Consider the following 57,671-nt stretch of genomic DNA (forward strand, 5'->3'; position numbering starts at 1 on the left):
TCTACCAGTCTATGATTGAGAAACCTCATTCGAAACTTCTATAAAATGCTGCAAAGCCGGATTACGGTTGTCCTTTCTGTGGGCGGTGACCCATTCTGCCCGAAGCGAAAGGTCATCGATTTCTCTGTAGACCACATCAAGGTTAAACAGCCGCTTGGCCGCCGTCGGCACGACCGCAATCCCCATTCCGGCAGATACGAGGCCGATCACCATTTGATATTCGGTCGCTTCCTGGGCGATGTTGGGAATGAAACCGGCCTGCTCGCACGAAAAGATGAAGTCAGTGTACAGAGAGGGCCATGCTGATTTGTCGATTGCAATCAGCGACTCGTCTTCAAGATCACGCAGATAAATCCGGGATTTTTTAGTGAGCGGGTGGTATTTAGGAAGCGCGAGTACGCAATGGCTTTTCTTCACTGTGTATGACTTCAGTTCATCGTTTCCTAACGGAGGGTGTAATACGCCGATGTCAATGTGTCCGTTTAATAAGGCTTCGATTTGATTTGGGGTCGACAGCTCCCGCAATTCAATGTTGACTGAAGGGAATTGTTTGCGGTATTCCCTGATGATCGGCGGCATAATTTCGTATGTCGCCGAGCCGACAAAGCCGATCACGAGCCTGCCGAGTTCACCCCGGGCGGTCCGCTGGGCCATGTCAACCGCCTGATCGATCTGGGACAGGCCTTCTTTTATCTGCTTTAAAAAAACGTCTCCTGCCGCCGTCAGCTTGACGGCTCTTTTTGACCTCTTCAGCAAGGTGACGCCAATCTCACTTTCTAGCTGTTTAATCTGCTGGCTGAGCGGAGGCTGAGTCATTTTCAGCCGAAGAGCTGCTTTTCCGAAATGCAGCTCTTCGGCTACAACCATAAAATAACGAAGGTGGCGCAGCTCCATTGTCACTCATTCCTTTCTGAATGCGATTTCAGTCGTTTTACATATTAATTGTAAGACAAAGAAGTATTGGAAAACAATTTCCACAAGATGTATATTTAATAATACAATAATTTTATTAAAAATTCATTGTAAACGAATGAAAATGGAGGAGTGAGGGCTTTGAAAAAAGTAGCCGCTGAAAATGAAACTCTTACGGTAAGAGGAGCAGAGCTTGTGGTGGATAGTCTCATTCAGCAGGGTGTCACTCATGTTTTCGGTATTCCGGGAGCAAAAATCGATGCGGTATTTGACGTGTTGAAAGACAAAGGGCCTGAATTGATCGTATGCCGTCACGAGCAAAATGCAGCATTTATGGCGGCGGCAGTCGGACGATTGACTGGAAAGCCCGGTGTTTGCCTGGTGACCTCAGGTCCGGGAGCTTCTAATTTAGCTACCGGTCTTGTAACAGCCAATACAGAAGGAGATCCGGTTGTTGCTCTTGCTGGTGCTGTAAAGAGAGCGGATCGTCTTAAAAAGACCCATCAATCAATGGACAATGCGGCATTATTTCAGCCGATTACGAAATACAGCGCAGAAGTTGAAGATCCTAACAATATTCCTGAAGCCGTCACAAATGCGTTCAGAGCGGCAGCGTCTGGACAGGCCGGCGCAGCCTTTCTCAGCTTTCCGCAAGACGTAACAGCAGGTCCGGCTACCGCTAAACCGGTAGGAACCTTGCCTGCGCCGAAATTAGGTGCAGCTCCGGATGAACTCATCAGTGCGGCCATCGCCAAAATTCACAATGCAAACCTTCCGGTCGTGCTTGTCGGAATGAAAGGCGGAAGACCTGAAGCAATAGAAGCTGTCCGCCGTCTGCTGAGAAAAGTGAAGCTTCCGTTTGTCGAAACGTATCAGGCAGCGGGAACGCTGGCTCATGATTTGGAAGACCAATACTTCGGACGAATCGGATTATTCCACAATCAGCCCGGAGATATTTTATTGGAAAAAGCGGATGTCGTCTTGACGATCGGCTATGATCCGATTGAATACGATCCGGTATTGTGGAATAAAAAAGGCGAACGAAGCATTATTCACCTAGATGAAATTCAAGCGGAAATCGATCACGATTATCAGCCGGACATCGAATTGATCGGGGATATCGCAGCGACTTTGGACCATATTGAACACGATTCGCTTCCTGTCTCAATCGACAAATCGCTCGTACCTGTGCTTCATCAGTTAAGCAAAGCATTGAAGGAACAAAGCGAGCCTCCTAAAGAGAAGCAATCAGACCGCGTACATCCGCTGCAAATCGTTCACGATTTGCGCAATTTGGTGAGCGATGATATCACGGTGACGTGCGATATTGGCTCACATGCCATTTGGATGTCCAGATATTTCCGCTGCTACCGTCCGCTTGGCCTGCTGATTTCAAACGGCATGCAGACGCTCGGCGTCGCTTTGCCTTGGGCGATTGCAGCATCTCTTGTAAACCCGGGACAAAAAATCGTATCCGTTTCAGGCGACGGCGGCTTCCTGTTCTCGGCGATGGAATTGGAAACAGCGGTCAGATTAAAAGCTCCGATCGTTCACCTTGTATGGAATGACAGCGCATATGACATGGTGGCGTTCCAGCAGGAAATGAAATACAACCGGACTTCCGGAGTCGACTTTGGCAATATAGATATTGTAAAATACGCTGAAAGCTTTGGAGCAAAAGGCCTAAGGGTTAATTCGCCGGAAGAATTGAAAGAAGTGCTTCAGCAGGGTCTTGATGCAGAGGGTCCTGTCGTCATTGATATTCCTGTCGATTACAGCGACAATGTTCATTTGGCAGACCAACGTTTTCCTAAAGCGTTTGAGGAACAATTAAAAAAAGAAACCTCTAATCAATCTTGATCACAGCACGTCCAGTCATCATATTAAAATCAAGGGAGTGAAAAGAGGAAAATGAAAAGTATAAGCAAGCAGAAAGTCATTCAATCCGTCGATAAAAATCTTGACCAAGTCTATCAGGTCTCAACGATGGTTTCCCTATTGGACGGTATTTACGACGGGGACTTTTACATGTCGGAAATCAAGGAGCACGGCGACTTCGGAATCGGCACGTTTAATCAGCTCGACGGGGAACTGATCGGGTTTGACGGCGAGTTTTACCGTCTCCGTTCAGATGGAAAAGCCTATCCCGTTCAAGAAACTGACTGTTCTCCTTTTTGTTCGCTGACGTTCTTCCGTCCGGACATTTATCATGAGATCAATCAGCGAATGACGCTCGAAGCGTTTGAAAAAGAGATGAAGAAGATCGTGCCGAGCGAAAACCTGTTTTACGCGATCCGTATGGACGGCGTCTTTAAAAAAGTGAAAACGAGAACGGTGGAATTGCAGGAAAAACCGTACGTGCCGATGGTCGAAGCGGTGAAATCCCAGCCGATCTTCGATTTTGACGACGTCAAAGGCACGATCGTCGGCTTTTGGACGCCTCAGTTTGCCCACGGCATCGCCGTATCAGGCTTCCACCTTCATTTTATTGATGAAGACCGCAATGGCGGCGGACATGTATTTGATTATGAAATCGAAAAATGTACGGTTCAGATTTCGCAAAAACTGAACATGAACCTCAGATTGCCGAATACGAAGGATTTCTTTAAAGCTGATTTAGCAAGCCACGACCTTGTGGCAGGCATTGAAGCGACGGAAGGAAATCCGGAGCAATAATGAAGCAAAGCCCTCTTTCCAAAAAAGAGGGCTTTTTTTTCAGCCATTATCGCTTCTTTCCTAAAATCAACACCCCTTTCAGGCAGAATGACAGAGGACGGCCGTTTTCGGCCAGGACAATTTGGAATTCATCGCGGCATGCCTGTGATGATCCGGTCAAATGGGCGGCAATGGCCGGCCTTTTTTCCTCAGGTACCGCTCCCCGGTGAATCCAGTTGTCGTATTCAATGGGGATGTTCCACCTTCCCTGTTCCGTATAATCCAGGCCGTTTTCTTCAAACCATTTGTTCCATTCGGCAAGCGAATATTCGCGGACGTGCGACGGGTCTCTCATCTGATTGAGCAGGTTGATAAACTGGTCGAGGGCCTTGTCTTCAGGTGCGTGATGGTCCACGAGGATAAAGCTGCCCCCCGGCTTTAATACGCGGGCGATTTCCGACATTGCCCGGCTGATGTCGGGGAAATGATGAGCCGCAAACCGGCATGTGACGATATCAAAAGAAGCGTCCGGGAAATCGAGCTTTTCTGCATCTCCTTGAAGAAACGTCACATTGCAGGCGTTTTTTTCTTTCGCATAAAGGGCAGCGGTCTTGACCATTTCTTCGGTTACGTCGATGCCTGTGCACTGCTTGACGAAGGGCGAAAATGCAATCGCTGTATGTCCCGCTCCCGCTCCGACGTCAAGCAGGGCTTCATCTCCTGCAAGCGGCACGCTTTTTACCATTGCTTCAAGATCATGCCCTGCTGAAAAAAGCGGTTCATCACGGTATTGCTCAGCGTTTTTCGAAAATTGCTTTTGTGCACTCGTTTTCATCAACATCATCCTCCCTCAAATGGTTATAGATTTATCGTAACGACATCGACATCTATCAGTCCAAGATATAAAATGTATGAATACGATAGTCTGAAACTATGGAGGTGCGGCCATGGATATGAGGCTTTTTGAATACACGGCGGAAATATATAGAAAAGGCAGCTTTACGAAGGCGGCTGACAGCCTTCACATCGCCCAGCCGTCGCTGAGCCAGCAGATCAAAAAACTGGAGGGCGAGCTCGGTTTTCCTCTGTTTCATCGAAAAAGGGGAGCCGTGTCACCCACTCCGCAAGGAATGAGGTTTATTCAAAGAGCACAGGACATATTGCGGGCAAGGGACGATCTGCTGCGCGAAATGCAGGATCAGCGCCAGGGGATGGAGACGGGGCTGTCGATCGGCGTACCCGCGGTAACGGGAGGGCACCTTTTGCCGCCGCTGTTGAAAACGTTTTTCGAAAAGCATACGGGCGTACCCGTTCAGCTGATAGAAGAATCACCTGCAGCATTAGAGCAAATGACGGAAAAAGGCGAAATCGATTTGGCGATTTTGCCGCTGCCCATCGACAATGAACGGCTCGTTACCGTTCCGATATTGACGGAGCCGCTTTTTCTCGCCGTTCCGTTTGAAAAGCAGAGCTGGATGACTGAACAGATGCAGTCGTTCATTTACTCTGTTCGGAAAGAGACCGGAAAAAGAGCCGTTCCCTTGCAAGCTGCCGAGGATGTTCCGTTTATTTTATTAAAAGAGGGATACGGGTTCCGCAGAACGGTGCTTGATTTGTGCGCAAAAGCAGGGTTTAAACCAAAGGTCACATTCAAAACGAGCAGCATTGAAACCGCACAGTCCCTCGTTGAAAACGGAATGGGCGTCACGATTGTCCCGCAAATGGTGATGAGGAAATCGTCTCCGCGTCTCGTCTATGTCCCTTTGCAATCTGCACCGACCCGAACGATTGTGTTTGCTTATTCGGAAAGCTGTTATGTCAGTCTCGCCGCACAAGCTTTTATGGAGACGGCGCAAAGCAGCTTCAAAAAAGACCTCTTGTGATCAAGAGGTCTGGCCGTTTCGCTCCGCAGGCCGCCTGGCGGTTACCTGAGAATCATTTTGATTTTTCCAGCTTTAGCGGAGCAGGTATGGTTTTATCGACTTTTTTGCCGTTCAGAATATCTTGCGCCGCCTGAACGGCAAGCTTTCCGATCAATTCAGGCTGCTGGGCGATCGTTGCCGCCATTTCTCCCGCTTTGACCGCTTTAATCGCATCTTCATTTCCGTCAAATCCAACGACGAGAATGTCTTTCCCCGAGCTTCTGATCGCTTCGATCGCGCCGAGCGCCATTTCGTCATTGTGGGCGAATACGGCTTGAATATCAGGATTTCCCTGCAGGAGGTTCTCCATGACGTTTAATCCCTTTGTGCGGTCAAAGTCGGCCGTTTGCTTTGCGATGACATCGAGCTTTTCGTCGGCTGTTTTGTGAAAGCCTGAACCCCGTTCCCGCGTCGCAGACGCGCCCGGAACGCCCTCGAGCTCTGCGACTTTTGCGCTTTTGCCGAGCTGTTCGACGATGTAACCGGCTGCCATTTGTCCACCCTTGACATTATCTGAAGCCACAAGGGTTTCAACTTTTCCTTTTTCGGCAGATCTGTCAAGGGTAACGACCGGAATGCCGAGCGAATTTGCCGATTGGACGGCGGTGGAAATCGCCGATGAATCGGCCGGATTGATCAGCAGCGCGTCAACGCCTTGCTGAAGAAGGTCCTCGACATCGTTTGTCTGTTTTGCCGAATCGTCCTGGGCGTCAACGACGATCACTTTGATGCCGCGTTTTTTCGCTTCATTCACGACGCCGTTTTTTAACGATACGAAAAACGGGTTTTTCAGAGTTGAGACAGATAAACCGATTTTGATTTCTTTTCCGTTTTCTTTTTTGGGCTTCGCCCACTCAGGCGGCTCCAATGAACAGGCTGACAGGAAAAGCAGCGCCAGCGCCGTAACTGCCGTTAGCAATTTTTTCATGAATTGTGTCCCCCTTATGCGGATTTCTTGCGGTCAAGCAAAACTGCGATCAAGATGACGATCCCTTTGACGACCATTTGGAAAAACGAAGAAACGCCGAGCAGGTTCAAGCCGTTGTTTAATGTCCCGATGATCAGCACGCCGATCAACGTGCCGGCGATTCTTCCCCTTCCTCCGGCAAGGCTTGTTCCGCCCAATACGACCGCGGCGATGGCGTCCAGCTCATAAGAGGTACCTGCCGTCGGCTGCGCCGAATTGAGGCGCGACGTCAAAATGGCGCCCGCTAATGCCGATAAAAGGCCTGCGAGAGAATAGATCATGATCTTGATGCGGGACACCTTGATGCCTGAAATGAGCGCCGCCTTTTCGTTGCCGCCGATCGCATACGTGCGGCGGCCGAACGGCGTTTTATGAAGGATGGCCCAAAGCAGGATAAAGGTTGCTGCCATCGTGACGGCGGGGACGGGGATGCCTAAAAAGTATCCGCGTCCGAACAGCTGAAAGCCGTAGTGATTCCCGAGCCCCGTAATCGGATTTCCGTCCGTATACACCATCGTGAGGCCGCGGAAAATCATCATTGTCGCCAGCGTTGCGATAAATGGAGCTATTTTCCCCTTCGTGATCAAAAGTCCGTTTACCATGCCGAGCAATGCCCCGATCAGACAGCCGATGACGACCGCGAGTATCGGGTCGATCCCGCCCGTGATCATCCCTGCGATTAAAGCGCTTGAAAGGGCGAGAATTGCTCCGACGGACAGGTCGATCCCCCCGGTCAGAATGACAAAGGTCATACCGAATGCAATCAAAGCATTAATGGCGACCTGTCTCAACAGGTTTAAAATATTTAATGGTTCTAAAAAGCCCGGGTTTAACAACGATACGATAACAACGAGAATGATGAGGCCGAGAAACGGACCGAGCTTTTGCGAAATGGAGTCGAGATACACGTTTTTTCCCAATTCTTTTGCGGGTTGAGTTTTCATGTTACAGCCCTCCTGTAGCGAGTGTCATAATCCGTTCTTGTGTGGCGTCTTGCCGTGATAGTTCTCCGCTTAAGCTTCCTTCGCGGATGACAAGCACACGGTCGCTCATTCCGAGAATCTCGGGAAGCTCGGAGGAGACCATTAAGATCGCGACGCCGCGGTCTGTCAGCTCATTCATCAGCTGATAAATTTCCCTTTTTGCCCCGACATCGACGCCCCGTGTCGGCTCATCCAGGATCAGCACTTTCGGCCCGATGCCGATCCATTTGGCGATTACCGCTTTTTGCTGGTTTCCGCCTGAAAGGCTGCCGACCGGTGTTTCCGGAGAATCCGTTTTGATCATAAGCCGCTTGATCAAAAGGTCGACGAATTGCTGTTCGCTTTTGTGATCGATCCACCCTTTAGGGGAAAAGCTTGCGAGATTCGGCAGGGCGATGTTTTCCCGAATCGATGCGTCAAGCACGAGCCCTTCGTCCTTCCGGTTTTCAGTAATCAGGCCGATGCCTTTTTGCACCGCGTCGCTCGGCGTTTTGATCACCGCTTTTTTGCCGCCGATCAAAATGGAGCCCGCATCGAGCGGATCAAGGCCGAAGATCGCTCTCATGATTTCCGTGCGGCCTGCGCCCATCAGCCCGGAGACACCGACGATTTCACCGGTGCGGACGTGAAAGCTGATATTTTCAAATAATCCTTTTTTCGTTGCGCCCCTGACCTCAAGAACGGTTCGGCCGGGTTTTGGGTTCCGCTCAGGATAGCGCTCTGTGAGCTCCCGGCCGACCATCTTTTTGACGACTTCATGAAAATCGGTATCGGAAATGTTTTTCGTATCGACCGTTTTTCCGTCGCGCATCACCGTAATCCTGTCGCAAATCGCAAAAATTTCTTCCATGCGGTGGGAAATATAGACGATGGATACGCCGTTTTTCTTTAACGATTCGATGACGGCAAACAATTTGTTGATTTCCCGGTCAGTCAGGGCTGCGGTCGGTTCGTCCATGATGATCACCTTTGCATCGGTCATCAGCGCTTTGGCGATTTCTATCATTTGCTGCTGGCCCACAGAACAGAGCCCGGCTTCTTTTTCTAGAGAAATGGAGACTCCAAGTTTTTCAAACTGCTCATTTGCTAGCGCTTTCATTTTCTTGCTGTTTAAAAATCCGAGTTTTGAAGACAGCTCCCGGCCGATAAACAGATTTTCCAATACGGTCATGTCAGGCCAAATATTCAGCTCTTGATGGATAAAGGCAATGCCTTGTTGTTCAGCTTCTTTCGGACCGGAAAAATAGGTTTCTCTGCCGTTAATTTTGATCGTTCCGCTGTCAAGCTTGTGAAGGCCTGTTAATAGATTCATCAAAGTTGATTTTCCGGCGCCGTTTTCTCCCATCAAGGCATGGACTTCGCCTTCGTGAAGCTCGAAGGAAACGCCTGTTAACACCCGGTTTTGACCAAATGCTTTATAGATGTCCTTCATTACACCTGCTGCACCTTCCTTCTATTTAAAAAATCACCCCGGCATGCAATATGCAGTTTGCATAAGGGGTTGCTTCCCCGGTACGGATCACGGCTTTTGCCTGCTTCGTCGCTTCTTTAAATGCTTCGTGTGACATATATTCAATCGTCTGTTTTGCAAAGTGTTCGTGTAAAAATGCGTCCTGCTCCGGATTGCCTGTTTTAATTTCTTCAGCCGCGGTTACCTTTTCGACGGCCATTCCTCCGGCAATCAGCTTTGTGACGTCTTGAAAGCCGGGAGTTCCCAGGGTTAGAGCCAAATCGATTTTCAGAACCCCGGGCGGAACGGGCAAACCGGCGTCGGCGATGACGATAATGTCGGTATGCCCGAGGTCGGCGAGCACTTTGGCGATATGGCTGTTTAATATGCCGTATTTTTTCATGACAGCGCCCGCTCCACTTCGGCCCGTTTTGGCATTCCGCCTTGTGCGCCGAATTGTAATACGGACAGGGATGCTGCACGGTTGGCAAAACGCAGGGCTGCTTCGATATCCTTGCCTTCTGAAAGAGCGACGGCAAATCCGGCATTGAAGGTGTCTCCGGCGCCTGTGGTATCAACTGGTTCAACCGGAAATGAAGGGATGAGCCGTTCCTCGGTCCCATTGTGGTAGCGGACGCCGTTTTTGCCTTCTGTGATGAACAGTTTACCCGGGAACCGTTTTAGCGCTTCTTCACGGGAAAGGCCTTGAAACAAAATCGATGCTTCGTGTTCATTCGGCGTCATGTACGCCGCATTTTCGATCGTTTCCGGGCTGAGCGGCCGCGCCGGCGCCGGATTGAGCAGCAGGGGAGTGCTGAACGATTTGCACAGCCCGCTGACATAATCGACGGTGTCCTCCGGAATTTCCTGCTGGATCAGTACGATATCCGCCTGCTGAACGGCCGGGAGCGCCCGTTTGACATAGTCGGGCGTCACATGGTCGTTCGCTCCTTTGACGACGATGATGCTGTTGTCTCCATCTGCGAGTACGATATGGGCTGTGCCGCTTTCTGTACCTGTAACCGGTTCCACATAGTCTGTCAAAACACCGTTCGCTTTTAAATTGTCCAGGATCGCTTTCCCGTAATGGTCATCGCCTACGCAGCCCACCATGTACACTTCTGCGCCCAATCTTGCCGCAGCGACCGCCTGGTTTGCGCCCTTTCCGCCGGGAACGGTCTGAAATGAATCGCCAAGCACCGTTTCCCCGGCTTTCGGACGTTTTTTGGACGTCACGACCAAATCCATTGAAGAGCTGCCGATTACGCATATTTTACTCATTGTCATCCGCCTTTCTCGTCGTTTGTCTTCCAATGAAAGTCACCGGCATTTGCACAGCCGATTGTTCAATATATTCGTTTTTCATGACTGAAAGCAGCAATTTTGCCGCTTCTTTTCCCATTTCATAAGCGGGCTGTCTGATCGTGGACAGGGGAGGAAACAGCAATTCGCTTTGCGGAATATCGTCAAAGCCGATAATTTGCAGGTCCTCCGGAACTTTGATCTTACGTTTTAACGCTTCGTGCAAAACGGCCGTTGCCACAATGTCATTGCTTGCGATAATACCGTCTGTTCCGGGATAGAAGGAGAACAGCTCGGCAGCCCGCTGCTGCGCTTCCGGAAAAGAAAACGTCTCGGTCGCCATGACATGAAAGTCGACGTCGGCTTTACTTAATATATCGAGGGCTCCGTTAAACCGGTCTTTTGCCGTCTGCAAATGACCCGGCCCTTTCATAAGTGTGATTCGCTTCGAGTGTCGTTTTATGATTTCTGAAGCGGCGATCCGGCCGCCTTCTCTGCCGTCCGCAAAAACAGACGGCGCATGCGCACCCGTTCTGTCCAGAAAGACGATCGGCATTGATGAATCTTTGTAATTTGGCGCATCTGGATAATTTGTCGCTGAAATCACGCCGACGACGTGATTTTGTTTAAATGTCTGCAAATAGTCGAGCTCTTTTTCAAGATCTTCATCGCTGTTTCCGAAGATGAGACGAAAGCCATGCTGATGAATCTCATCTTCGACGCCTCTGGCCAGCTGCGGAAAAAACGGGTTTGTAATGTCGGGCAGCAGCAGCCCGATCAGCCGCGATTCCCTTTTATAGAGGGATCTGGCTACTTCATTCGGGTGATAATTCAGCTCTTCTACCGCTTTTAGAACCCGGGTTTTCGTCTCTTCATGGACGTATCCGGACTCATTTAGAACGCGGGAAACCGTAGCGACGGATACTTTAGCGGCGAGTGCGACATCCTTAATCGTGGCCAACGAAGATTTCACCCCCTCTATGTGTAACCGTTTACATAAAGGGTATCACGAGCTTGAAACATTGACAATGAAAAAAACTCCCAGACTGTATTTCTGCAAAACAATGATATATGGAAGAAAAATATAGGGACGGAATCATAAATATGTCGAATTCATAAACAATAGAATAGTAAGAAAAATTAAAAATGTTAAAGTTTGATGAAATATAGATCAAAAAATTTAAGAGCAGTTTAAATCCTAGGATTATAACCTAAAAAACGATAAAACGAGGTGAATCGATCGGCTCACAAATTGTTTGGTTTTGTTAATCAATCCCGTTCATTGAAGAAAGGAAATGAGCGTTTTTCAGATATAGTCTTTTTGTCGTGGGACGGATTTTTCTTTTTCAGTCAGAAATGGTGACTTTTTTAACTGGATGCAGATGAAAAGTTAAACGAAAACACCGGTGTTTTCCCGATGATAAGCGGATTTCGGACGTTTAATGATTGATTGCCAATCCATCTTTCAGCCTTTCACAGAAAATAGGGATAAACGTACAAAACGAAATGTGAGTACTTTTGAAAACGCATACATTAAAATGTGTTGAAAAATAAGTGAGAGATAAGAACTGTTGATTTCCAAAATTATCAATATGAGGGTAGGTATTAGTAACGTAAGTGAGATGATCTTTGTCACAAAAAATAAAGTCGTTTTCTGTTACATAATGCCGATTGTGATTTCATATTGAACCTATATACTGATGAATGAATTTACAATCAGATTCCAAGAAGGAGATGTAGACAAACAATGTGGGTAATGCTATTAGCCTGTGTGGTCGTTGTTGGGATCGGCATTTATGAAAAGAGGCGCCATCAGCAAAACATCGATGCGCTGCCGGTCCGGGTAAACATCAACGGGATACGCGGAAAGTCCACGGTGACAAGGTTAACAACAGGGATATTAATCGAAGCAGGTTACAAAACAGTTGGAAAAACAACCGGGACTGATGCAAGGATGATTTATTGGGACACACCGGAAGAAAAGCCGATTAAAAGAAAGCCTCAAGGGCCGAATATCGGTGAACAAAAGGAAGTCATGAAAGAGACGGTGGAAAGGGGAGCCAATGCGATCGTCAGCGAGTGTATGGCCGTTAACCCTGATTACCAAATCATCTTTCAGGAAGAATTGCTTCAGGCTAATATCGGGGTAATTGTAAACGTTCTTGAAGATCACATGGATGTCATGGGGCCGACTTTGGATGAAATCGCAGAAGCTTTTACGGCAACGATTCCTTATAACGGCCATTTGGTGATTACGGATAGCCCGTATACGGATTTCTTTAAAGAAGTTGCCAAAAAACGAAATACGAAAGTCATCATCGCAGATAACTCGAAAATAACGGATGATTATCTCCGCCAGTTTGAGTATATGGTGTTTCCGGATAATGCGTCGCTTGCTCTCGGGGTCGCGCAAGCGTTGGGAATTGACGAAGAAACGGCCTTTAAAGGCATGCTGAATGCGCCGCCTGATCCGGGAGCGATGAGGATTCTGCCGCTTATGAACGCCAAAAACCCCGGCCATTTCGTTAACGGTTTTGCGGCAAATGATGCCGCTTCCACATTAAACATATGGAAGCGCGTGAAAGAAATAGGCTATCCGACGGATCAGCCGATCATCATTATGAACTGCCGCGCCGACCGGGTAGACAGGACACAGCAGTTTGCAGATGATGTCCTTCCTTATATTGAGGCAAGTGAACTTGTGCTGATTGGAGAAACGACAGAGCCGATCGTCAAAGCGTATGAAGCAGGCAAAATTCCTGCGGACAAGCTGTTTGATTTGGAGTACAAAACGACGGAAGAAATTATGCACATGCTGAAAAATAAATTAGAGGGCCGCGTCATTTACGGAGTCGGCAATATTCACGGAGCAGCGGAGCCTCTCATCGAAAAAATTCAAGATTACAAGATTAAACAGCTCGTTAGCTAGGAGGAAGGGAACAAAATGTTTGGATCAGATTTATATATCGCCCTCATATTAGGAGTTTTACTCAGTCTAATATTTGCAGAAAAAACGGGAATTGTACCGGCGGGACTTGTCGTACCAGGTTATTTGGGGCTTGTGTTCAATCAGCCGATTTTCATGCTGCTCGTCCTTTTTGTCAGTCTCTTGACATATGTAATCGTAAAATTCGGACTTTCAAAAATCATGATTTTGTACGGACGCAGAAAATTTGCGGCAATGCTGATTACGGGTATTCTCCTGAAAATCGGATTTGATTTCATCTACCCGGCCATGCCGTTTGAGATTGCGGAATTCAGGGGAATCGGTATCATCGTTCCGGGATTAATCGCCAATACCATCCAAAGACAAGGGCTGACCATTACGCTCGGAAGCACGCTTTTGTTAAGCGGAGCAACATTCGTCATTATGTATGCTTACTATCTAATCTAAAGTTAGGTGTGTCAAAACGATGAAAAAACAACTGAACTTTCAGGAAAAGCTGCTGAAATTGACAAAGCAGGAGAAAAAGAAAACGAATAAACATGTTCTTATCGCATTGCCTGTTATATTTTGTCTCATGTTTGTCTTCACCTGGATTGGAAGCGCCAAAACTCCTCAACAAGTCGCGAAGCAAACGGACGCTAAACTGACGGCAACCTTTGTCGGTGATATCATGATGGGAAGAAATGTAGAAAAAGTGACAAAGCTGCATGGTTCAGAAAGTGTTTTCAAACACGTGAAGCCATACTTTGATGTGTCAGATTATATAACAGGAAACTTTGAAAACCCGGCAACCAATAAAAAAGACTACAAACCCGCAGACAAGAACATTCACCTTCAAACCAATCTGGAGTCTGTGGAAACCTTGAAAAAAATGAATTTCAATGTGCTGAATTTCGCCAACAACCATGCGATGGATTACGGGCAAAACGGTTTGGATGATACGCTTAATAAGTTCACAGAGGAGAATTTGGGCCTCGTGGGCGCAGGCAAAAACCTCGATGATGCGAAGCAGCATGTATCTTATCAGAATGTGAACGGTGAAACCATTGCTACGCTCGGATTTACAGACACCTACACGAAAAATTTTACAGCGAAAAAGGACAGAGGCGGAGTATTGCCGTTAAGCCCGAAAATTTTCATTCCGATGATTGCGGAAGCGTCCAAAAAAGCCGATCTCGTCATCGTGCATGTTCACTGGGGTCAGGAGTATGACAACGAACCGAACGACAGGCAGAAAGATTTGGCAAAAGCGATCGCCGATGCGGGGGCTGACATAATCATCGGCGCTCACCCGCACGTTCTTGAACCGATTGAAGTATATAAAGGCACAGTCATTTTTTACAGCCTTGGAAACTTCGTCTTTGACCAGGGATGGTCAAGAACTCGCGACAGCGCGCTTGTTCAATACCATTTAATGAACGACGGCAAAGGCCGTTTCGAGGTCACGCCTCTCAATATTCGCGAAGCAACGCCGTCGCCGTTGGGCAAGAGCGATTTCATGAAGCGGGAAGCGATTTTCCGCCAATTGACAAAAGGGACAAACCTGGAGTGGAAAGAGGAAAACGGAAAATTAACGTTTGAAGTCGATCATACCGACAAACTGAAAAATAACGAAAACGGAGTGACGAACAAATGAAATTTGTTAAAGCGCTATGGCCGTTTGTAGGACTCGTTCTGATCATTTCCTTCATGTCCGCTTTTAAATACACTGATGAACTGTCAAGCGACGAAAAAGCAAAGATTTCAACGGAAATGCAGAAAGTGCGTCAGCAGGATAACACAACAGGCGCTGAGCAATAAGCAATCCCTAAGACTGTTCGAGAGCATCTCGGCAGTCTTTTTTTTCGGGATCAGCGACAAATTTCATAAGCAATCAGGGAAAAAAGTTTTATAAAAATTCAGGAGGATTTTGGTGTTGGTAACAGCCGGCGTTTATTGTATTCTTTTAAGGGGTAAAAGCCCAATCAAAGAAGAAACTGCGAATGATACCCGGCTTTGTTGAAAACGGCCAATCGGGATGAAACAAACACCTCATGTCTCTCACCTACTGCTGCATCATTACCCCTCAGATGTATTGAAATGCAAGATCATTCGTTGCCTGCCATTTCTTCTCACGCTTCAAACGATATATTGAATCAGCCCAACCCTTAAATATCCCAGTAAAACCGACGATGATAGAGAAAAAAGAGGAGGAAAAGATCAATTGGAGAAAATAACTTCGTACAAACGGATGCTTTTATTTATCGTGATGGCAGCGTTTTTAATGCTTCCATTTTGGCCTGGCGGCAAAATCGCCAAGGCAGAGGAGAAAGGCGAATATATTGCAAAAACGGCAAAAAAATTCGAAGGAACAAAATACGCTTATGGCGGCGCCTCGCCTAAGAAAGGTTTTGATCCGTCAGGCTTTGTGCAGTACGTGTTTCAAGAAGCGCTTGACGTCTCGCTTCCGAGAACGGTAAAGGAGCAGGCGGAGCTTGGGACAAAGGTGGACCGGGAGGATCTTGAGGAAGGCGACCTTGTCTTTTTCAAAAACGCTGCCCTTGAATCAGACGGACCGACGCATGTCGCCATTTATTTAGGACAAGGTCAAATCATTCACAGCACGAAATCGGACGGAATCTCCATTACAAAGCTTGAAGGCAGCACCTATTGGAGTTCGTCCTATCAACAGGCGAGAAGAATTACGAAAGAGCCGGCAATATCCAATGATCCTGTCGTTCAAAAAGCCCTCGATTACATTGGAGTTCCTTATGTGTTTGGAAGTGCGTTCCCCGATATCGGATTTGATTGTTCCGGCCTGACCCAATATGTGTTTAGAGAGGCGCTCGGCGTATATTTGCCAAGATCGGCAGAACAGCAATGGGCAGTCGGCAAAAAAGTGAAATTGGAGGATATACAGCCGGGAGATGTCATCTTTTTCAGCAACACGTACAAGCCAGGCATATCGCATAACGGTATTTATGCCGGCGGCGGCAGATTCATCCATGCGAGCCGCTCGGATAAAGTGACGATCTCTTACTTGTCTGCTTCATACTGGCAAAAGAAATTTACGGGTATCCGCCGCTTTGAGAATCTGTCGCTCCCGAATAATCCGATCGTATCTGAAGCGATCAAATATATTGGCGAAGTCCCGTACAAAAAAGGCGGTACAACGCCTCGGAACGGTTTTGATACAGCCGGGTTTATCCAATATGTTTATAAAACGGCAGCAGGCATCGAACTTCCGCGCTATGCCGATAAGCAGTACAAAGCAGGCGTCAGCATTAAAAAAAGAGAGCTTCGGGCAGGCGATATTGTGTTCTTCAAAGGAACGACCACCCTTAATCCTGCGATCTACATCGGAAACGGCCAAGTCGTCTTGGTCACCCTGTCTTCAGGCGTGACGACTGCCGATATGGAGACGAGCTCGTATTGGAAGGATAAATACGTCGGAAGCATCAGAATTCAATAAAACCGCTTAAAGCATCAAGCGGTTTCAGTGTGTTGACAAACCCTTGCATTCGTTGTCAGATTATAAGCCATCGTCACCGTGTCAGGGAACGGCGGTGAAGTGCACGGACGTCCTATCTGAACAACGCCGTCGAAAATCCGATGCTCGGTTTCCTAGACTGCACCGGTTTCAGACCGTGCGGAAAGGATGACAAAATCCTAAAAACTTTAAACCTTTTTAGGATTTTGTCTTTTAATGATATTCGTTTTCCAGCAGCTTGTTGATAAAATAAGCGACGCCATTTTCGTCATTGCTTTTCGTAATAAACATGCTCATATGTTTTAACTCATCGATCGCATTTCCCATCGCGATTCGGTGGCCGGCTTCTTCAAACATTGATAAATCGTTCGGACTGTCGCCGATTGCATAAATATCCTGTTTCTCAATGCCGTAGTGTTTCGCAAATTCTCTAAGCGCCCGGCCTTTGCCTGATTCGGCAGGGAGAATTTCGATTATATGCTTTCCTGATGAAGTGAGTCCGAGCTTCGGATTTGCCGACAGATCAGCTTTTGCTTTCTTGAGTTTCTCCGTATCAAACGAAAAGCAAAGCAGCTTATAAATGTTTTCATCGCTTTCAAATACTTTGCGAATATCGGGAACCGGCTTGATCCCGAATTGTTTGAACTGTGTCAGCGCTCCCTGCCACAGCGTGTCCCTGTCTTCATCCGGATTGGCGCTTGCGACAATATCAAGCTCGGCTTCGAGCTTTTGTTTTCCGTCATACGGCGATAAAAGGGCATCATCCGTATATACTTCGAAATAAATATCCTGTTCTGTCAAATATTTGGCGGTTTTCTGCCCGGTTTCCCGATCCATTAAGGTCCGGCTGAGCAGTTTATAGTTGAAATCGTGAACCGTTCCCCCGTTTGCGGCGATAATCGGAATGTCCAAACCGTTGAGCAGCGCTTTTACGTCAAACGTTGCCCTTCCTGTGCAGATCGCTACAATGCAGTCTGAGATAAGCGCCTTTTTGATAGCGGCACGGTTTTCAGCGGAAATTTTGCTTTCGGCGTTTAAAAGGGTTCCGTCTAAATCGATTGCAATTAACCTCATTATGTAAATATGACCTCCTGTGAAAGCGGATTTCTGTTTTTCAGAGGCAAAAAAACAACTTTCTATAAAATCTGTTATGTAAAAAGGCTAAACCTAAATTTCATTTTTTTCAATAGTAAATCGTGAGGATATAAAGCAAAAAAAGATGATGCCAGATCATCCTTTTTCGTATTATGAGCCTAATTGCTGCTTTAATTCCTGTTTGATTTCGGCGAGAGTTGTTTGATCAAGCTGGAAATAGTAGACTTTCCCCGGCTTATAATCGCTTCCTTTCAACTGAAGGGAATCAACTGATTGGAGCGATGAAATAAACGGAATCAATCCGATCGCGTCATTTAGTGACAAGTTCATCGAAACATTTTTTCCGAGTGTGTCAAGGATATCGTCATATGCAGGAATAGAAGTAATCGATTTGGATTTGCTGATGATCGCCTTTATCACTTCCATCTGCCGCTGCCCGCGCATTAAGTCGGTATCCGCTTTTCTCGTTCTGACATAAGCCAAGGCTTCTTCGCCGTTCAGCGTCTGAGAACCGGTTGTGAGATTGACTTTGCCTTTTGTATCTTTTGTAATTTGTTTGACGATATACTCATTTTTAATCGTAACCGGAACACCGCCCAGCTCATCGATAATTTCTTCGAAGGCGGTAAAATTGATATCAACTACATAATCCACTGGTACATCAAGCAAATTCTCAACGGTTTCCACGCTGAGATCCCGGCCGCCAAGCGAGTGGGCGTGCGTGATTTTATCCAATCCGTGTCCGGGGATATTTACATAAGAATCCCGTGGAATGCTCAGCAGTTTTACAGACTTGTCTTTTCGGTTGAAAGTAGCGAGAATCATGGCATCGCTTCGCTCTTTATTCATATCCTGGCCAGGTCGTGCGTCATTTCCCATCAGGAGGACTGTAAAATTATCTTTGGCCGGATTGAATTCTTTAATCCGTTTAACGGATTGGCTTCCCCTTGCGAGGTCGATATGCGCCTCTTTTGATGCGCTGGCGACTTTATAGTAGGCGTAACCGCCTGCGGCTGCTGTAGCCGTCACAATTAAAGCGATCAAGAACAATGAGTATTTGACCCATTTTCTTAGTTTTCTTTTCTTCGTTCGTTGCGATCGTGACATTTTGTAATCTCCTCTTCTATTTATTGAAACGTACCATTATTGTTGAATAAGTTCAAATTTTTATAAAAATATTGTTTCACAATATTAGATTTTACCATATATCAAGTTTCCGGGCGCGGGGATTCGGCGTTTTGCTGCTATTTATTTTTGACGCCTATAATATGACGTCAAAATCATAAAAATGTTTCATTTAATCGCATTCCTTTTAATGGAATTTACTCTTGATGTTTGAAGAATTAGAGATAAGGTAAAAGATTCATAAAGACATCAGCACTCTTGTTGAAAAGAGGAGGAGTTTATTAATGAGTAAAAATAGGCCGAATAGCTGGCTCTATTTTTTCGGAGCATTGGGAGGGGTTCTTTACGGTTATGACACTGGCGTTATTTCCGGAGCAATCCTGTTTATGAAAGAGGAACTTGGGCTGAATGCATTTACAGAAGGGCTTGTCGTCAGCTCAATTTTAATCGGAGCGATGTTCGGTTCCGGTTTTTCGGGAAAGCTGACAGACCGCTTTGGAAGAAGGAAGGCGATCATGTCTGCGGCCCTCCTGTTTTGCATCGGCGGGCTGGGTACGGCGCTGGCGCCAACGATGGAATATATGGTGGCCTTTAGAATCGTGCTCGGACTTGCTGTCGGCTGTTCGACAACGATCGTTCCTCTGTATCTTTCAGAGCTGGCGCCGAAGGAGTCAAGAGGCGCTCTTTCTTCGCTGAATCAGTTGATGATTACGATCGGGATTCTCATTTCTTATTTGATTAATTATGCGTTTAGCGATACGGGTGCATGGCGCTGGATGCTCGGTTTGGGGCTTGTACCGTCAATCGCTCTTCTGATCGGCATCTTTTTCATGCCTGAGAGCCCGCGCTGGCTGCTCGCAAAGGGGAAAGAGGAAAAAGCGAGAGCGGTTCTGAACAAGATGAGAGGCGAAAAGAGGGTTGAGCAGGAGATAACTGAAATCAAGAATGCGGAACAGCAGGATAAAGGAGGCTTGAAAGAGCTTTTTGAGCCATGGGTTCGCCCGGCTTTGATTGCAGGTCTCGGCCTCGCATTTCTCCAGCAATTTATCGGGACGAATACGATTATTTACTATGCGCCAAAAACGTTTACAAATGTCGGCTTTGAAGATTCAGCCGCTATTTTAGGAACGGTCGGCATCGGGACGGTTAACGTACTGATGACGCTTGTGGCGATCCGCATGATCGACCGGATCGGCAGAAAGCCGCTTTTGCTGGTCGGAAATGCGGGGATGGTCATCAGCCTGATCGTGCTGTCAGCGGCCAACATCTTTTTTGGCGATACCACTGGAGCGGCATGGACGACGGTTATTTGCTTAGGTATTTTCATCGTGGTGTTTGCTGTCAGCTGGGGGCCCATTGTCTGGGTGATGCTCCCCGAACTGTTCCCGCTTCACGTCAGGGGAATCGGAACGGGGGTATCGACGTTGATGCTCCACGCCGGAAACCTCATCGTGACGCTGAGCTTCCCGCCGCTTCTTGAAGTAATGGGCATCAGCTATTTGTTCCTTTGCTATGCTGTAATCGGGATCGCTGCATTCCTGTTCGTCTTTTTCAAAGTAACGGAGACAAAGGGAAAGAGCCTTGAAGAAATAGAACACGATTTAAAGGAAAAGCACGGCGGCAGCTTGAAAGCCGAAAGCCGGGCAGCGGAGCAGTAAAAAGGATGGATGCCGCCATCCTTTTTACTGCGGTTTGTCGTTTTTTTCTTCACGGGCGTCCTCTTCCGGAGAATCGTCAAATCGGGGCAAATGCCCCGATTTGATCCCGCGGAAAACCAAAAAGAAAACGATGAATACAAACATTCCGCCGACCAATATTTCTAGCAGCATGGCTGCACCTCCCGAAACATTCGTTTATTTTATGTATGAATGGATGCTTCCGATCATTCGTCTTTTAATCAAACGTTTGTTTAAGTGAATAAGATCGGCGCTTTATCCAAAACTATAGATACTTCAATATAATGGGAGTGTTTAACGAGTGAAAGCAGTAACTTTTCAGGGGCCGCAGCATATTGAGGTCAGCCGGGTGGAGGACGCCAAGATTGAGAAAAAGGACGATATCGTCGTCAGGATTACATCTACGGCGATTTGCGGATCTGATCTGCACCTTTATCAGGGGAATTTTCCGCTTCCGAGAGGGTTTCAGCTCGGGCACGAGCCGATGGGAATCGTCGAGGAAACAGGACCTGACGTGACAAAGGTGAAAAAAGGCGACAGGGTCGTCATACCGTTTACGGTCGCCTGCGGGCATTGCTATTATTGTGAAAATAAACTCGAAAGCCAATGCGACAATTCCAATCCGCATTATGATTCGGGCGGATATTTCGGATATTCGGAGAAATTCGGCAATCATCCCGGCGGACAGGCCGAATATTTGAAGGTGCCGTTTGGCAACTTTACGCCGTTTGTCATTCCCGAATCGTGCGAGCTTGAGGACGAGTCCCTCCTGTTTTTATCCGACGTCCTGCCGACAGCCTATTGGAGCGTGCTTCACGCAGGCGTCCAAAAAGGGGATACGGTCATCGTCCTCGGCTGCGGACCGGTCGGCTTAATGGCGCAAAAATTCGCCTGGATGGAGGGCGCGAAACGGGTCATCGCCGTCGACTACCTGGACTACCGTTTAAAACAGGCCAAAGCCTTGAACAATGTAGAGGTGTTTGATTTTACGGAATTTCCCGACATGGGAGAGCACCTGAAGGAAATCACAAAAGGCGGCGCAGATGTCGTCATAGACTGTGTCGGTATGGACGGAAAAAAATCGCCGCTTGAGTATATAGAGCAAAAATTAAAGCTTCAGGGCGGAACGCTCGGACCGATTCAGATTTCCACGAAGGCGGTCAGAAAATGCGGCACGGTGCAAATCACGGGAGTGTATGGAAGCAACTATAATATGTTCCCGCTCGGCGCCTTTTTCGCCAGAAATGTGACGCTGAAAATGGGGCAGGCGCCAGTAATCCATTTAATGCCGGACATTTTCCGGAAAATCGAAGCCGGGGAATTTGACCCGAAAGAAATCATTACGCACAGGCTACCGCTTGCGGAAGCGAGCCGCGCCTATCATTTGTTCAACGATCATGAGGATGACTGCATCAAAGTGGTGTTAAAACCATAATCTGACGCACTGAAGGCTGCCGGCGTTCGCCGGCAGCCTTCAACTTTTATCTCGCAAGCCATCCGCCGTCGACAGCTAAAACATGCCCGTTTACATAATCGGAGGCAGGCGATGAGAGGAACACCGCTGCGCCTGCGATATCAGCGGGCTGTCCCCAGCGCTCCGCCGGGATTCGTTTTAAAATTTCGGCATTCCGGTTTTCGTCTTCGCGGATTTGCATTGTATTATTTGTCGCAATATAACCGGGAGCAATCGCATTCACCTGAACGTTATGCGCGGCCCATTCATTTGCGAATGACTTCGTTAATCCGGCGACCGCGTGCTTGCTCGCCGTATAAGCGGGAACGAGAATGCCTCCCTGAAACGAAAGGAGGGAGGCGATATTGATGATTTTCCCCTGCTTTCGCCCGATCATTTGCCTGCCGACCGCCTGCGTAAGCGTAAACAGGCTGTTCAAATTGACATTGATGACCGTCTCCCAGTTTTCGCGGGAAAACTCGGCCGCTTTTTCTCTGCGGATCGTCCCTGCGTTGTTGATGAGAATATCGATTTGATGACGGGCGGACACTTCTTTTGCGAAGGCTTCGACTTCATCGATATTCCCCATGTCAAGCTGATAAGAAACAAACGATCTGCCGGCTTCTTCAATGAGCCGCTTTGTTTCATCGAGGCTGCTTGTGTGGGCTGTGCCGATAATATCAGCGCCTGCTTTGGCAAGCGCTTCGGCGATGCCTTGGCCGATTCCTGTGCCCGGCCCTGTGACAAGAGCGGTTTTCCCTTCAAGAGAAAAATATGATTCAAGAAAACCCATCTGATTCACGTCCTTTACCGAATGACATTCATCGGGACAGCATCCATGTCCTTAAATGTATAATTTTCACCGGCCATCGCCCAAATAAAGCAGTAGTTCGATGTTCCGGACCCTGAATGAATCGACCAGGCGGGAGAAATAACGGCCTGCTCATTGCCGACGACGAGGTGGCGCGTTTCCGTCGGTTCGCCCATGAAATGAAACACTCTCTCATCCTCGTCAAGGTCAAGGTAAAGATAAACTTCCATCCGGCGGTCATGCACATGGGCCGGCATTGTATTCCACGTATTGTTTTGTTCAAGGAACGTAATGCCCATCATGAGCTGACAGCTTTTGATCCCGTCTGCATGGATCACTTTATAAAGGTTGCGGACATTCGAAGACGCCTCATCCCCAAGGTGATCATACGGAAGCTCGGAAAGCACTGCCTTTTGCACCGGATAATGCTGATGCGCCGTTGCCGAAACGAAATAAAATTTGGCACCGCCTTCATTCAAGCTTGAGAAGTAAACGTCTTTGTTTCCGAGTCCGATATACAGAAAATCTTTATGCCCCAAAACGTGCTCTTCACCGTCAACCTTAACGGCGCCCGCCTGTCCGACGTTCACGATCCCGATCTCGCGCCGTTCGAGGAAATAATCCGTTTTCAAAAAATCGAACGCATCGAGCTTAAGCGGCTCCTTGACCGGAACGGCCCCGCCGATTACCACCCTGTCTTCATGCGAATAAAACATATTCACTTGATTTTCCACAAACAATGACTCTATTAAAAAATGCTCGCGAAGCTCTGCGGTCGTGAAGCGTTTTGCCTGTTCAGGATGAACAGAATAGCGATTTTCCATACGTTCTCCTCCTTGGATTGGACGTTTTGGTTTGACTTGAATGAAGCAGAAAAGTTTTTGGTAACGGTTTCAAACACAAATTGTAAAGTAAATAATGGAAATCGTCAACAAAGTTTTCGCTTTTTTCTAAAAATGATCACACCAAATCTTGAAATCTAAAAAAAGTGATTCCAAATTTTTGAGAATATGGTATGCTGATTGTATAAAGTTTTTGAAATCGGTTTCAAATTTAAGGCGCATAGGAGTACTTGAATGAAGGATAAACAAACATCAAAAGCAACGATCAACGAAGTAGCAGCACATGCAGGCGTATCGAAATCAACGGTTTCCCGGTACATCAACGGCAAAATCGATGCGATATCGCCGGGAAAAGTCAAAAGCATCAAAAAAGCGATCGAGGAGCTGAATTATCGCCCAAGCCAGATGGCGCAAGGCCTGAAGGTGAAAAAGAGCAAGCTTATCGGTTTTTTAGTAGCCGATATTACAAACCCGTTTTCCGTCGCAACCTTGAGGGGAGTGGAAGAGGTCTGCGATCAGCACGGGTACAGCATCATGGTCTGCAACACGGATAACAGCCCTGAGAAGGAAAGGGAAATGCTGCACAAGCTGAACGCCCATTACATTGAAGGATTGATTATCAACACAACCGGCCAAAACAACGATGTCCTCATGGATTTGATCAGCCAGGATGTTTCCATCGTGCTCGTCGATCGGAAAGTACCAGGGCTTAAGCTTGATGCGGTTACGACCAATAACCGCGAAGTCACCAGTCAAATCGTCAATCTTATGTATGACAAAGGATACAGCCATGTCGGCCTGTTTACAGAACCGATTACGGGAATCAGTCCGAGGGAAGAAAGGGCTTCCGCCTACACCGAAATTGCCCTTGAGAGAAATGCGGGGCGCATCCCTCAAATATATGAAGTTGACGTAAAAGATAAAGCGGCTCTATTGCAGTCTGTCAAAAGTTTTTTGGCGTCAGGCGGTGATCGAGGCAAAAAAGCGATTCTCGGAAACAACGGCCTTCTGATGCTGAAAATCATCAGCTGCCTTTATGAAATCGGTGCAGCGATACCCGAAGATGTCGGCATTGCCGGATTTGACGACACCGAATGGTACAGATTAATCGGGCCCGGGATCACGACCATTGCCCAGCCGTCGCACGAAATGGGAAAGGTCGCAATGGAGAGGATCGTCAAACGCCTTGAAGGAGACGAAAGCGCTCCGCAAACGATCCAGCTCGAGGCGGAATTGGTTCTGAGGCATTCGCTGTAGCAAAAAGCACTCATGCCTCCTGGTATTCAGGGGAGAGTGTTTTTTTGCCCGGATTTGAAACCGGTACCATTTTGAAGGAGGAGGGGAAAGATGACAATTGATATTATCACGTTCGGCGAATCGATGACGATGTTTTATGCAAACGAAGCGGGGGAACTCTATGAAGCTTCATCATTTTCAAAGGCGCTCGCCGGAGCCGAGACAAATGTCGCCGTCGGACTCGCACGTTTAGGCTTCCGGGTAGGCTGGATGAGCAAGGTCGGCGATGATTCGCTCGGAACCTTCATTTTAAACGAATTGACAAAAGAGCGGGTCGACATCTCAGAAGTCAAACGCATGGCGGAAAGACAGACGGGGATACTGCTCAAGTCTAAAGTTGTAAGCGGTGATCCCGATGTGACGTATTACCGAAAAGGATCTGCCGCAAGCACGATGAGCGTTTTCGACTACCCCGGAGACTATTTTAAACAGGCGAAGCATATGCACATCACAGGCATACCGCCGGCATTGTCAAAGGATATGAGTGAATTCACATACCATGCCGTCGAACACATGAAGCAAGAGGGGAAAACCATTTCGTTTGATCCGAATCTCCGCTTCCAGCTTTGGCCTGATCAGGAGACGATGATTCATACAATCAATGAGATCGCCGCCATGGCCGATTGGTTCCTTCCCGGAATCAGCGAGGGAAAGCTTCTCACCGGTCTGAGCACACCCGAAGAAATCGCGGAATTCTATTTGGATCAGGGAGTCGGGCTTACAGTCATTAAGCTCGGTAAAGAAGGGGCCTATTACCGGACGGAAGAAAAAAGCGGCTATGTACCGGGATTTGAAGTTGATCGAGTGGTAGACACCGTTGGTGCGGGTGACGGTTTTGCTGTCGGCATCATCAGCGGTCTTTTGGACCGGCTCCCAATCGAGGAAGCAGTACAGAGAGCGAATGCCATTGGAGCGCTGGCCGTCATGGCCCCGGGGGATATGGATGGTCTCCCGTCAAGAGAACGGTTGAACGGGTTTTTGACAGATATGGAAAATCAAAAAATAGGAGGTTGACTTTGATGGAAATGTCCATGATCGAAAAAACGCAGGAACAGCTTGCAGATGCCGGTCTGATTGCGGTGATTCGCGCCAAGGATGCGAAGGCTGCCGAAGTTGTCATTCATCGCCTCATTGACAAAGGCATCACTGCGATTGAAGTCACATACACGACTCCGGGAGCGTCCAAATTGATCGAAAAGTTCGCCAAAATCGACGGCCTTCTTGTAGGAGCAGGTACGGTCATCAACGCAGAACAGGCGCGGGAAGCCGCGGATGCAGGGGCACAGTTTATCGTCAGCCCCGGGTTTTCAGGAGAGCTGGCCGATGATATTGCCTCATTGCATACGTTTTTTATCCCTGGAGTCATCACGCCGAGTGAAATTATGGAAGCGGTATCAAAGGGGTTTCGCATTTTAAAGCTGTTTCCCGGCGGCACATCCGGCGTCTCCTATATGAAAAATCTCGCCGGCCCCTTCCCGGATATTTGTTTTATTCCGACCGGCGGCATTCATCCGGGCGATGTCGAAAAATGGCTTGATGCCGGAGCGCTGGCCGTAGGGGTTGGAAGTCAGCTTAATAAAGCGTCAGAAGAAGACCTTCAGCGCATTTTTAATAGGACCAAACAGAAATAACGATATGCCGCAGCGTCATCATGATTCAAGATCAATAGCTTTGTTTTGTCATTAACTGAGATGGGAGCAAAAATGATGAAAATTAAAGCAACGATTGAACGCGTGCCGGGGGGCATGATGATTATTCCGCTGTTTTTGGGGGCGGCGCTGAATACGTTTGCTCCGGGCACGGCAGATTTTTTCGGGGGATTTACAGGTGCCTTGATTACAGGAACGCTGCCGATTTTAGGGGTATTTATTTTTTGCGTGGGGGCAACCATCGATTTCCGTTCTTCCGGCTATATCGCCAGAAAAGGGTTGACCCTCTTGATTGGCAAGGTGGGCTTTGCCGCTTTACTGGGATTGATCGCCGCACAGTTCATTCCTGACGAAGGGATTCAATCGGGATTTTTTGCGGGCTTGTCCGTACTTACAATTGTAGCGGTCATGAATGAAACGAACGGCGGACTGTATTTGGCGCTGATGAACCATTTAGGCCGCAAGGAAGACGCCGGGGCTTTTGCCTTTATCAGCACGGAGTCGGGACCGTTTATGACGATGGTCACGTTCGGCGTCACGGGTCTCGCGGCATTTCCGTGGGAGACGCTCGCCGCCACCGTCATTCCGTTTTTGATCGGCTGCATACTCGGGAATCTTGACCATGAGCTGCGCGATTTATTCAGCAAAGTCGTTCCGGCGATCATTCCGTTTTTTGCATTTTCGCTGGGAAATACGCTCGACTTTAGAATGCTTATCAAATCCGGATTCTTAGGCATTGTTGTCGGCGTGTCAGTCGTTATCCTGTCCGGAGCCTCTCTTTATTTGCTCGACCGTTTCATCGCCAGGGGAGACGGCGTAGCCGGAGTGGCGGCATCATCAACGGCAGGTGCGGCAGTCGCCGTTCCATATGCCTTAGCAGATGCAAACCCGGTCTTCGCTCCGGTGGCTGAGTCGGCTACGGCGATCATCGCGACAAGCGTCATCGTCACCTCCCTTCTGACGCCGCTTGCAACGATTTGGATCGAAAAACGGGTCAAACAAAGAAAACCTCCAAAACAGATCACCATTGACTATAAATAAATCGTCCGGCTGAAAGCGCCGCGGAACATTTCGTTCTGCAGCGCTTTTTTTTCGGCCTTTTCGGGGAACGTCACGAAATTGCCAAAATTAAAGAATGAAATTTGTGCTAACATCAATATGTAGTGTTTTTGTTTAAAAGAAACACAATATATGCTGTTTGATAGGAGAGGGAACGATGACACCTGGCGATAAAGAGCAAGGGTTAGTGCAATTAACGGAAACATTTCATGATATTGTAGGCTATGGAAATCACGATATTATGCAGGAAAACGCAAATGTCGACGGCCGTTCGCCGATGGGGCAGATGAGCCGATTTGCGTCAGAGAGCGCAAGGCACTATGCGCTTCATTATTTGATGGCGCCGGAAATTAAAGAAGCAGTCGATGACAATTTTCTATATCCGCACGATTTGGATTTTATGGCCAGCGGAACGACGACCTGCTGCCAGATCCCTTTGGGACAGCTTCTGAACGGCGGGTTTCATACGGGCCACGGCTCACTCAGGGAACCGAAAGACATCATGAGCGCGCTGTCTTTGGCTTCGATCATTTTTCAATCCAACCAAAATATGCAGCATGGCGGCCAGTCGTTTCCGATGTTTGACTATGACTTGGCGCCTTACGTCCGCAAAACGTTTGAAAAACACGTAAACAGGCTCAAAGGGTATCCGGCAGCATTAACCGAAGAGGAGATCACGGCAATCGCCTGGCAGGAAACGGACAATGCCACGTACCAGGCCTGTGAAGCGTTCATACATAATGCCAACAGCATGCATTCGAGAGGGGGCGGACAAGTTCCTTTCGTCTCGATTAATTACGGAACTGACACATCGAAGGAAGGCCGCATGCTGGTCAAGAATATTCTTAAGGCGACAAAAGCCGGACTCGGCAAGGGTGAGACGCCTATATTTCCGATTCAAATTTTCAAGATGAAAGAAGGAATCAATGTTCACGAGACAGATCAAAACTACGATTTGTACCGGCTCGCTTTGGAAACAAGCGCCGAACGGCTGTTTCCCAACTTCAGCTTTATCGATTCTCCAGTGAACGAACCGTTTTATGACGGAACGCCTGAAAGCGAAATTGCCTATATGGGATGCAGAACCCGCGTCATGTCCAACATCAATGGGAAAGAAAACAGCATCGGCAGGGGAAATCTGTCATTTACCTCAATCAACATTGTGAAAATTGCCCTGCTGAGTGAAAGCGTCGAGCAGTTTTTCGAAAGCTTGAGCCGCTATCTCGATTTAACCATTCAGCAATTGCTGGAAAGGTACGCTTTTCAATGCAAAAAACGAGCGAAGGATTTTAAATTTCTGTATTCGCAAGGCATCTGGCATGAAAGCGAAAGGCTGGGGCCGGATGACACGCTTGAAGACGTGCTCAAGCACGGCACGCTCAGCATCGGATTTATCGGACTGGCTGAGGCTTTGACCGCCTTGACGGGCAAACATCACGGAGAGAGTGATGAGGCGTTCGAATTAGGCAAAAGAATCGTTCAATTTATGAGGGACAAGGCTGATGAAGCAACGGAGAAGCACAAGCTTAACTTTTCGCTGATCGCGACCCCTGCCGAAGGGCTATCAGGAAAATTCGTCAAAAAAGACAGAATCCAATTCGGATCCATCAAAAATGTAACAGACCGGGTGTACTATACCAACTCGTTTCATATTCCTGTTCACTATAAGCTGACGGCGATCGAAAAGATCAGAAAAGAAGCGCCTTTCCACATGATGTGCAACGGCGGGCACATCAGCTATATCGAACTCGACGGAGATCCGAAGAAAAACGTTCAGGCGATGGATACGATCGTAGGTGCGATGCGCCGGGAAGGCATGGGCTACGCTTCCATCAACCATCCGGTCGACCACTGCAAAGCGTGCGGGTTCACCGGCATCATTGACAACGAATGCCCGCAATGCAAAAACAGCGATGAAGCTTTAATTGAGAGAATCAGAAGGATTACCGGCTATTTGGTCGGAGACATGTCAAAATGGAATTCAGCTAAAAGACAAGAAGAAAAGGACAGAGTGAAGCACCAATGAAAGTGATGAACATTATCCATGACAGCATCGTAGACGGAGAAGGTTTGAGAACCGTTGTATTTTTGGCGGGCTGCCCGCACATGTGTGAAGGCTGCCACAATAAACAAAGCTGGAACATCAACAACGGATTTGACATGACCATTGACGAAGTATTTGAGGAAATTATGACCAATCCTTTGACAAACGTGACCTATTCCGGCGGAGAACCGCTCTTGCACACAGCTGAGCTGATCGAATTATCCAAGAAAATTAAACGGAACTCTGAAAAAGATATTTGGCTGTACAGCGGCTACACGTACGAACAGATTTTAAACAACGACAAACACAGCGCGCTTTTGGAATATTGCGATGTGCTTGTGGACGGGCCGTTCGAGATCAAAAAGAGAGATTTGACATTGCTCTACAGAGGCAGTTCAAATCAAAGAATCATCAAACTGTCATGAAGGAGAAAATCCCGGGCTTTTGGAATAAGTCCGGGATTGACTTCTTTTATAATAGCGTCATAATGAATATGAAAAGGGGTAAGACAAAAAAGAAAGCGTTTTATTTTTGGCGATAGAGACGACAAAGGGAGGAGAAGGCTGCATGACGCAATCACCGATATTTTTACAGCCTGAATTCACAGAAAGGATATGGGGAGGGACAAGTTTAAGGGAACATTTCAGCTATGACATCCCTTCTGATCTAACAGGTGAATGCTGGGCCGTATCCGCCCGACCGGGCAGAGCGAATGTGGCGACCTCTGGGCCTTATCAAGGAAAAACGCTCGCCCAGCTTTGGGACGAGCACCGCGAACTGTTCGGCGGAACGGAAGGCGACCGTTTTCCGCTGCTGACAAAAATTCTTGATGCCAGTCAAAACATGCCGGTGCAGGTTCATCCCGATGATCATGAAGCAGCAGAACATGAAAACGATGAACCGGGAAAGGCGAAATGCTGGTATATCATCGAATGCAAAGAGAATGCCGAGATTGTATACGGTCACACCGCCAGAACGCGGACGGAGCTTGTCACGATGTTCCATAGCGGCGATTGGGAAACCTGCCTGAGACGGATCAAAATCAAACCGGGCGATTTTTATTACGTGCCGAGCGGAACGATCCATGCCCTTTGCGAAGGCACGCTTGCGCTTGAAACCGGACAAAACTCCGAAGCGGCGTACCGCGTCTATGATGATGACCGGACAGAGAGAAACGGAGAAAAGAGCGAACTCCATCTTGCACAGGCGATCGATGTCACAACCGTGCCGCATGTTGACGGATATACCGACGAGTCGACGGAAACCCAAAAAGGAATCACGATTAAAACGTTTGTAGAAGCGGAGTATTTTTCAGTATACAAATGGGAGATTGACGGATGCGCCGAACTGACGCAGGATCACCCTTTCTTCCTGTGCAGCGTCATTAAAGGAGACGCTAAACTGATTCAGGACGGTGAAGCGTACGGTATAAAAAAAGGAACAAACTTTATCCTGCCGGCTGAGACAAACGATTTTACCATAGAAGGATCGTGCGAATTGATTGTTTCACACATTTAGAAAAAGCTTAGGCTGCCAAAAAGGCGCCTAAGCTTTTTTTATTGTGAAAAAATCGTTTCGGGATGACGATAAAAAAAGAAAGCGAGTTTCATATTTTAAGAGTCTCGGGTAGGGGGAAAGGATACGTGAACAAAAACATCAAGAAAGCCGCTTTTTTCGCTGCCGGTCTGCTGATTATCCAGGCGGGATTTACAGCGAACCCTGCATTTGCAGCATATACGGATACTTCCGTATACAAAATTGAAACACCTAAAGAGTTCAGCAGTAAAACCGAGGCCGTAAAAGCAGCCGAAAAACTAACAAAAGATACGGGGTGGAAAGCCGGTACAAAAGAATCCGGAAAAAACGGCACGACATATGAACTGGCAACGGGCGGCATCGAAGGAGAAGCCAAAACGAAAGACCTGCTTCTTCAATTCGGGAAAACAACAGGCCTGAAGGGGATATACGCACCTGTTGGAAAGCAGGAACCTTTTGTACAAGCCGTATCCAAGGAATTTTCAGGAGAAACAAAGGCGAAGGAGCTCGCTCTCCAATTTGAAAAAGAAACCGGTCTGAACGCATCCTATGCATCATCCGGGAAACAAACGCCTTACGTCAAGATCGTCTCTGATCCAGTCAAAGGTGAAAGCCAAACAAAGTCCCTGTTGTCGCGTTTTGAAAAAGAGACAGGACTAAAGGGGACATACGTCCCGTACGGAGCGGGGCAGAACATGGTAAAGCTGACCTCCGGGGAAATAAGCGGGGAAAGCAAAGCGAAAACGCTGCTGTCGCAATTTGGAAAAGAGACCGCTCTGAAAGGATCGCTTCAGACTGTTAAAAAACAGGAAGTTCAATATAAAGTCGTAACAGGCGCCATACAGGGCGAAGCAAACGCCAAAAACCTGCTGAAGCAGTTTGAACAACAGGTGAAAATTAAAGGTTCCTACGAAGCAGCCGGCAGGCCCGAGCAGCTGTACAATGCAGTATCGGGATATTTCAACGGTGAAAAAAGCGCCAAAAATGCTGCCGCGCAGATTAAAAACGGCACAGGCGTTTCCTCAAGCATTGAACGGGTGAAAAAAACGAGGTACTGGATCGTCAGCATGAAAAACGTGAACGGTCAGCAGCTCAACAAAATAAAAGCTTTTTTCAAAAAGAAAACGTGGCGCTACACGTCCTCAAAAGCGGGAACAAAGCAAGCAGCTTTCCAGATCGTCTCATCCCAGGTTGCAGCACAAAGTAAAGCAGCCGCGGGCGTCAACTTCTTTAAAGGCAAAAAGGTACAGGCCTCCGTTCAAAAAAACGGAACCAAAACGACGAGCCGCTACCGGATCGTCTCAGCCGAAACAGCCTCGCAAAGCCAAATGAAAAAAGGGCTTGATTTCTTTAGCGAAAACGGCGCTCCGGGAACAGCAGCTCAAACGGGAAAGAAAATCTACAGCCAATACAGACTGACATCTGAAGCCGTATTCGAACAAGAAAAAATAGCAAAAGCGCTCCGCTTTTTCCAAACGAACGGCATCAAAGCAGTTTCGGAAAAAACAGGACAGGTCTACAGCCAATACAAGCTGATGTCAGAAGCCGTCATCGGTCAGGACAAGCTGAACCAGGCCCTTAAGTTTTACAGCAAGAAAAATATCGCGGGCACCATCCGGCAAACAGGGAAATACGGCTACAGACAGTACAAGATTACCGCAAGCCGGATCACGAGCAAATCAAGCCTTGACAAAGGCATGAATTTTTTCAAAAAGAACGCTGTCAGCGCCTCTTACAGCACGAAAACGACAAGCCTGTACAATGTCATTATTAACAAACAATTCACGGGCAAAGACCGAGCACAAGCCGCCGCCGGCGTAATCAAAAAGAATTACGGCTGGACGGCAAATATCGTAAAAATCAAAGACGGCCCGCAATTGATGACGACCGATTACGGAATCACGCTGAGCCAGATGATTGACAAACAGATGAAAGTCAGCCCGCAAACGGATGCCGCGGCATATGTTTCATTAACATACATCAATACCGCGAACCAAACTGTGACTGCGGATGTTCTCAATGTCAGATCAAGCCCCCGCGTCACAAGCGGAAATATCATCGGCCAGCTTGAAAAAGGCGATAAGGTCAACATCATCTCACAAGAAAACGGCTGGGGGAAAATCCGGATGAACTGGAGAAACGCCAGCAGGGAAGAAGTCGAGAAATACGTCAATCCGGACAATTTCACACAAGACAGTTCGGCATACTTCCAATTTTTAAAGCTGTCGAAAACAGCCGGTTTGAACGCTGCAGAAGTCAATTCCAAAATCCTTTATAATAAAGGGATTTTAGCAGGAAAAGGCCAATCATTCATCGGTGCCGCGAGAACATACAGCATCAACGAACTGTATCTCATCTCACACTCCCTCCTTGAAACAGGGAACGGCACCTCGCAATTGGCAAAAGGAACGACATTCAACGGCAAGAAGGTCTACAATATGTACGGCGTCGGAGCGTACGACAGCAACCCGCTCTACTACGGCGCAAAATACGCCTATGAACAAGGCTGGTTCACCCCGGAAGCCGCTATTATCGGAGGAGCCAAATTTATCGGCCAATCGTATATTCACAATCCGGCCTACGAGCAAGACACGCTCTATAAAATGAGATGGTCGCCGAACGCCCTGCATCAATATGCGACAGACGTCGGCTGGGCTTCCAAGCAGGTCACCAGAATGTACAGTCTTTATACATTGCTTGATGATTATACGCTGTATTATGATGTGCCGGTTTATCGATAGGCTGGCACAAAAAAGACCGGTCCTGATCCATTAGGAACAGGCCGGTCTTTTTTTGCCTTCAAGCATCTGTTGTTCGATAAACTCGAGCAGCTTCCTGCTGGCATCGCCATGTGAATACTCATTCCATTCATAAGAAAATCGTTTAATCTCTTCATGCACATGGTGAATGTTCTTTAGTTCTTCAAGAAGCATGCCGCGGGTAAGACAGGCTTTCCCCGGGATCACCGCTTCATAGCCGTCAATCAGTCCGCGTTTTTTATCGTACTCTTTAAGATCATACGTGTAAAACAGCATCGGTTTATCCAGCAGGGCGTATTCGAAAGGGATCGAGGAATAATCCGATATCAGCACGTCGCTTGCATGCAGAAGATCCTTTAATGGAAGATCTGAAACGTCCTTGATCATGCCTTCATATTCCTCAAGTCCGACATGATTGCGAACGGCCGGGTGCAGCTTAACCCAAAGCAAAAATTCTCCCTTTAATTCTTCAGAGAGGTGCTCTTTTGAAAAAGGGAGTTTCACGCTTGTCATATTATAGTCTCTGTACGTCGGCGCATAAAGGATGACCTTTTGGCCCGAAGTTTCCAAAGGGCGTGTCTCATCTTTAAAATACTGATCAGTCAGGGGAACGCCTGTCCGCAATATCTGCTCATCCTTTACACCGAATGAGCGCTTGAAAATGTCCGCCATCTTTTCCGATCCGACAGCGATATAGTCAAATGAGGCGTATACTTTTTTAAACCTCTTCATATCTGCGGGCGTTCTGCGGCGATTTCCGATATCCTCAAGGCCGAACTTCTTCAGCGCGCCGTTCGCATGCCAAATCTGGATGCATTTCGTCTGCGGCCGTTTGCGAAGCACGCTCGTCAGCAAAAAATAATTATCCGTAATCACGCATTTGCTTTTGAACATGCTGTAAACGGCCCGCATCAAATGAAAAGGATTTTTTTCATTGATAACGCATGATGAAACAGACGGGTATCCATTAGCAAGGGAAACCGCATGCCGGGTATACAGCACTTCCAATTCAAACGGACGGCCTGAGTCCTCATATTCATTTAGGAGCGCTCTTGCGTTATCCTGGAAGGAAACGAGAAGAACGGCTCTGTTTCGGGGCTTCACCCATGTCAGCATAAAGCTGATCACCGAAAGGAAGCCGGAATAAAACATGGCGAGCAAAGATCGTATATTCATGATTCAGCCTAATCTCTTTCTATGCATCGATTTGTTTTGACCGCTCTTTCACCTGTTCAGGATAATAGCTCTGTTTTTGAACCTTTTCCTCCTTCAGAACAGTAAAAGCATATTTCGGGATATTGAGCATCCGTTTCCATCTTGAAGGGTTTGTCAAAAGACGGTACAGCCATTCAAGGTTCAAGCGAATCAGGAAGTTCGGCGCGCGTTTTACCGTGCCGCTGAAAACGTCGAAGCTTCCGCCAAGCCCGATTGCAATGGCCTGCGGAAACAGATGCTTATATTCATAAATAAACCTTTCCTGATGCGGGTAGCCAAGAGCTACGAACACCATGTCAGGTTTGGCCTTCGCGATGCGTTTGGCCACCGCTTCTTTGTCCTGTGCATAGCCGTCTGAATATCCGACAATGCTGATGCCCGGGTATTCAGAAGAGATGCGGTCGACGACGGCTTGATTAACCTCTTTCTTCGCACCGTATAAAAAGATTCTTTTCTGTTTATCGTTGGCGATCTTCAGCAGGTTGACAAACACATCATAGCCCGCAATTCTTGATTTTAACCGGTTATTCGTCAGCTTTGACATCATCACGACGCCGATGCCGTCGGGCAGTATAAAATCCGCTGCTGACAAAACGTCGCAGTAGCTGCTGTCTTTTGCAGCTGCATATCCGATTTCAGGGTTGACGGTGGCGATATAAGCACCGACCCGCTGATTAATGTATGACTTCTCAAGATGATGCAAAAAGCCGGATAAATCGGCGTTTACATATGACAGGTTATAAATTCGCTCCGTTTGCAACATCATCTCCTCCTTCCGATATAAAAGTCCAATTTATATTTAAACGAAATGAAAATGTCTAAGAAAAACAACCAGCCCAAAAATTCCATCGGTCTAACGTATATTTTAACATAGATGATTCATAAAAGCTTAACAATATCTTTACAGCAGATTAAGATTTTTTACGCTGTCTTCAGACATCAGGCGAAACGGGACAAATCTTAAAACAAAATTTGGAATTTTATTTGCCATTTACAATGCTTAACGTTTAATATGCAATGTGCTATAATAAATGATCAGTGAAGACATGCGGAAAAATTGTCTTTTTTAGTGAAGAGTATACGTGTTTTTCGGATAGAGAAATTTCGGAAAGTTAATCATAGTGGTTTTTGAACGTTATAGATTAGGAAGGAGAGTACATTTAACATGAAGAAAGTCATCACATACGGAACATTCGATTTATTGCATTGGGGACATATCAAATTATTGGAACGCGCCAAACAGTTGGGCGATTATCTTGTCGTAGCGATTTCTACGGACGAGTTCAACCTTCAAAAACAGAAAAAAGCTTACCATAGCTATGAGCACCGCAAACTCATCCTGGAAACCATCCGCTACGTCGATGAAGTCATCCCGGAAAAAAGCTGGGATCAGAAAGTCCAGGATGTTATCGACCATGATATTGACGTTTTTGTCATGGGGGATGACTGGGAAGGAAAATTTGATTTCTTAAAAGAACACTGTGAGGTCGTCTATCTGCCAAGAACAGAAGGAATTTCGACGACAAAGATCAAAGAGGAAATCGCCGGCCTGTAATGGAAAGAGAAATAGAGTTCTTTAAAGAAGTACTTTTCCTGAAAAAGGAAAAGTACTTCTTGTAATTTTGAGCTTGTTTAGCTATATTTGTATTGCACAAATTCCTATGGATAGAGGAGAAAATAAATGAATATAAATCGTTTATTTAACTTTAAACGAACTGAAAAAGAGGAAGATATCCTTCAAAAACATGGTTTTCAAGTATTAAATAGAGAAGCTTTAGAAGAGAAAAAAGAAGTGGCAGTAGTCGTTCCCGTCTACAATGCGGAAAAGTATCTCAAAGAAACGGTAGACTCGGTAATCAGACAAAATTTCGGTTTTCATCGTATATCTTTAATCTTGGTTGATGACTGTTCAACAGATCGTTCAAGGGAAATCCTGAACGAATATGCAGACCTTTATGAAAACATTACGGTCGTTCTTTTAGAAACCAATACCGGAACGCCGGCTCACCCGAGAAACCTGGGAATCGAATTGGCGAATGCGAAATACATCACGTTTCTTGATGCAGACGACTGGTTTGCCCCGAATGGAATTCTAAGTTTATATAAAATACTAGAAGAGAGTCAAGTCAACTACGCGGTAGGGAAAACCATTCAGGTTGAAGCAGGCGGTCAAAAAATAATCGGCAAATATGAATCTGTGAAGAAAAGACTGAATGTTTCTCCGCTTTCGATTCGGCACATTTTTTATCATCTTGGCCCGCGCGCGAGAATGATGCGCCTCGATTTTATCAAGGAAAACAAGATCAGGTTTCCTGAAATGAAATTTGCGGAGGACAAGCAGTTTTTCATGGATGTTTTATTTAATTGCAGTGAAATTTCAACCACAACAGATCCTGTCTACTATCTGAACCGGTTGGATGAAAATAACGGTTCACTGACGAAACAGACAAACATTATAGAAAAAACAGATTCAAACATAGCCGTCATGAAATACGTTTTAAGTAAAAAACTGGACAAAGATATAGAGAAAATGGCTATTAACCGCCTGGTCGAATTCGATGCCATTACCCGTCTTTTTGACAGGCACCATTTCTTAAAGAGCGAAAGCAAAGAAGAGTATTATGAAAAGTTCAAAGAAATTCTGGGGATCTTAAAGAAAACAAAATACGATATTTCCGAAACGTTTTTCAAGCCGATGCATAAAATCGCCTTTGATCTATTGAAAGAGAAACGGTATGACGAGATCGAACAATTATTCCGCTGGTCGAAAAAGGAGCCTAATAAAAAAATCGTCATTAAAGGTGATACAGCTTACTATGAAGGCCCTTTAAAAGATGAAGCATATAAACTGATCGAAATACCGCTGTATGCAGAGGTAAACAGCCACGAATTTATCGATGATGTATTTGTCATGAATTTTTCCGCTTATGGCAAACAAAGAGTCAATATAAACGGGATACAGTTTCAGCATAGGGAAAAAGCCAATATTGATCATGATTTCAACGTGAGTGCCGAAGCTGACGGTTCCTACAGCCTGAAGCTGACCCTTCAACAACTGGCTGACCTGCGCGCAGGTGGATATGTCATGTATCTTGTGTATAATGATTATGAAAGAATTAATTTAATAAAGGATACAGATGTTAAATCTGAGAAAGACATCAATCAAAAATCGTACATTTTTTATAAAACCGTAAAAGGCAATATTTCTTTGAAAATAAAGTGAAAAACGTTCTGCTAATTGGATTTGATAAAAGAGGAGTAGACTTATTTTATGGTTAATGCAGTTGCAATAAAATGCAATTTAATCGATCTAAAAATGAAAGATTGGCAGGTCCACCTCGTTTTCTCTTTTGAAAGCTCAGCGTCTGCTGAAGAAATTGGTCTGCTGGCAGTCAATCGGAAATCAAAGGAAGAGCTGCCGTTCCCCTGCGAAAAAGTTGGGGGATCGGAAGAACAGCGATACAAGACAGTCATCAATTTGGGGGACCTTTCAAACCATGTCAGAGGGACGGGGTGTGTTGATTTCTATGCGACATATCGGATGACCGATGACATGACTGAAAACGTCCTTCTGAAGAAAAGAATGAAGACAGAGTTTCAGCCGATTGAACTTTCCTGGAAGCGGGATGAGGAAGCAGGAGTTTTCTTCCTTCCGTATACGACCAAAAAAGGAAACTTTTCTTTGAAGGTTCTGACGAAAAAAGCCGTTGCTGAAGTTGAGCGTGTCGAATTAAATCCTGAAGGTGAATTGACGCTTAAGGGATATGCTTTTTTGCTTGACAGTGAAGGCTTCGACGTCAAGCAAAGACGGCTTGTGTTAAATGAAATCTCGGATTCAGAGGAAAAAAGGCTTTTCCAATTTCCTTTAGAAGAAGGCAAAAACGCCGGTTTTACCGTGCAAATCGGTCTTAAAAAGCTTTACGAAGAAAATGTTATGCCTGCCATGTTTCAGTTTCATATCGAATTTATAGGCAAGGATCCCGAAACAGGCGAAGAAGTCGTTAAACGAAGCAAAGCGTTAATGCTGAAAAATAAAGCGAATCCGCAAAATAGCCAATTTACGGTTCTCGAAACGGAAAAAGGCCCGGCGCGTTTTCATGTCTATCCGCAAAAGAAAAAGAGAATGATGCGCTTAAGAATGAATGATTACACATTTAAAACAAGGGCTGTTTATTTTGTGGTCGGGAAAAAGAACAGAGCTGTTTCCTTTTTCCGCAGGAGAAAGAATAAACTGAAGAAGAAAATAGACAGAGGCGTGAAAAAGGTATATTATTTCACCTTCGGACTGGCTGCAAAGCTGCCGGTTAAAAAGAAGACCGTCATTTTTGAAAGCTTCGCCGGAAAGCAGTACAGTTGTAATCCACGGGCGATTTACGAATATATGAAAGAAAACAAACCGGATTACGACATGTATTGGAGCGTAAATCCGGATTATACGGATATCTTTGAGGAAAAAGGCATTCCTTACATCAAAAGGTTTACCCTGAAGTGGCTGTTTGCCATGGCAAGAGCCGAATATTGGGTTGTAAACAGCCGAATGCCTTTATGGATTCCAAAGCCGGAGCACACGACATATCTTCAAACATGGCACGGCACGCCGCTAAAACGCCTTGCCGTCGATATGGATGAAGTGCACATGCCCGGAACCAACACGGAAAAATACAAAAAGAATTTCACGATGGAAGCGTCAAAATGGGATTATCTGATCTCGCCGAACGCATACTCAACCGAGATCTTTGCCCGTGCATTCCAATTCAATAAAACGATGATCGAATCCGGCTATCCGAGAAACGATTTTCTCCATACGGACAACAATGCCGAAACGGTTCGCGCATTAAAAGAGAAAATGAAGCTGCCGGCTGACAAAAAAGTAATCATTTATGCGCCGACATGGCGGGATGATCAGTTTTATAAAAAGGGAAAATACAAATTTGACCTTGATTTGGATTTGGCGAAAATGAGGGAGGAAATCGGCGATGACTATGTGATCGTCCTCAGGATGCACTACTTGGTGGCTGAAAACTTCGACCTTGAGCCATACCAAGGGTTTGCATACGACTTCTCTTCATATGAGGACATCCGCGAGCTTTATATGGTATCCGATTTGCTGATCACGGATTACTCTTCCGTCTTCTTCGATTTTGCGAATTTGAAGCGGCCGATGATTTTCTTTGTTCCAGACATTGAGACGTATCGCGACAAGCTGCGCGGCTTCTACTTTGACTTCGAAAAAGAAGCTCCGGGCCCGCTCGTCAAAACGACGGACGAAGTCATCAAAAAAATCAGGGAAACGGAATCGCCGGACTACCGCCTGCCGGATATATTCGAGCCTTTCTATGAGAAGTTCTGTTATCTGGAGACGGGAAAATCGTCTGAGCGAGTTGTGAAGAAGGTTTTTGAGTAATTTTTCATGAAAAACCCGAATGGGACAAGTAAAAAGTCCTAATTCGGGTTTTTTTATATGGATGAAGCTGTTCTGATCCTTTTAAAACAGCCAAATGTCTATCTTCGCAGAAAAGACCGTTTGATTATATTAGGTCTTAAGACTTAGTTTTAAGAGGTTTAACTGTGTCAAATTCTCTATTAAGAACTTAACATCCTTGTATATATGTGTTATCATTACTTAATGTTACTAGTTTGTAAAGGTTTTCAACTACTTTTGTCTTAGTTCTATAAGTTTAGAGAAGTTGATTAGATACATTAGAGACCTATTTAAGCATTATTTTCTTCATCCCTTTTGAATAAATCCTCGAGAAAGTCACTATCGCTTAAGCGTAAATCAAACACTGCAATGCAGGCGGTGTTAGCCTCCATGGCAAAAATTTGCGAAAAAAATGCAGTGCAGGATTTGGAATGTGATTTTTAGGAAGCGGATCATAAAACTCATGAGGACAGTCGGAAGAAGTGATAATGCGTTGCTTCTTTTTTCGCGTATTCAAAATTTTAAAATATTACAAAAAATTCAGGAGGTTGCAAATGAAAGGGATTGTGCTGGCGGGAGGAACAGGATCCAGACTTTATCCGATAACAAGAGGAGTTTCCAAACAATTGGTTCCTGTATATGATAAGCCGATGATCTATTATCCTATCTCTGTTTTAATGTTAAGCGGAATTACGGAAATATTGATAATTTCAACGTCAAGAGATATGCCTTACTTTAAAACTTTGCTTGGGAATGGTGACGATCTGGGAATTAAATTTAGTTATGCAGTACAGGATCATCCCCGGGGACTTGCCGATGCGTTTATCATAGGGGAAGATTTTATCGGCGATGATAATGTAGCTCTTGTCTTAGGTGATAATATCTTTTATGGACAAGGCTTTACAGAGATTTTGGAAAGAGCTCTTACATTAAAAGAAGGAGCCCTGATTTTCGGCTATTATGTAAAAAATCCAAGTGAGTATGGGGTAGTGGAGTTTGACAGCAGCGGGAATGTGCTTGGAATTGAAGAAAAGCCTGAATTCCCGAAGTCAAATTATGCAGTTCCAGGCTTATATTTTTACGATAATGACGTAATTGAAATAGCTAAAAGCATTCAGCCGTCTGCCAGAGGAGAATTGGAGATTAGTTCTGTCAATGAAGCGTATTTAAACAAGGGCAAATTGAAAGTTCAGCTTATAGGCAGAGGGATGGCATGGCTGGATACGGGAACACATAAAAGTTTGCTCGAAGCCAGCAACTATGTCGAAGCTGTTCAGAATAGGCAAGGGCTTTATATCGCTTCTCTTGAAGAAATTGCATATAGGAAGGGCTATATAAGTGCCGGCAAATTAAGAAGCCTGGCTGAACCGTTAAGCAAAACAGAATACGGCAAATACTTATTGAAAATTTTAGAAAACACAGAAAGTATGGAATTAGTCTGAGGGAGAGAAAATAATGAAAGTATATCTGGTAACAGGCGGGGCAGGATTCATCGGGTCTAATTTTATTCATTATATGCTAAAAAAATATAATGATATTTTTATTGTCAATTTGGATCATCTTACTTATGCTGGTAACCTTGAGAACTTAACCAAAATTGAAAAGTATGATAATTATCAGTTTGTTAAAGCAGATATTAGCGATAATGAAGCCATTAAAAATGTTTTTGAAAAGCACGATATTGATTATGTAGTAAATTTTGCGGCGGAATCGCATGTTGATAGAAGTATCCAAAACCCTGATATCTTTGTGAAAACCAACGTCCTCGGAACAGCAAACCTGCTAAATGCAGCAAAAGACAAGTGGGAATTGGATAACGGGGATTTTCAGGCCGGGAAGAAGTTTATACAAGTTTCAACAGATGAAGTGTACGGTTCTTTAGGGAAAGAGGGGTTATTTTCTGAAACAACGCCTTTAGATCCTCACAGTCCGTATTCTTCCAGTAAAGCATCTGCCGACTTAATTGTAAAATCCTATTTTGATACCTACAAGTTCCCTGTCAATATCACGAGGTGCTCAAATAACTACGGGCCATATCAATTTCCGGAAAAAATGATTCCTCTTGTTATCAATAACTGTCTCAACCTGCTGGATATTCCTTTATACGGCGATGGCTTGAATGTCAGGGATTGGCTGTATGTTGAGGATCATTGCAAGGCAATAGATTTGGTTATACAGGGAGCTGCGCCGGGAGAAATTTATAATGTCGGCGGATATAACGAAAAAACAAATATTGAATTGGTGAAAACCATAATTAAATATTTACATGACAATGTGAATGAGGATATTACTGAAGAACTGATAACGTATGTTCAAGATCGAAAAGGCCATGACAGACGATACGCGATAAATTCCGAAAAGATCACGAGGGATCTTGGATGGAAGCCGGATGTAACATGGGAATCAGGGATACGGGAAACGATTAAATGGTATCTTGAAAATCAGGCCTGGATGGAAAATATCATGAATGAAAGCTACAAAGAATACTATAGGCTAACTTATGAAACAAAATAATATTAATGAACGTAATTGAGGTCAAAGCATGTTTAAAAAAATGATGAAAAAACTAATGTACAGGAGCATTCAGAACCACAGAGTCAGCATTCAATCTGAAAATGACCGATTATCATTTCATTTTACCGGTTTAAAACCGTTTATTGGCCAAAAGTTTTTTGTTATAAAAGACAGGTCAACCGGCAGAAGGCTGAAAAAAGAGATCAAACATAATCAAGCGGACTTTAATTATGAAGATATTCTTTCTTTAGCGGACAGTACTGTGTTGGATTTTTACGTAAAAGCAAAGCTGTACAACAGGTATCTGTCTAAAAGGACTCCGTTTTCAAAAACAAATTATGGATTTTCCAAAATTAATAAGGATAGCAATTTTAAAATCAGTTCTTATAAAACAAAAGACAATTATTTATCCTTCAACACGAAAAGAGTCTTGTTTTTTCATAAAATTAAACATTTAAAGACAGTTGGAAAAAACTTTTATATTGAAGGACAAATTGAAAGTGTTAAACCTGCCCAGGAAATTAATAAATTAGAGCTCATTATGGTTAGAAGGGATAATAAAAAGGCATATGGCTTTAATTTAGACTTTTATTGCAATGAGGATATTTACTTTAAGGATATTATTTTAATAGACAAGCTAAAAAACGATTTAAATGTCAATAGCAGATGGGATTTGTTTTTACAAATTAGGGATGGCTTGAATAAGGTAATTTACAAAGAATTAATAGAGATGAACGGATATGATAATTTTGATCATGAAGAGGATCGATATCTGCTCGTGAATCCTGATACGAACGGAATGCAATCCGTGCTCTATGCCACAATGGGAAAAGAAAGCCTTGCACTCTGGTATACTGATAAACCGCAATTTGAGAAAACCTATGCAATCGCAAAGGGTAAAACTGTTTTTAATGAAACATGCGAGAGACATCCTTTGAACAGGCGAATGGTTTTTTTCGAAAGCTTTTTAGGAAAAAGCTATTCAGGCAACCCAAAATATATTTATGAAGAAATGCTTAAAATGGGTTATGGTGATAAGTTCACTTTTGTCTGGTCTTATTCCGGTGAAGAAAAAATACCGGGGGAACCGATCATTGTTCAAAGAGAAAGTGAAGAATATTATAAATATCTGGCCCTTTCAAAATATTGGGTGAGTAATATCATTTTTCCTGTTCATCGAAAACGCGAAGGAAATATTTATCTTCAAACTTGGCATGGTACGCCTTTAAAAAAGCTTGGATATGATATTGAAGTCGACGGACCCGAAAAAATGGCAAGAGAAAATTTCTATTTAGAATCCCGAAACTGGGATTATTTATTGTCGGCCAACCAGTATTCAAGCGGAATTTTTAGAAGAGCTTTTAAATTCAACAAAAAGATGCTTGAATTCGGCTACCCGGCAAATGACATTTTTTACAAGAGGGATGCCTCTATCATAAAACAACAAATCAAAGAGAAAATTGGAATTCCTAAAGATAAAAAGGTTATTTTATATGCTCCTACATGGAGAGATAATCAAGCTGCAAGTTCATGGAATCATGTGTTTGATTTGAAAATCGACCTCAATCAATTCAAAGAGCAGCTTTCAGATGAATATGTACTGGTACTGAGAATGCACCATTTGATTTCTGAATCTCTAAATATTTCTGAGGAGCTTGCATCATCTGTTTATGATCTTTCTTCTTACGATGACATTCAAGAGCTCTATTTGATTTCAGATATCCTTATCACAGACTATTCTTCGGTATTTTTTGAATTTGCCAATACAGGGAGACCGATGTTGTTTTATGCATATGACTTTGATATGTATAAGAATCAAATTAGAGGCTTTTATCTTGATATGGAAAAAGATTTGCCAGGACCGATCTTAAAAACAAATGAAGAATTGATCAGCGCTATTAAAGACATAGATGAAGTACAAAGAAAATTTGAAGATCAATACCAGGATTTTGTCGGGGCCTACTGCTACCTGGAAAAAGGGGACTCATCGGCAAAGGTCATACGGGAAGTATTCGAGGGAGGTAAATAATTGAATAAAAACGTTTTAGTATTTCCATGCGGGTCTGAAATCGGCCTGGAAATTCATAATTCATTAAAATTTGTAAAAAATATTAATCTTTTTGGTGCCTCAAGTGTGCCTGACCATGGAAGATTTGTATACAAAAACTATGTTGAACACCTTCCGAATATTGACTCCGCCGACTTTATAGGAAAGTTAAATGAGGTAGTCGATCAGTACAACATAGACTATATATTTCCAGCACATGACAGTGTTGTTCTAAAACTTGCCCAAGAGAGAAGCAGGCTGAATGCGCAAGTTATCACGTCTTCTGCTGAAACATGCGAAATTGCAAGGTCTAAAAAGAAAACATACGAATTTTTGGCTAAAGAAGACTTTGTTCCAAAAATGTTTGAACATAAAAATGATGTGAAGGCATTTCCGGTCTTTTTGAAGCCTGATGTTGGACAAGGATCTAAAGGAGTTGCCTTGGCCGAAAATATCGATGAATTAAATTTCTATTTAAAAAAAGCAAAAGATCTGCTTATATTGGAATATCTCCCTGGAGCGGAGTATACGATTGATTGTTTTACGAACAAAGATGGCGAATTAAAATTTGTCGGAAAGAGGGAAAGAAGAAGGGTCAAAAGCGGTATTAGTGTTAATTCGGTTACATTGCCTTTGGACCCTTCCACGAAGCGAATCGCACATATCTTAAATGATAAGCTGGATTTCAGAGGCGCCTGGTTCTTTCAGCTTAAAGCCGATAAGAACGGCAGACTAAAACTTCTTGAGATTGCTCCCCGCATCGCCGGAACGATGAGCCTGTACCGCAATAAAGGCGTGAATTTTCCGCTGTTAAGCCTCTTAGACAGAATGGGCTACGCCTTGGATGTAATCGATAATGAATTGGAAGTAGAAGTCGACAGGGCCTTAATCAACAGGTTTCAACTGAACTATGAATATAAAAGAGTCTACGTTGACTTTGATGATACTATTACAAACAACTTTAAAGTCAATCCAGTGTTAATGCAGTTTTTATATCAGTGTGTGAGAGACGAAAAGGAGCTCATCCTCATCACCAAACATATTCATGACATCAGGACTACCCTTAAAAGCCTGAAAATCAGTGCGGATCTTTTTGATGAGATCATTCATATTAGGAAGTCTGAAAACAAATCAGCTTCAATTCAGCATGATGTTCCGTCAATTTTCATAGATGATTCTTTTCAGGAACGTCTCGAAATTCGAAACTTAAATATTCCAGTATTTGATGTGGACTCGGTTGAAGCTTTAATTGACTGGAGATATTAAAATGGCCGGACATTTAAAATTCAATGAACGTATCAACGTTACAAAACCAAAGCTCCCATCGATGGAAGCTTATTTAGCAAAAATCCAAAAAATTTGGGATAATAACTGGCTGACCAATAACGGTCCGCTTCATGAAGAATTCAAGGAGGCACTAACAGGGTATTTGCAAACAAATCACCATTTGGAACTGTTTGTAAATGGGCACTCTGCGTTAGAATTGGCTTTAAAAAGCTTGGATTTAAGCGGAGAGGTGATAACGACGCCTTTTACGTTTGCCTCAACTGTTCAAGCCATTTTAAATACGGGTCTGAAACCGGTCTTCTGTGATATTGAACCTCATACTTACAATATCGATACAAATCAAATCGAACGTTTAATTACTGACAAAACATCTGCAATTGTTGCTGTTCATGTGTACGGAAATCCTTGTGATGTATATGAAATCGAAAAAATAGCCGAGAAATATAACTTGAAAGTGATTTATGATGCAGCCCATGCGTTTGGAGTTTCATTAAACGGAAGGAGCATTGCAGAATTCGGCGACATTTCTATGTTCAGCATGCATGCGACAAAAGTATTTCATTCTATTGAAGGCGGTTTGCTCGTATTTAGAGATCCTGCGATCGGAAAAAAGCTGAATGCCATGAAAAATTTCGGAATAGCAGCTGAGGATTCAATTGATTATCCAGGTGTAAATGCAAAAATGAACGAATTTCAAGCTGCAATGGGGCTCGTTAATTTACAGACAATCGATGAAGATATTCTTGCCAGAAAAAAAGTTTATGCAGCGTATCGGAAATATCTCGCTAAACTTTCCTCGATTACCATATTGAACGAAATGGATGGAGTATCTCATAGCTACTCGTACTTCCCAGTATTATTTAACAGCAAAGAAATTCGTGATTATGTTTTTAATGAAGCAAAAAAATATAATTTATACACCAGAAAATATTTTTATCCTCTATGCAATGAGTTCAAATTTTGCCAATATCCCAAAGGCGAGACTCCGACTGCTTTATCTGTAAGCGAAAGGATGCTGGCTCTGCCGATGTACGCGGAACTTCATGAAAGCAGTGTAGACCAAATTTGTAAAATCATGATGAAACTGATGGATGACTATAATTCCAAGCTTTCGAGTCTGACGGGCTCTCTAAAATAAATTAGTAGGGTGAATAAATTGTCAAATTACAACTATAAATTGAGTGTCGTAGTTTTAGTCTACAATACAGAAGACTATTTAAGAGAATGCTTGGATTCTCTTGTCAATCAATCGCTTAAAGATATAGAGATCATTATTGTAAACGATGAAAGTCCTGATAATAGCCATCTCATTTTAGAAGAATACAGCGAATATAAAAATGTTAAAGTAATCAACCAGAATAACAGCGGAGGCGCTATTGCAGGAAACAACGGCCTCCGCCACGCAAGCGGAGAATTTGTTACGATAATGGATTCCGATGATATTGTTCCTTTAAATGCTTATGAAAAAATGTACGAAGAAGCTAAAAGAACAAACTCGGACATTGTAATCGGAAGACCCAATATTTTAATTGATGGTATTCAAAAAGAAATTATTTATAAAAAAGAACGCGAAGTTTGGAAAGAACACAGAATTGTTGACAACGTGAAAGATTTTTTGGATATATTTTATGATGGTTTTTATTGGAATAAAATTTTCAGAAGAAGCCTGATTTTTGATCATGAATGCTTTATGCCTCCTAAAATGCTGTATGCAGACAGGCCTATGGTTCACAAAGCTTTTTTATATGCAAATCGAATAGCCATCATTACGGATATCGTTTACTTGTGGAGAAAAAGAGGGGCTGAGGCAGCTCAAAAATCAATTACTCAGTTAAATGGGGACATCAACAATTTTATGGACCGGATGGAATCTGTTTATTACCAAATAAACTACTTCGAACAATTCGGCGATCCCGAGCTGACGAATGAATTTTTAAAGAGAAATATCGAAAGGATATTTTTCCCTATCAATAATATTGTTTACAATAAGAAGTTCAGAGATATCTTCTATGACAAAACTAAGGATTTATTATTAAAAGTAAGAAATATCTATGATAACGACTTGGGCATCTTAAATAACTTATATATATACTTCTTGTTGAACGATATGAAAGAAGAATTAATTTTTTATTTAACAGCAAAGCCAAACGGGAGAATAATTGTCGAAGACGGAAGATATTATTGGGGTCTTCCATTTTTTAGAGACGAGCATTTTGGGATACCTGATGAGCTGTTTGAAATAAAAGTATTAAAAAAAGAGTTTGTTAAGATAGAAAAATTTTATACAGATGAAAATAATATATATATTGAAAATTTAAATCTTCCTTCGTTATTTAAGGAAGATGTTAAAATTGAAATATCATTCGAATCCAGGCATCATACAGATGAAAAAAAGGTCTTTACTTTTATAAAAAACGATTTGGACCTTTTTACTGCAAAAGTTCCTTTTCAGCATTTTGAGAATGAAGCAACAGGCATTTACGATATTTATCTGAATTTTAAATATAAAAATAAAGAAGATAAGTTCAGAATTTCCAGGAAGACCTTCGGAACATTTGAAGAATCAGGTGAGAACAATGTACAAGGATTCAAATTTTACTTTACGCCACAGGATAATTTATCATTAAGTTTAATGAATTTCTCAGTTGCATCTATAACATTTGATGAAAATAAATTATCTTTGGTGACAAGTGATCCGTTGAGCAGCAGTGAAGGTTTTTACTTGAAAAATAGATTAACTAAGGAAAAAATATTCTTCTTACAAAAAAGTTTGAACGAATATGAAATTCTCTGGGATCATTTTTTTGATGATTATATGACATATGACTTTTATTTTGTATCACAAAAGAAACATTATCGATTAAGCAGTCAGCAATACTCCGGCCATCTTCATTTAAAAATGAAAAGAGGCAGACAAAACATTCAATTGTATAAAACCGAGAAAAATAATCTGTCGATTAAAAGCCATAATATTCTTACTAGCATTATGGCCAAAATAAAAAAGTAAAGGGACTGTCGGTATTCCGGCAGTTTTTTCCTTATGAAAGCTGATTACATTGAAAACACAGCACTAAAGATGAAAACTTACTCAAAAGTGAAAAAAAACATTAAATCTGTTACAATAATGAGCGGTGCTTTTAAAAGTAAAGTTACATGCAAAAGCCCCAAATTTTAACCTAAGGAAGATTAGAATGAATGCATTGGTGAAGGTTCTAAAAGAGGTATTTTCTTCGCTTCCGCTGATTATGCGGCTTGCGGTTTATGAAACGAAGTCAAAGTATCAAATGAATTATTTGGGCGTTGTTTGGCAGTTTCTAAATCCGCTGATCCAGATTTTAGCTTATTGGTTTGTGTTTGGAACCGGAATTAAAGGCGCCAGGGCAGATGTTGACCATTACCCGTTTATTATTTGGATGCTTGCCGGCATCATTCCATGGTTTTTTATCAGCCCTACGATTCTTGATGGATCAAACAGTGTATATAAAAGAATTAACTTAGTGTCTAAAATGAATTTTCCGATCAGCTCATTGCCTGCCGTTGTGATTGCTTCCAATTTATTCAGCTATTTGGCGATGACGTTCATCTATGTCTTAATACTTTTGGGAAGCGGAAATTTCCCAACGCTGCATTGGCTGCAATATTTTTATTTTCTGTTCTGTATGCTCGCGTTTATGTTTTCGTTCAGTTTGCTTAATTCGACCATCAGCGTTTTAGTGAGGGATTATCAATTTTTGCTTCAGGCCGGGACAAGGCTGCTGTTTTTCCTGATGCCGATCTTTTGGGATGTGGCGCACAGCTTGGCCAACAGGCCGCATGTGTTGGCGGTCTTAAAATTAAATCCGCTTTTCTATATTATAGACGGCTTCAGAAACAGCTTTTTAAACGGCCGTTGGTTTTTTGAAGATATAAACTATACCTTGTATTTCTGGTTATTCACATTGCTGTTATTGACGGTGGGTTCGATCCTGCATATGAAATTCAGGGACAAGTTTGTTGACTTTCTTTAATAAAGTAAGGAGATTATACGATGAAACTAAAAGTTTCGTTTCGAAATGTTTCAAAACAGTATCATCTGTACGAGAGACAGTCTGAAAAGATAAAAGCGCTGTTTTTGCCGGACAAAAATGATAAAGGTTTCTTTGCCGTGCGAAACGTCTCCTTTGATGTTTATGAAGGGGAGACCATCGGCTTTGTCGGAATCAACGGATCCGGAAAATCGACGATGTCGAATCTGCTGGCGAAGGTGATTCCTCCGACAACCGGTGAAATCGAGATGAATGGGCAGCCGTCCCTGATCGCGATCTCTGCCGGGTTGAACAACCAGTTGAGCGGGAGGGACAACATCCGGCTTAAATGTTTGATGATGGGATTGACCAACAAAGAGATTGATGAGCTTTACGATAAAATCGTCGAGTTTGCCGATATCGGAGATTTCATTAATCAGCCTGTCAAAAGCTATTCAAGCGGGATGAAATCGCGCCTCGGTTTTGCGATATCAGCCCATATTGATCCTGATATTTTAATTATTGATGAAGCGTTGTCCGTCGGTGACCAGACGTTCTATCAAAAATGCGTCGACAGAATTAATGAATTTAAAGAGCGCGGAAAAACGATTTTCTTTGTCAGCCATTCGATCGGCCAAATCGAAAAAATGTGCGACCGCGTAGCCTGGATGCATTATGGCGAAATGCGCATGTTTGATGAGACCAAAAAGGTTGTTAAGGAATATAAAGCTTTTATTGACTGGTTCAATAAGCTGTCGAAAAAGGAAAAGAAAAAGTATCAAAAAGAACATATCGAAAGCCGGATGCGTGCTCAAGAAGAAGAGAAAACGGTCCGTCGTTATGAAAAAAAGAAGAAGCCTGAAACGATCGTAAATGCGATTCAAATTGCCGTTCTTACGGTACTGCTCATCGCAAGTGCGGCCACGATGTTTGCCAACACCCCTTTGCGGACGGCTGCGTCATTTGGTGCGGAAACGAAAAAAATCGAAAAGCATCATGCTGAACAAAAAGCAGGGAATTTTACGGCGGTGAATCAGCCCGCATATGTGATGAATGATCGTCTTCAGACATACAGCGACAAAGAAATGAAACACAAAACGTCCGTTTCTTTGCCATTCGGAACAGAAGTGACGCTGGTGTCCCAAAATAAAAAACAGGTGAAGATTACGTTTAACGGAAAAAGCTATTTTGCTGTTAAAAACGGTGTTTCTTTGGAGAAAAACCTTTCGCATGCCGGTTTGTCAGTGAATGCGTTTCAGCCGTACTTTACAGAAAAACATCAATCCTCATACGAATATTTTCTTTCGTTTCTAGGGAAAGACAAGGCAGTCTTGCAGTCAGGGCTGAGAGGAGAGGAAGAAAAAACGTTTGATGACGGAAGGGACAGCTTCCATCTCGGCTATGAAAACGTCAGCTATGTGTTAGATGGCGGGAAGGCGGCGGAGGTTGTGTTTTATGATCTGCAGCCTGTCAGCCCGTCGTCGCTGTCGCTTCAAGAAGATCAGGTGACATTTGACGAGGATCAGAAGCGGTTTATCGTCAAAACAGATAAGCAGACGTTTATCGTCGACAATGAAAAGCATACGCTGAGCGTTATTCAGTAAAATGAAAAACTGGCAGGATCTTCATTCCTGCCAGTTTTTGTTTTGCGCTGAATTAGATTTCTTCTTTGTTCAAGAGACCTTCCATAAATGGAACAAGTTTTGATTTCAGCTCATTATCCTGCATGGCGAATTCAAGCGTCGTTTGAATAAAGCCAAGCTTTTCACCGACGTCATATCGCTTGCCTTCAAAGTCGTATGCAAAAACGCGCTGAATTTCATTTAATTTTTGGATTGCGTCTGTCAGTTGAATTTCTCCGCCTGCTCCGACTTCCTGTTTTTCTAAATACATGAAGATTTCAGGAGTGAAGATATAGCGGCCGAGGATCGCCAAATTGGAAGGGGCAGTTCCCGGTTTTGGTTTTTCAACAAAGTTCTTCACTTGGTATCGGCGTCCTTCTTTTGTGAGAGGATCGATGATTCCATAGCGATGTGTTTCGTCTTCAGGCACCTGCTGAACGCCGATGATGGAAGAAAGGGTTTTCTCATATTCATCCATCAGCTGGCGCAGCCCAGGCGTTTCTGCCTGAACGATGTCATCCCCGAGCAAAACGGCAAAAGGCTCATTGCCGATGAAGTTGCGCGCACACCATACGGCATGTCCGAGTCCTTTTGGCTCTTTTTGTCTAATATAATGAATGTCAGCCATATTGGATGCTTTTTGAACCTTTTCAAGCAGCTCTTTTTTTCCTTTTTCTTCAAGATTGCGTTCCAGTTCAGGCGCGTGGTCAAAATGGTCTTCGATGGCGCGCTTTCCTTTACCGGTTACGATAATGATATCTTCAATACCGGAATCGATTGCCTCCTCAACTATGTACTGGATCGTCGGTTTGTCGACAATGGGAAGCATCTCTTTCGGCATTGCTTTCGTCGCCGGGAGAAAGCGGGTACCAAGCCCTGCCGCAGGTATAATGGCTTTTCTAACTTTTTTCATCAATAAAGCACCTTCCTTAATCTTTAAAGAATCATTTTTGCAATGGTTTTCATGCTTTCTTTAAACTTTACCACAATTCGTGAGTTTTCACACGTATTAGCAGTATGAAGAAAATCATTTGCTTATTTTTGACGAATGATCCAGCACAACAATCATGTTATGATAAAATACAAATCAATAATTGCGATAACGTATCGTCAGTGAAAAAGGAGAATATGCCGAAATGAAAAAACTTAAGATCATGACAGTATTCGGTACAAGACCTGAAGCGATTAAGATGGCTCCTCTTGTGCTTGAATTAAAAAAACACCCGGAGATTGAATCGTATGTGACGGTTACCGCACAGCACAGGCAGATGCTTGATCAGGTGCTTGACGCGTTTCATATTCGGCCTGATTTTGATTTGAATATCATGAAGGAACGGCAGACACTGGCTGACATCACATCAAATGCGCTGACGAAGCTTGACCGGCTTTTTCAAGAGATCAAGCCTGATCTTGTTCTTGTACACGGTGATACGACGACCACGTTTGCAGGCAGCCTTGCCGCTTTTTATCACAGGATTTCAGTCGGCCATGTCGAAGCCGGATTGAGAACCGGAAACAAATATTCTCCATTTCCTGAGGAATTGAACCGCCAGCTGACAGGTGCGATTGCAGACTTTCATTTTGCGCCGACAAAGCAGGCTGAGGCCAATTTGTTAGCGGAAAATAAAAATGCCGATTCCATTTTCGTTACGGGAAATACAGCCATCGATGCCTTGAAAACAACGGTGCGGGAAGAATACTCGCATCCGCTTCTCGATCGGATGGCCGGCAGCCGGATGATTCTGTTGACCGCGCACCGCCGCGAAAATTTAGGCGAGCCGATGGAAAACATGTTTCGGGCGATCAGGCGGATCACGGAAGAATTCGAAGACGTACAGGTTGTTTATCCAGTCCATTTAAATCCCGTCGTCAGACAAGCTGCCGAGCTTCATTTCGGGGGTTCGGACAGGGTTCATTTAATTGAGCCGCTGGAGGTGATCGATTTTCATAATTTTGCTTCCAGAGCGCATTTCATTTTAACCGATTCCGGAGGCGTGCAGGAAGAAGCGCCTTCGCTCGGAAAACCCGTTCTTGTATTAAGGGATACGACAGAACGGCCTGAAGGCGTAAAAGCCGGAACATTAAAACTGGCCGGGACGAATGAAGAAGATGTATACGAGCTGACGAAGCAGCTGCTGAATGATCCTGATGAGTATCAAAGAATGTCAAAAGCGTCGAACCCATACGGTGACGGAAACGCGTCCAAGCGCATCGTCGATGAGATCCTCTATCGTTTTGGCTATCGGACGGACAATCCTCTTCCGTTTAATGAACATTAAAAACGAGCTCCGCATTTCGTGTGCGGAGCCCGCTTTGTTAATTGTTAAGCCCAAGGCTTTCTTTTAATTCTTTTGAAATCGATTCACGGTCGCTTTCGTAGACCTTATAGTAATAGATTCTGTTAATTTTGGTTCCCTGGCCTTTGAGCTGGTGCTGCACGACATTGTTGCGCGCTGATTTGTAGTTTGACTGAATATCCCACATATCGTCAAACGTGAGATTTGTTTTCACGTTGTCTTCGATTACTTTGAACATATCGCCGAATTTCGTTACGGAAGAGATGTTTGCCCCTTTTTTGATGATGCCTTCAATAACCTGGCGCTGGCGTTCCTGTCTTCCGAAGTCGCCTTTTGGATCCTGTTTTCTCATCCGGGTGTAAGCAAGCGCTTCTTCCCCATTCAGCGTGATTTCGCCTTTCTTGAATGAATATCCGTCATAGCTGAAGGCAAACGTGCTGTTCACCGTAATTCCGCCGAGCGTATCGACAATATCTTTGAAGCTCTCCATATTCACTTTCACAAAGTAATCTACAGGCACGTCCAAAAAGTTTTCAACCGTATCGACGGTCATCTGGGTTCCCCCGTAGGCATAGGAATGGTTGATTTTGTCCATCTTTCCTTTACCGATGATTTTGGTGTACGTATCACGCGGAATGCTCACCATTTCTGTTGTATTCGTTTTTGGATTCACCGTCATATAGATGAGCGAGTCAGCCCGTCCTTTGTCGCCTTTCCTTTCGTCAACACCCATGATTAAGACCGCGATTGGGTCCTTGCTGTTGACGTCCACCTGCTTGTGCCGTTTATCAGACTTTCCGAGATCCTCATGAATGCTGGCGACGGTTGAGGCTGCTTTATTCCAAAGATAGTACGCATAGCCGCCGGTACATAAAACGAATAAGCCAATAATCGTTAAAATAATGAAAAGGATTTTCCTTTTCTTTTTTCTTTTTTCAGCTCTCATCATTTTCCTCGCTTAAAAGTTTTTATAATCTGATTTGATTATAAATTTTAAAAATACTAGAAACAACTAATTTTTTCATATCTCTGGTTTTAATATTACAAGTAAATTAAATAGCCCTTAAGAATGTTACAAAGAGCCGCATTCTTCTATAAAATTATAAATGTTTGTCGATAAAAAACAAGAGGTGATGAAAAATGAAGAAACTTGCGGCGTTTACGTTCTTTATGCTGCTTTTAGCCGGATGCGGCACTGCCGAACAGGCAAAGCAAGGCGAACAAACCGAGCAAACCAACCAAACCGACCAGGTTCAAACGGAGGACGGTACGTTCGTTGGACAGGCAGACTCTCATACGATTGAGGTGAAGATTAATAATGAGCCTGTCAGCTTAAACATTGTCGGTGACTACGAAGGCGACATCGATCAATTAAAAGACGGACAAAAAGTAAAAGTGACTTACAAAAAAGCCGAAAAAGGACAGCTTGAATTGAAAAAAATTGAAAGCGGGAAGTAATTTAAGCCTGTCAATGAAGGGAGACATTTAGAGTCTTGAAAAAAACAAAGCAAGTGATGTTGTTTGCACTTATCATGATGTTGTTCATTACTCCTTCCGTTTCTTTCGCTGCAGATTCCATATCCGTCAAGCTGACCAACTATGTCGGCAATAAGACAAGTTTGGATATTTCAACCGCGGGATATTACAAAGTGACCGGCAGCAATGTCACGGATACAAAACGATATGGCGGGGCAACGCGTTATGATACTGCAAACACTATCGCTTCCAGCGAATGGAAAAACCCGTCTACTGTTATCGTCATGAACAAGGATGAGGAGCTTTTCAGAGATTCGCTCTCTGTCATTCCCTTGGCCAAAAAGTTAGATGCTCCCATACTGCTTTCTCAGCCGGACAAGCTTACATCAGCTACCGAAAGTGAAATCAAGAAATTAAATCCCGATAACATTTTGGTGATCGGCGGAGAGAAAAGTATTTCAAAAAGTGTCGAAAGCAAGCTGAAGAAATACGGAGCTACAAAAAGAATCAGCGGTAAGAACCGCTACGCATTATCTGAAAATATTGCAAAAGAGATGGGAAGCTATGATAAAGCGATTGTGGTAACAGGAAACGTTTATCAAGATGCGCTTGCCATTGCTCCTTATGCTGCTAAAAATGGGTACCCGATACTTTTGGCGGGTACGGATTATCTTCCTAATTATAAACTTCCTAAAAAAGTAATTGTGGTAGGAGGCACTTCAAGCGTCAGCAGCAAAGTAGAAAGCCAGATCAAAAAACAAGCTGATCAGATTACAAGAATTCCGGGCTCAACCAGATACGAGCTGTCTGCGAACATTATAAAATATTTAAACTTAAGCACTGACAAAGCAGTTGTGGTAAATGGCACAAAGTATGCAGACGTACTAATCGGCTCATCTATGGCAGCTAAACAAAACCGTCAGCTGCTGTTCGTCAAAAAAGATGAAGTGCCTTCCAACGCAAAATCCATATTCAAAGAAAAAGGAACGTATGCGTTTAATCTGATCGGAAGCACAAATTCGCTTTCAAGCAGCCTGCAAAGCAATCTGTCTAAGGAATTTTACTTAGTAGGCGGAAAATCTTATAACCTGAATGTCAGCAGCGGAAACATGAGTTTGAAAAATATCAAAACATTTGGAACCGCTGTTAAAATCCAGCCTGAAAAATACTCTACTTCAAACCGGATCAGCATTAACAATAAAGAATATTTAGGGACGGTCGATTTCACCGTGGAATCCGGAAAATACGTCAGACCGGTCAATGTTGATATTCCGTTTGAAGATTATTTAAAAGGGGTTGTGCCGAATGAAATGCCGGCAAGCTGGCCGTTAGAAGCGTTAAAAGCGCAGGCTGTAGCCGCTCGTACATATTCGGTCAGCAAAATCGGACAAACAGTTGCGGATACAACGGCGTTTCAGGTTTACGGCGGATACAGCTGGTCTTCAAACTCCAGCAAGGCTGTGGATCAAACAAAAGGAAAGGTTCTGAAATACAATGGCAGCCTGATCACAGCGGTTTATTCTTCAAGCAACGGCGGCTACACGGAAGCGAGCAATGAGGTGTGGAGTTCAAAAGTTCCTTATCTGATTGCCCAAAAGGATTCCATGGATCCGCAAAACAGCTGGTCATTAACGCTATCCAAAACACAAATTAATACCGGTTCTCTTAATCTGAGCAGCGCCGACTCATGGTGGTCAAAAACGACAGAGGCGAATGCATCGCAGCTGAAAGGGTTAAATAACTGGATCGTTAAAAACAAAGAAACAAGTGCAGACGGCGTCAAAATTGCGGGCATCAGTTCCTTCTCCTTCAGCGGGAAAACACAAGGACAGCGC

General features: G+C 44.4%; 49 protein-coding genes (1 of these 49 only partly in view). 32 read left to right on the forward strand and 17 right to left on the reverse strand.

Annotated features, from left to right (window positions below):
* Nucleotides 1-9: 9 nt before the first annotated feature.
* Entirely contained in the window at nt 10-894 is an 885-nt protein-coding gene (gene alsR / locus AB447_RS21930) for an acetoin biosynthesis transcriptional regulator AlsR (protein ID WP_048354062.1), read from the reverse strand.
* Nucleotides 895-1,053: 159 nt separating this feature from the next.
* On the opposite strand from alsR, the gene alsS reads away from it, so the two are divergent.
* Together alsS and budA are read left to right on the forward strand one after the other, a co-directional pair.
* A complete protein-coding gene (alsS, locus tag AB447_RS21935; protein ID WP_048354061.1) occupies nt 1,054-2,772 on the forward strand; it encodes an acetolactate synthase AlsS in 1,719 nt (572 codons plus the stop codon).
* Nucleotides 2,773-2,823: 51 nt separating this feature from the next.
* Entirely contained in the window at nt 2,824-3,588 is a 765-nt protein-coding gene (budA, locus tag AB447_RS21940) for an acetolactate decarboxylase (protein ID WP_048354060.1), read from the forward strand.
* 46 nt (nt 3,589-3,634) lie between these two features.
* Here budA and AB447_RS21945 read toward each other — a convergent pair whose 3' ends face one another.
* Entirely contained in the window at nt 3,635-4,402 is a 768-nt protein-coding gene (locus tag AB447_RS21945; RefSeq protein ID WP_082142507.1) for a class I SAM-dependent methyltransferase, read from the reverse strand.
* Between the two features lie 112 nt (nt 4,403-4,514).
* Here AB447_RS21945 and AB447_RS21950 point away from each other — a divergent pair, with 112 nt between their 5' ends.
* A complete protein-coding gene (locus AB447_RS21950; protein WP_048354059.1) occupies nt 4,515-5,450 on the forward strand; it encodes a LysR family transcriptional regulator in 936 nt (311 codons plus the stop codon).
* 52 nt (nt 5,451-5,502) lie between these two features.
* Here AB447_RS21950 and rbsB read toward each other — a convergent pair whose 3' ends face one another.
* The 6 genes from rbsB to AB447_RS21980 are packed head-to-tail and all read right to left on the reverse strand — an operon-like array spanning nt 5,503 to nt 11,152.
* Nucleotides 5,503-6,417, reverse strand: a complete 915-nt coding sequence (gene rbsB / locus AB447_RS21955) for a ribose ABC transporter substrate-binding protein RbsB (RefSeq protein WP_048354058.1) — start codon at nt 6,415-6,417, stop codon at nt 5,503-5,505.
* 14 nt (nt 6,418-6,431) lie between these two features.
* Nucleotides 6,432-7,400, reverse strand: coding sequence for a ribose ABC transporter permease RbsC (gene rbsC, locus AB447_RS21960; RefSeq protein WP_048354057.1), 969 nt, complete (start codon nt 7,398-7,400; stop codon nt 6,432-6,434).
* Between the two features lies 1 nt (nt 7,401).
* Nucleotides 7,402-8,871, reverse strand: a complete 1,470-nt coding sequence (locus AB447_RS21965) for a sugar ABC transporter ATP-binding protein (RefSeq protein ID WP_048354056.1) — start codon at nt 8,869-8,871, stop codon at nt 7,402-7,404.
* Nucleotides 8,872-8,896: 25 nt separating this feature from the next.
* On the reverse strand, nt 8,897-9,292 hold the full coding sequence (rbsD, locus tag AB447_RS21970; protein ID WP_048354055.1) for a D-ribose pyranase: 396 nt from the start codon (nt 9,290-9,292) through the stop codon (nt 8,897-8,899).
* Nucleotides 9,289-10,170: a ribokinase gene (gene rbsK / locus AB447_RS21975; RefSeq protein WP_057957748.1), complete on the reverse strand. Its 882-nt coding sequence runs from the start codon at nt 10,168-10,170 to the stop codon at nt 9,289-9,291. Before rbsK ends, rbsD begins: the two co-directional genes overlap by 4 nt.
* On the reverse strand, nt 10,163-11,152 hold the full coding sequence (locus AB447_RS21980; protein WP_048354054.1) for a LacI family DNA-binding transcriptional regulator: 990 nt from the start codon (nt 11,150-11,152) through the stop codon (nt 10,163-10,165). The genes rbsK and AB447_RS21980 overlap by 8 nt, the downstream gene beginning before the upstream one ends.
* A 786-nt stretch (nt 11,153-11,938) precedes the next feature.
* Here AB447_RS21980 and pgsB point away from each other — a divergent pair.
* From pgsB to AB447_RS22000, 5 genes are all read left to right on the forward strand, one after another.
* The gene (gene pgsB, locus AB447_RS21985; protein WP_048354053.1) at nt 11,939-13,120 is read left to right on the forward strand and encodes a poly-gamma-glutamate synthase PgsB; all 1,182 of its coding nucleotides are present in this window, start codon (nt 11,939-11,941) and stop codon (nt 13,118-13,120) included.
* A gap of 15 nt (nt 13,121-13,135) precedes the next feature.
* Nucleotides 13,136-13,585 (forward strand): poly-gamma-glutamate biosynthesis protein PgsC, encoded by a 450-nt coding sequence (gene pgsC / locus AB447_RS21990; protein WP_046130123.1) that lies wholly within the window; start codon nt 13,136-13,138, stop codon nt 13,583-13,585.
* A 19-nt stretch (nt 13,586-13,604) separates the two neighbouring features.
* Nucleotides 13,605-14,774 (forward strand): CapA family protein, encoded by a 1,170-nt coding sequence (locus AB447_RS21995; protein WP_048354052.1) that lies wholly within the window; start codon nt 13,605-13,607, stop codon nt 14,772-14,774.
* Nucleotides 14,771-14,938, forward strand: coding sequence for a hypothetical protein (locus AB447_RS26410; protein ID WP_096891938.1), 168 nt, complete (start codon nt 14,771-14,773; stop codon nt 14,936-14,938). The genes AB447_RS21995 and AB447_RS26410 overlap by 4 nt, the downstream gene beginning before the upstream one ends.
* Before the next feature lie 448 nt (nt 14,939-15,386).
* Nucleotides 15,387-16,589: a C40 family peptidase gene (locus AB447_RS22000; protein WP_411801507.1), complete on the forward strand. Its 1,203-nt coding sequence runs from the start codon at nt 15,387-15,389 to the stop codon at nt 16,587-16,589.
* 231 nt (nt 16,590-16,820) lie between these two features.
* Here AB447_RS22000 and AB447_RS22005 read toward each other — a convergent pair whose 3' ends face one another.
* Both AB447_RS22005 and AB447_RS22010 read right to left on the reverse strand, forming a co-directional pair.
* Nucleotides 16,821-17,681 (reverse strand): Cof-type HAD-IIB family hydrolase, encoded by an 861-nt coding sequence (locus tag AB447_RS22005; RefSeq protein WP_048354050.1) that lies wholly within the window; start codon nt 17,679-17,681, stop codon nt 16,821-16,823.
* 171 nt (nt 17,682-17,852) lie between these two features.
* Nucleotides 17,853-18,809, reverse strand: a complete 957-nt coding sequence (locus AB447_RS22010; RefSeq protein WP_048354049.1) for an LCP family protein — start codon at nt 18,807-18,809, stop codon at nt 17,853-17,855.
* A 302-nt stretch (nt 18,810-19,111) separates the two neighbouring features.
* Between AB447_RS22010 and AB447_RS22015 the strand changes: the two genes are divergently transcribed.
* A complete protein-coding gene (locus AB447_RS22015; RefSeq protein ID WP_057957749.1) occupies nt 19,112-20,485 on the forward strand; it encodes a sugar porter family MFS transporter in 1,374 nt (457 codons plus the stop codon).
* 24 nt (nt 20,486-20,509) lie between these two features.
* On the opposite strand, the gene AB447_RS25975 is transcribed toward AB447_RS22015, so the two are convergent.
* Nucleotides 20,510-20,656, reverse strand: coding sequence for a hypothetical protein (locus AB447_RS25975; protein ID WP_156183675.1), 147 nt, complete (start codon nt 20,654-20,656; stop codon nt 20,510-20,512).
* 148 nt (nt 20,657-20,804) lie between these two features.
* Here AB447_RS25975 and AB447_RS22020 point away from each other — a divergent pair, with 148 nt between their 5' ends.
* Nucleotides 20,805-21,938, forward strand: coding sequence for a zinc-dependent alcohol dehydrogenase (locus tag AB447_RS22020; RefSeq protein ID WP_048354048.1), 1,134 nt, complete (start codon nt 20,805-20,807; stop codon nt 21,936-21,938).
* A 46-nt stretch (nt 21,939-21,984) separates the two neighbouring features.
* Here the strand turns inward: AB447_RS22020 and kduD are convergent, their stop codons facing one another.
* Together kduD and kduI are read right to left on the reverse strand one after the other, a co-directional pair.
* The gene (kduD, locus tag AB447_RS22025) at nt 21,985-22,749 is read right to left on the reverse strand and encodes a 2-dehydro-3-deoxy-D-gluconate 5-dehydrogenase KduD (RefSeq protein ID WP_048354047.1); all 765 of its coding nucleotides are present in this window, start codon (nt 22,747-22,749) and stop codon (nt 21,985-21,987) included.
* A gap of 14 nt (nt 22,750-22,763) precedes the next feature.
* Nucleotides 22,764-23,591, reverse strand: a complete 828-nt coding sequence (kduI, locus tag AB447_RS22030) for a 5-dehydro-4-deoxy-D-glucuronate isomerase (protein WP_048354046.1) — start codon at nt 23,589-23,591, stop codon at nt 22,764-22,766.
* Nucleotides 23,592-23,843: 252 nt separating this feature from the next.
* Here kduI and AB447_RS22035 point away from each other — a divergent pair, with 252 nt between their 5' ends.
* The 8 genes from AB447_RS22035 to AB447_RS22070 all read left to right on the forward strand — a co-directional run bounded on the left by AB447_RS22035 (nt 23,844) and on the right by AB447_RS22070 (nt 33,934).
* Entirely contained in the window at nt 23,844-24,866 is a 1,023-nt protein-coding gene (locus AB447_RS22035) for a LacI family DNA-binding transcriptional regulator (RefSeq protein ID WP_057957750.1), read from the forward strand.
* A gap of 90 nt (nt 24,867-24,956) precedes the next feature.
* The gene (locus tag AB447_RS22040) at nt 24,957-25,919 is read left to right on the forward strand and encodes a sugar kinase (protein ID WP_048354045.1); all 963 of its coding nucleotides are present in this window, start codon (nt 24,957-24,959) and stop codon (nt 25,917-25,919) included.
* Nucleotides 25,920-25,924: 5 nt separating this feature from the next.
* Nucleotides 25,925-26,536, forward strand: a complete 612-nt coding sequence (locus AB447_RS22045) for a bifunctional 4-hydroxy-2-oxoglutarate aldolase/2-dehydro-3-deoxy-phosphogluconate aldolase (RefSeq protein ID WP_048354044.1) — start codon at nt 25,925-25,927, stop codon at nt 26,534-26,536.
* A 75-nt stretch (nt 26,537-26,611) separates the two neighbouring features.
* Complete coding sequence (kdgT, locus tag AB447_RS22050; protein WP_057957751.1) at nt 26,612-27,595, forward strand: 2-keto-3-deoxygluconate transporter; 984 nt, start codon at nt 26,612-26,614, stop codon at nt 27,593-27,595.
* A gap of 175 nt (nt 27,596-27,770) precedes the next feature.
* On the forward strand, nt 27,771-29,639 hold the full coding sequence (locus AB447_RS22055; protein WP_048356059.1) for an anaerobic ribonucleoside triphosphate reductase: 1,869 nt from the start codon (nt 27,771-27,773) through the stop codon (nt 29,637-29,639).
* A complete protein-coding gene (gene nrdG, locus AB447_RS22060) occupies nt 29,636-30,082 on the forward strand; it encodes an anaerobic ribonucleoside-triphosphate reductase activating protein (protein WP_046130110.1) in 447 nt (148 codons plus the stop codon). The genes AB447_RS22055 and nrdG overlap by 4 nt, the downstream gene beginning before the upstream one ends.
* Before the next feature lie 142 nt (nt 30,083-30,224).
* On the forward strand, nt 30,225-31,175 hold the full coding sequence (gene manA, locus AB447_RS22065; RefSeq protein WP_048356060.1) for a mannose-6-phosphate isomerase, class I: 951 nt from the start codon (nt 30,225-30,227) through the stop codon (nt 31,173-31,175).
* A gap of 125 nt (nt 31,176-31,300) precedes the next feature.
* Nucleotides 31,301-33,934 (forward strand): N-acetylglucosaminidase, encoded by a 2,634-nt coding sequence (locus tag AB447_RS22070; RefSeq protein WP_053071244.1) that lies wholly within the window; start codon nt 31,301-31,303, stop codon nt 33,932-33,934.
* Nucleotides 33,935-33,964: 30 nt separating this feature from the next.
* Here AB447_RS22070 and AB447_RS22075 read toward each other — a convergent pair whose 3' ends face one another.
* Both AB447_RS22075 and AB447_RS22080 read right to left on the reverse strand, forming a co-directional pair.
* Nucleotides 33,965-35,128: a CDP-glycerol--glycerophosphate glycerophosphotransferase gene (locus AB447_RS22075; RefSeq protein ID WP_048356061.1), complete on the reverse strand. Its 1,164-nt coding sequence runs from the start codon at nt 35,126-35,128 to the stop codon at nt 33,965-33,967.
* A 19-nt stretch (nt 35,129-35,147) separates the two neighbouring features.
* Nucleotides 35,148-35,927 (reverse strand): WecB/TagA/CpsF family glycosyltransferase, encoded by a 780-nt coding sequence (locus tag AB447_RS22080; protein ID WP_048356067.1) that lies wholly within the window; start codon nt 35,925-35,927, stop codon nt 35,148-35,150.
* A 405-nt stretch (nt 35,928-36,332) separates the two neighbouring features.
* Here AB447_RS22080 and tagD point away from each other — a divergent pair, with 405 nt between their 5' ends.
* The 11 genes from tagD to tagH all read left to right on the forward strand — a co-directional run bounded on the left by tagD (nt 36,333) and on the right by tagH (nt 52,045).
* A complete protein-coding gene (tagD, locus tag AB447_RS22085) occupies nt 36,333-36,722 on the forward strand; it encodes a glycerol-3-phosphate cytidylyltransferase (protein ID WP_023857183.1) in 390 nt (129 codons plus the stop codon).
* A 126-nt stretch (nt 36,723-36,848) separates the two neighbouring features.
* Nucleotides 36,849-38,390: a glycosyltransferase family 2 protein gene (locus tag AB447_RS22090; protein WP_048356062.1), complete on the forward strand. Its 1,542-nt coding sequence runs from the start codon at nt 36,849-36,851 to the stop codon at nt 38,388-38,390.
* Nucleotides 38,391-38,438: 48 nt separating this feature from the next.
* The gene (locus AB447_RS22095; protein ID WP_048356063.1) at nt 38,439-40,571 is read left to right on the forward strand and encodes a CDP-glycerol glycerophosphotransferase family protein; all 2,133 of its coding nucleotides are present in this window, start codon (nt 38,439-38,441) and stop codon (nt 40,569-40,571) included.
* A 572-nt stretch (nt 40,572-41,143) separates the two neighbouring features.
* A complete protein-coding gene (gene rfbA / locus AB447_RS22100) occupies nt 41,144-42,031 on the forward strand; it encodes a glucose-1-phosphate thymidylyltransferase RfbA (protein WP_048356064.1) in 888 nt (295 codons plus the stop codon).
* Nucleotides 42,032-42,044: 13 nt separating this feature from the next.
* Nucleotides 42,045-43,103 (forward strand): dTDP-glucose 4,6-dehydratase, encoded by a 1,059-nt coding sequence (gene rfbB / locus AB447_RS22105; protein WP_048356065.1) that lies wholly within the window; start codon nt 42,045-42,047, stop codon nt 43,101-43,103.
* Nucleotides 43,104-43,131: 28 nt separating this feature from the next.
* Nucleotides 43,132-45,132 (forward strand): CDP-glycerol glycerophosphotransferase family protein, encoded by a 2,001-nt coding sequence (locus AB447_RS22110; protein WP_057957752.1) that lies wholly within the window; start codon nt 43,132-43,134, stop codon nt 45,130-45,132.
* Nucleotides 45,133-46,416: an ATP-grasp domain-containing protein gene (locus AB447_RS22115; protein ID WP_048353631.1), complete on the forward strand. Its 1,284-nt coding sequence runs from the start codon at nt 45,133-45,135 to the stop codon at nt 46,414-46,416.
* A gap of 1 nt (nt 46,417) precedes the next feature.
* The gene (locus AB447_RS22120; protein ID WP_048353632.1) at nt 46,418-47,575 is read left to right on the forward strand and encodes a DegT/DnrJ/EryC1/StrS family aminotransferase; all 1,158 of its coding nucleotides are present in this window, start codon (nt 46,418-46,420) and stop codon (nt 47,573-47,575) included.
* Nucleotides 47,576-47,593: 18 nt separating this feature from the next.
* Nucleotides 47,594-49,444: a glycosyltransferase family 2 protein gene (locus AB447_RS22125; RefSeq protein WP_057957753.1), complete on the forward strand. Its 1,851-nt coding sequence runs from the start codon at nt 47,594-47,596 to the stop codon at nt 49,442-49,444.
* Nucleotides 49,445-49,628: 184 nt separating this feature from the next.
* Nucleotides 49,629-50,444, forward strand: a complete 816-nt coding sequence (locus AB447_RS22130; protein ID WP_048353634.1) for an ABC transporter permease — start codon at nt 49,629-49,631, stop codon at nt 50,442-50,444.
* A 20-nt stretch (nt 50,445-50,464) separates the two neighbouring features.
* Nucleotides 50,465-52,045 carry a teichoic acids export ABC transporter ATP-binding subunit TagH gene (tagH, locus tag AB447_RS22135; RefSeq protein ID WP_048353635.1) on the forward strand — a complete coding sequence of 527 codons (1,581 nt, stop codon included), beginning with the start codon at nt 50,465-50,467 and terminating at the stop codon, nt 52,043-52,045.
* Between the two features lie 52 nt (nt 52,046-52,097).
* Here tagH and galU read toward each other — a convergent pair whose 3' ends face one another.
* A complete protein-coding gene (gene galU / locus AB447_RS22140) occupies nt 52,098-52,976 on the reverse strand; it encodes a UTP--glucose-1-phosphate uridylyltransferase GalU (RefSeq protein ID WP_048353654.1) in 879 nt (292 codons plus the stop codon).
* 223 nt (nt 52,977-53,199) lie between these two features.
* Here galU and wecB point away from each other — a divergent pair, with 223 nt between their 5' ends.
* Nucleotides 53,200-54,342: a non-hydrolyzing UDP-N-acetylglucosamine 2-epimerase gene (gene wecB / locus AB447_RS22145; RefSeq protein ID WP_048353636.1), complete on the forward strand. Its 1,143-nt coding sequence runs from the start codon at nt 53,200-53,202 to the stop codon at nt 54,340-54,342.
* Between the two features lie 37 nt (nt 54,343-54,379).
* Here the strand turns inward: wecB and tagU are convergent, their stop codons facing one another.
* Nucleotides 54,380-55,306 carry a polyisoprenyl-teichoic acid--peptidoglycan teichoic acid transferase TagU gene (gene tagU / locus AB447_RS22150; RefSeq protein WP_048353637.1) on the reverse strand — a complete coding sequence of 309 codons (927 nt, stop codon included), beginning with the start codon at nt 55,304-55,306 and terminating at the stop codon, nt 54,380-54,382.
* A 194-nt stretch (nt 55,307-55,500) separates the two neighbouring features.
* Here tagU and AB447_RS22155 point away from each other — a divergent pair, with 194 nt between their 5' ends.
* Together AB447_RS22155 and AB447_RS22160 are read left to right on the forward strand one after the other, a co-directional pair.
* Entirely contained in the window at nt 55,501-55,818 is a 318-nt protein-coding gene (locus AB447_RS22155) for a Slp family lipoprotein (protein WP_048353638.1), read from the forward strand.
* 35 nt (nt 55,819-55,853) lie between these two features.
* Nucleotides 55,854-57,671 carry the 5' portion of a SpoIID/LytB domain-containing protein gene (locus tag AB447_RS22160; protein WP_048353639.1) on the forward strand. It continues 300 nt past the right edge of the window, so the window shows 1,818 of its 2,118 coding nt (coding positions 1-1,818); its start codon is at nt 55,854-55,856; the stop codon falls past the right edge of the window.

Source organism: Bacillus glycinifermentans (assembly GCF_001042475.2).
Classification (GTDB): Bacteria; Bacillota; Bacilli; order Bacillales; family Bacillaceae; genus Bacillus; species Bacillus glycinifermentans.

Bases quoted from the DNA above. Each gene is read 5' to 3' on its own strand.
- alsR (WP_048354062.1), bottom strand. From the start codon at position 894: ATGGAGCTGCGCCACCTTCGTTATTTTATGGTTGTAGCCGAAGAGCTG.
- AB447_RS22040 (WP_048354045.1), top strand. From the start codon at position 24,957: ATGACAATTGATATTATCACGTTCGGCGAATCGATGACGATGTTTTAT.
- rbsK (WP_057957748.1), bottom strand. From the start codon at position 10,170: ATGAGTAAAATATGCGTAATCGGCAGCTCTTCAATGGATTTGGTCGTG.
- AB447_RS22155 (WP_048353638.1), top strand. From the start codon at position 55,501: ATGAAGAAACTTGCGGCGTTTACGTTCTTTATGCTGCTTTTAGCCGGA.
- rbsC (WP_048354057.1), bottom strand. From the start codon at position 7,400: ATGAAAACTCAACCCGCAAAAGAATTGGGAAAAAACGTGTATCTCGAC.
- AB447_RS22090 (WP_048356062.1), top strand. From the start codon at position 36,849: ATGAATATAAATCGTTTATTTAACTTTAAACGAACTGAAAAAGAGGAA.
- wecB (WP_048353636.1), top strand. From the start codon at position 53,200: ATGAAAAAACTTAAGATCATGACAGTATTCGGTACAAGACCTGAAGCG.
- galU (WP_048353654.1), bottom strand. From the start codon at position 52,976: ATGAAAAAAGTTAGAAAAGCCATTATACCTGCGGCAGGGCTTGGTACC.
- AB447_RS22055 (WP_048356059.1), top strand. From the start codon at position 27,771: ATGACACCTGGCGATAAAGAGCAAGGGTTAGTGCAATTAACGGAAACA.
- kdgT (WP_057957751.1), top strand. From the start codon at position 26,612: ATGAAAATTAAAGCAACGATTGAACGCGTGCCGGGGGGCATGATGATT.
- AB447_RS22110 (WP_057957752.1), top strand. From the start codon at position 43,132: ATGTTTAAAAAAATGATGAAAAAACTAATGTACAGGAGCATTCAGAAC.
- AB447_RS25975 (WP_156183675.1), bottom strand. From the start codon at position 20,656: ATGCTGCTAGAAATATTGGTCGGCGGAATGTTTGTATTCATCGTTTTC.
- AB447_RS22000 (WP_411801507.1), top strand. From the start codon at position 15,387: ATGGCAGCGTTTTTAATGCTTCCATTTTGGCCTGGCGGCAAAATCGCC.
- AB447_RS21945 (WP_082142507.1), bottom strand. From the start codon at position 4,402: ATGAAAACGAGTGCACAAAAGCAATTTTCGAAAAACGCTGAGCAATAC.
- AB447_RS21995 (WP_048354052.1), top strand. From the start codon at position 13,605: ATGAAAAAACAACTGAACTTTCAGGAAAAGCTGCTGAAATTGACAAAG.
- AB447_RS22075 (WP_048356061.1), bottom strand. From the start codon at position 35,128: ATGAATATACGATCTTTGCTCGCCATGTTTTATTCCGGCTTCCTTTCG.
- AB447_RS22035 (WP_057957750.1), top strand. From the start codon at position 23,844: ATGAAGGATAAACAAACATCAAAAGCAACGATCAACGAAGTAGCAGCA.
- rbsD (WP_048354055.1), bottom strand. From the start codon at position 9,292: ATGAAAAAATACGGCATATTAAACAGCCATATCGCCAAAGTGCTCGCC.
- pgsC (WP_046130123.1), top strand. From the start codon at position 13,136: ATGTTTGGATCAGATTTATATATCGCCCTCATATTAGGAGTTTTACTC.
- AB447_RS22130 (WP_048353634.1), top strand. From the start codon at position 49,629: ATGAATGCATTGGTGAAGGTTCTAAAAGAGGTATTTTCTTCGCTTCCG.
- AB447_RS22120 (WP_048353632.1), top strand. From the start codon at position 46,418: ATGGCCGGACATTTAAAATTCAATGAACGTATCAACGTTACAAAACCA.
- AB447_RS21965 (WP_048354056.1), bottom strand. From the start codon at position 8,871: ATGAAGGACATCTATAAAGCATTTGGTCAAAACCGGGTGTTAACAGGC.
- manA (WP_048356060.1), top strand. From the start codon at position 30,225: ATGACGCAATCACCGATATTTTTACAGCCTGAATTCACAGAAAGGATA.
- AB447_RS22005 (WP_048354050.1), bottom strand. From the start codon at position 17,681: ATGAGGTTAATTGCAATCGATTTAGACGGAACCCTTTTAAACGCCGAA.
- tagD (WP_023857183.1), top strand. From the start codon at position 36,333: ATGAAGAAAGTCATCACATACGGAACATTCGATTTATTGCATTGGGGA.
- AB447_RS21950 (WP_048354059.1), top strand. From the start codon at position 4,515: ATGGATATGAGGCTTTTTGAATACACGGCGGAAATATATAGAAAAGGC.
- rbsB (WP_048354058.1), bottom strand. From the start codon at position 6,417: ATGAAAAAATTGCTAACGGCAGTTACGGCGCTGGCGCTGCTTTTCCTG.
- rfbA (WP_048356064.1), top strand. From the start codon at position 41,144: ATGAAAGGGATTGTGCTGGCGGGAGGAACAGGATCCAGACTTTATCCG.
- AB447_RS26410 (WP_096891938.1), top strand. From the start codon at position 14,771: ATGAAATTTGTTAAAGCGCTATGGCCGTTTGTAGGACTCGTTCTGATC.
- AB447_RS22095 (WP_048356063.1), top strand. From the start codon at position 38,439: ATGGTTAATGCAGTTGCAATAAAATGCAATTTAATCGATCTAAAAATG.
- nrdG (WP_046130110.1), top strand. From the start codon at position 29,636: ATGAAAGTGATGAACATTATCCATGACAGCATCGTAGACGGAGAAGGT.
- AB447_RS22045 (WP_048354044.1), top strand. From the start codon at position 25,925: ATGGAAATGTCCATGATCGAAAAAACGCAGGAACAGCTTGCAGATGCC.
- kduI (WP_048354046.1), bottom strand. From the start codon at position 23,591: ATGGAAAATCGCTATTCTGTTCATCCTGAACAGGCAAAACGCTTCACG.
- pgsB (WP_048354053.1), top strand. From the start codon at position 11,939: ATGTGGGTAATGCTATTAGCCTGTGTGGTCGTTGTTGGGATCGGCATT.
- kduD (WP_048354047.1), bottom strand. From the start codon at position 22,749: ATGGGTTTTCTTGAATCATATTTTTCTCTTGAAGGGAAAACCGCTCTT.
- AB447_RS22010 (WP_048354049.1), bottom strand. From the start codon at position 18,809: ATGTCACGATCGCAACGAACGAAGAAAAGAAAACTAAGAAAATGGGTC.
- tagH (WP_048353635.1), top strand. From the start codon at position 50,465: ATGAAACTAAAAGTTTCGTTTCGAAATGTTTCAAAACAGTATCATCTG.
- AB447_RS22015 (WP_057957749.1), top strand. From the start codon at position 19,112: ATGAGTAAAAATAGGCCGAATAGCTGGCTCTATTTTTTCGGAGCATTG.
- tagU (WP_048353637.1), bottom strand. From the start codon at position 55,306: ATGAGAGCTGAAAAAAGAAAAAAGAAAAGGAAAATCCTTTTCATTATT.
- budA (WP_048354060.1), top strand. From the start codon at position 2,824: ATGAAAAGTATAAGCAAGCAGAAAGTCATTCAATCCGTCGATAAAAAT.
- rfbB (WP_048356065.1), top strand. From the start codon at position 42,045: ATGAAAGTATATCTGGTAACAGGCGGGGCAGGATTCATCGGGTCTAAT.